Consider the following 42159-nt stretch of genomic DNA (forward strand, 5'->3'; position numbering starts at 1 on the left):
GGTCAGTTCTCCGACGCGCGTTGCCTCGCGGAAATAGCGTTGCATGAAGACTTCGACCGCACGGCGTCCCGCCCGATCCTCATAGCCCATCCGGTCTGCCACCTCGACCTGCAGGTCGAAGGTCAGCTGTTCTGTTGCACGACCGGTCAGCAGATGCAGATGAGAGCGTACAGCCCACAAAAACTCTTCGGCCTCTACAAAGGTGCTGAATTCCTCGGGTTCAAACAGGCCCAGAGGGACCAGTTCAGCCACGTCCTGAACGCCATAGATGTACTTTGCAATCCAGTAGAGTGATTGAAGATCGCGCAGCCCACCCTTGCCCTCTTTTACGTTGGGCTCGACCATGTAACGCTCGCCCTGCTTGTGGTGGCGCTCGTCCCGTTCTTGCAACTTGGCCTCGATGAACTGACGTTCGCTGCCTTTGAACAGTTCGGTTTTCAGGCGGTTATCAAGTTCTTCGGCAAGGGCTGCGTCCCCGGCCAGATAGCGTTGCTCGAGCATGGCGGTGCGGATGGTGAAATCCTCGGTGCCCAGTCGCAGGCAATCCTTGATCGTTCGAGATGAATGGCCAACCTTCAGGCGTAGATCCCAAAGCATGTAGAGCATGGACTCGATGACGCTCTCGGCCCAGGCGGTGATTTTGTAGGGCGTCAAAAAAAGCAGATCGACGTCCGAAGCCGGGGCCATTTCGCCGCGGCCATATCCACCAACAGCAAGAACCGCAATCTTTTCGCCCTGCGTCGGGGTTGCCAGCGGATGTAGATAGGTGCTGGCCACTTGCATCGCTGTGCAGACCAACCCGTCGGTCAAATAGGTATAGGACCGGGTCAAAGGTCTGGCGTCAAAGGGGCGTTTAGCGAAGGCATCCGCAATGGTCTTGCGCCCAGCCTTTTGGGCATCGCGCAGGATGCGCACGGTTTCATTCCGCCGCGCGGCATTGTCCTGAATATTTTCAAAGGCTTCCGACAGTTGCGCCAGGATGGCGGCAATGTCGAAAATTTCATCGGCCGGGCAGATCAGCTCACCCTTGGGGATGAGCGTCAGCATCGGCTGATCAGAAACCGGCGCCAGAGAAGCTTTGAGGGGCGGAGTCAATCACTACTACCTGTTTGTTCTGGATCGTGGCAACGGCCAGACCGCGTTCATTCGTGCCGTCTGATCGCAGGCGGAAGATGCCGCCAACGCCCTGGAAACCGGCATTTTGTGTCAGGGCAGATGCGGTCAGCGCGTCGGATTTGCCCTGGCTGACCAAAGCCGCAATTGCTGCAATGCCGTCATAGGCCAGACCACTGATCGGGTGCGGAGCCTCGCCATAGGTGCTGTTATACCGCTGGCGGTAAGCCTGCGCCTTTGACGGGTCGGGCAAGGCGAACCAGCCCCCTTGAACACCAGGCAGATCCAGCGTCTGAGACGGGATGTCCCAGCGTGTCAGGCCAACGAACTGGGTGGTGGCCGACGACACACCAGCTTCTGGCAACAGCTGCGAATACAGCGGCAGTGCACCTGCCGTCGTTGCCGTCAGAAACACCGAATCTGCGCCAGCAGCATCCACGGTTGCCTTGATCGTTGGAACTGAGTTGATGACGCCTTGCTGAGACCGGTCATAGCCAACCGTACCCGCGTTCGCTACGCGGCTGCTGGCAAGCGCAGTTGCAATCGCCGATTGACCAAGCTGCCCGGCTGCATCGTTGCTGTGGACGATGACCATGCTGGTTTTGCCTTGTGAACCGGCAAAGTTGACCAAACGGTTGGCCGTGTTCTGAAAGGTCGGGCCCAGAACAAAGACGTTGCCGCCTGCAATGCTGGTATTGTTCGAGAAGGACAGCACGTTGACCTTGTTGTTCAGCACGGCGAGACCCGCCGAGTTTGCCGCCTGCGCGTAAACCGGGCCAATGATGATCTTCGCCCCATCCGCGACGGCTTGTTGCGCCACTGTCGCGGCCGTGTTCGAGCTGCCCTGCGTGTCATAAACGCGCAGATCAATCTTAACATTCTGCAGATCGGCCATGGCCAGACGCGCCGCGTTCTCAAGGCTCCGCGCCAGTTGGGCGTCGCCGGAATTTCCTGATCCCGCCGGAACCAAAAGTGCGACCGGAACGGGTTTGGACGTGTTGATTGACGGGCCTCCGCCAAGGCCGCCGGGCTCACATGCAGCGAGGAAAGCGGCGGTTGCCAGGATCGCGGCGGATTTCGCCAGCTTGCGAACGGGCTTGCAAACGGTAAACATCTAAATGAAAACTCCCTGTCCCGGCGGCTTGGGGTACCACCAATCTGTTATGCCGCGATAATAAACGTCACGCTGTGAGGGTCCAGCTTTGAATTTTCAAAAAGTAAGATTGGGCGCGGGCCTGTATTTTGTTGCCACTCCGATCGGTGCGGCGCGCGACATCACGCTCAGAGCGCTGGATGTGCTGGCCTCGGCTGACGTCATTGCCGCCGAAGACACGCGCAGCTTGCGCCGGTTGATGGAGATTCACGGCGTACCGCTGGATGGGCGGCGAATCCTAGCCTATCACGATCACAGCGGCGCAGGCGCGCGCGGCAAACTCCTTGATGCATTGCAGGATGGGAAGTCTGTCGCTTATGCATCTGAGGCCGGAATGCCGCTGATTGCCGATCCGGGATACGATTTGGGGAAGCAGGCTGCCGAGGCCGGTCATACGGTGACCTGCGCACCGGGACCATCCGCAGCGCTGATGGCGCTGACGCTGGCCGGGCTGCCGACAGATGCGTTCTTTTTTGCGGGCTTCTTGCCGAACGCATCCGGCGCGCGCCGGTCGCGGATCGAGGCATTACGGGACGTGCCGGGCACATTGGTGTTTTACGAATCTCCGAAACGCGTGGTGGCGTGTTTGTCGGATCTTGCAACTGTGCTGGGCAATGACCGTCAGGCCGCAATGTGCCGCGAGCTGACGAAGAAATTCGAAGAAGTTCGTCGCGGGACGTTGGAAGAACTGGCAGCCGACCTGCAAGGGCAGACAGTCAAAGGTGAAATTGTTCTGCTCGTGGATCGCGGACATTCGGCAACTGTTAACGAATCTGACGTAGAAGAGGCGTTGAAACGAGCCTTGGAAACCCATTCGGTTCGCGACGCGGCCGATCTGGTATCAGAGATGTACAAGCTGCCGCGCCGCCCGATCTATCAGAAGGCTCTGAAATTGGGAAAGGGATGACATGGCCGCACGATCCGTTCGAAGTCCGGTGTCCTATCATGCTGGGCAGGCGGCGGAGCAGCAGGTTGCATCAAATTATGAACAACGCGGCTATACCATCCTGAATCGCCGCTGGCGCGGTGCCGGTGGCGAGATCGATCTTATTGCGCGCGACGCTCACGGGATCGTCTTTGTCGAGGTGAAGAAAAGCACCAGTTTCGATGCGGCCGCCGCCCGGATCAATCGCCGCCAGATGGATCGCATCTGCGCATCGGCGGCCCAATTCCTGGAAACAGAACCAAATGGGCAATTGACGGATGTGCGGTTTGACGCAGCTTTGGTGGATGCTTCGGGCGCCGTTCAAATTGTCGAAAACGCCTTCGGTTTAGCCTGATCCCCATTGAACCCCCAGCCCGGCTGGGCCATGTATCTGGCGTGAAACTGAGGGACACGCCATGAAAATCGCCTTCCAGATGGACCCGATCGGGGCCGTGGATATCAATGCCGACAGCTCATTCCGTCTGGCCGAAGAGGCGCAGGTGCGCGGACATACGCTGTTTTTCTACAGCCCGGACCAGCTGGCCTATCAAGAGGGGCGGATCACCGCGCGTGGTCAGGACATGAAAGTTCAGCGGGTGGCGGGCAATCCGGCGGAACTTGGGCCCGAACGTGAAGTGGACCTGGCAGAGTTCGACGTGATCTGGCTGCGCCAGGACCCGCCGTTTGACATGCATTACATCACATCAACCCACTTGCTGGACCGTCTAAAGGGGCAAGTCTTGGTTGTGAATGATCCGTTCTGGGTGCGGAACTACCCCGAGAAACTGCTGGTTCTGGATTTCCCGGACCTGACGCCGCCGACAACAATTGCGCGGGATCTGCAGACCATCAAGGCGTTCAAGGAAAAGCACGGCGACGTCATCCTAAAACCGCTTTATGGCAATGGCGGTGCAGGAGTTTTCCGGTTGGATGCGAATGACCGTAACCTGACTTCGCTGCACGAACTGTTCACCGGATTTTCGCGTGAGCCTTTGATTGTTCAGAAATTCCTGCCGGATGTCAGCAATGGCGACAAGCGTGTAATTTTGGTCGACGGTGACGCAGTCGGTGCGATCAACCGCGTACCGGCCGCGGGCGAAACGCGTTCCAATATGCATGTTGGCGGTCGCCCTGAGAAAATTGGCCTGTCCGAGCGCGATCTGGAAATTTGTGCCGCGATTGGTCCATTGCTGAAAGAAAAAGGTCAGGTCTTCGTCGGAATCGATGTGATCGGTGACTACCTGACAGAAATCAACGTGACCTCGCCGACCGGCATTCAGGAACTCGAACGATTTAACGGCGTGAACGTCGCCGAAAAGATTTGGCAGGCGATTGAAGCCAAGCTTTAAGATGCCGCCTTGGCGCTGATACGAAAGCTCAGCGCCTCGGCGATATGGGGACGCCGGACATCCGGTGCCCCGTCCAGATCAGCGATGGTACGCGCTACGCGCAGGATGCGGTGAAAAGCGCGGGCGGACAGGCCAAATCGCTCGGCTGCCTTCAGCAACAGGTCTTTGCCTTCAGCATCCGGGGCCGCGATTTCATCCAGCAATTTACCCTCGACATCGGCGTTCTGACGGGTGGACGGGGTATCGCGAAACCGCTTTGCCTGAATTGAACGGGCTTGTTCGACACGCGCGGCAACGGTGGCGGAACTGTCACCCGAGGGTGGTAAGTCCAGATCGGTGAATCCGACCGGGGGCACTTCAATACGCAAATCAAACCGGTCCATCAGCGGCCCGGAGATTCGGCTCAGATAGTCCTCTCCGCAAACAGGAGCGCGGGAACAAGCGCGCCCGGGATCGGTCAGGTAGCCGCATTTGCAAGGGTTGGCCGCCGCGATCAGCATGAAACGGCATGGGTATTTCACATGGGCATTTGCACGCGCGACCATGACCTCTCCAGTTTCGATCGGCTGGCGCAGTGTCTCCAGAACCGTGCGTGGAAATTCGGGGAACTCGTCCATGAACAGAACACCGTTGTGGGCCAGTGAAATCTCACCCGGTTTCGCGCCCCTGCCGCCACCAACGATCGCAGCCATGGACGCCGTGTGATGAGGTTCGCGAAACGGGCGGCTGCGACTGATCCCACCTTCGTCCAACAGCCCGCACAACGACTGAATCATCGAGGTTTCTAACGCTTCGGTCGGTGTCAGCGGCGGCAAAATCCCGGGCAGGCGTGCGGCCAACATGGATTTGCCGGAACCGGGAGGCCCGGTCATGATCAGGTGGTGCCGACCTGCTGCGGCGATTTCCAGGGCGCGCTTTGCACGTTCTTGCCCTTTGACGTCGCGCAGATCGCGCGCGCTGGGCTCAAGTGTGACTTCACCAGGCTGTGCGGCGGGTAGCGGAGACTGGCCCGAGAAATGCCGCACTACGTCCCCAAGAGACCCAGCCCCAATGACCTGCGTCGCATCGACCCAAGCAGCCTCGGCACTAGAGGCGCGGGGGCAGAGCAAGGCCCGATCCTCAGCCGCCGCAGTCATTGCCGCGGGCAGGGCACCGACCACAGGCACTAATGAGCCGTCCAAAGATAGCTCGCCTAGCGAAACCGAACCTTCGGCGGCGTCCCGCGGAATGATCTCTAACGCAGACAGCAAGGCAACGGCTATGGGCAAGTCGAAATGGCTGCCTTCTTTAGGTAGGTCGGCAGGCGACAGGTTGATGGTGATCCGTTTTGATGGCAACGCGATAGCCATCGAGCTCAGCGCGCTGCGGACGCGGTCCCGCGCCTCGGACACGGCTTTGTCGGGCAGCCCGACGATGGAAAATGCGGGCAGGCCCGGTGAGACGGCGCACTGCACCTCGACCGGGCGGGCATCGACCCCTTGAAAAGCAACTGTGTGGGCGCGGGCAACCATGAATGACCTTTTTGGTTAACAGGTCGTTGCTGCCACGGCTGCGGTTTAAGAATGGTTAACGGCGCGGGTCATCTCGGTGAATTTTGGCCATGCACCGGGATCAGCGACTGTTTTGTCACGGCAGAACCGGTTGCAGAACCCCCAGCGCAGGCCATTCAGTTCGAGCACTGCGGTGACAGCTTTGCCGGAATAAGGGCAGGCGTCGTTGATCGACGTAGTACCATCTACCGCTTTTGCTTGCGAAGTACCGGCAATTTGCCAAGGCTCTGATGGCAGATCCATTGGGTATGGAAAAGGGTCGTAGTTGACCGTCAGCCCCATCGCACGCCACTGGCGGGCGGAAGCATCCGACAGCAAATCAAGGCAGTAGTCGCGATTGGCATCAGCGATCGGCAAGCCATAGCCAATAATCCGTGCCGCGACAGGCGTATAGAACACGTCCGCAAGGGAATAGTGGCCGAACAAAGGGCCGGAGTCCGCGCCTGACATATTACGGGCATGTGCCCACAAGGTCTCGATCCTTGCAAGATCGGTGCGTGTTTCGGTCGAAGGAGAGAACCCCTGCCAGCACTGTTTGAGCTGCATTGGACACTGCCCGCGCAATGCGCCAAACCCAGCTACCATTTCAGCACATAGCCACCGCGCGGTGGCGCGCGCGGCGGGGTCTTTGGGCCAAAGCCCCGTTTCGGGATGTAGCTCGGCAAGAGTTTCCGCCATCGCCAGACTTTCCCCAACCACGGTGCCGTCGGGCAATCGCAGGGCCGGGACAAGGCGGGCCGGTGCGAGGGGTTTTATATCCTCGGCCATGGTGCCGGAATAGAGGCCGATCATGTGGGAACGATAGGGCAGGCCGAACTTTTCCAGCATCAGCCACCCGCGCATGGACCAGCTGGAAAACAGGCGGTCTCCGATAAACAAATCATAAGTCATGCGGCTAGGATGGCGTGGCCGATCCATTCCGTAAATCAGTGATTTGTGCGCGGTTGCATCACGGAAGATGATTGATCCGTCCGACAGACCAGCGATCGCCGTGATGCGTGATTTCGGTAACCGAAAGGTTGTCGATGCGATGGCCAAAAGCCTCTTGCGCGTCAACGTCGAGCGCCCTTTGGACCTGGGTCAGGATCGCGCCAAAATGCACCACGACCACAAGATCGCGCCCGGTGTGCTGTGCGATCAATTGGTCGACGGCTGCGTCGACACGCGCGCGGACCTCGTTCCAACTTTCCCCGTTTGGTGGGCGCACATCGCCGGGGTTGTCCCAATATGCAAAGGCAAGTTCGGGGTCTTCAGCCTCAATCTCTTTGAAGGCGCGCAGCTCCCAAGTGCCGAAATTGATTTCGCGCAGCGCAGACTGATGTTGCAGCCGCCGCCGTGTGCCTTGAATGGCCGATGCAGTATCGGCGGCGCGGCTTAGGTCAGAGGAAACAAAGATAGCGTCCGCAGGCAGGTGGTCATGCAACCGGGCAACGGCAGCGTGATCGCTGAGGTCAGCAGGCAAGTCGGACCAGCCGACCATCGTTTTGGCATGAGTTGGGCCGTGGCGCACAAGATGCAGGCGTGTCAATCTAGTTGCCCCTTCAAAACCAATGGCAGGCCAGCCGTGACTTGCACCACCAGATCGGCCTCGGCGGCCAAAGCGATGTTCAGCCGTCCCTGCGCCTCGCGGAACCGGCGGGATAGTGCATTGTCAGGGACGATCCCGTGCCCAACCTCGTTCGAGACGATGACGACCTGTGCGGAACACAGGCGTAGCGATTGCAAAAGCGCGCTTTGCGCCTGGTCAAGATCGCTTTCAGCCAGCAGGTGATTGGTTAACCACATGGTGGCACAGTCGATCAGGCAGACAGAGGTGGAGGGCAAATTCGCCAGTATCGGGCCGAGGTCAAAAGGGGCCTCGATCGTCTTCCAGCCTTCGCCCCGTTGGGAAATGTGGCGCTGGACCTTATCTTGCATCTCATCATCAAACACTTGTGATGTTGCAAGATAAACCTTCTTTTTTCCCGATGAAACAACGAGTTGCTCGGCAAAAACCGACTTACCTGAAGCTGCGCCGCCTATCACAAAGGTTAAATCCGGACTCACGATAATTACCTTCCATGTGATCCACCCGGTTTAGTTTTGCGTATCGTTCATAGGTCGGCAAAGCAACCCCGGCCCGCGCCTGTGAAAAGGGGAGATTTCAATGGCACTGGACAATGCGAACGACTTCTCGATGTCCCGGAGGGCAATGAAAGCCGAGCTTCTGGACGCGGAAACCGAATTAAAGTTGGCATATGCGTGGCGGGACGACCGCGATGAACAGGCCCTTCACCGATTGATCACGGCCTATATGCGGCTGGCCATTTCGATGGCGGCCAAGTTCAAACGCTATGGGGCGCCGATGAATGATCTGATCCAAGAGGCCGGGTTAGGATTGATGAAAGCTGCCGACAAGTTCGACCCCGACCGGGGCGTGCGGTTTTCGACCTACGCGGTCTGGTGGATCAAAGCGAGCATTCAGGACTATGTGATGCGCAACTGGTCAATGGTGCGCACCGGGTCCACGTCTTCGCAAAAATCCCTGTTCTTCAACATGCGACGTGTGCAGGCCCGGCTAGAGCGTGAAGCCGCGTCCGATGGCATGGATCTTGACCGTCATCAATTGCATCAGATGATTGCCGCAGAGATCGGCGTTCCGTTGCGGGACGTGGAAATGATGGAAGGTCGTTTGTCCGGCTCCGATTTCTCGTTAAATGCCGTTCAATCGGCAGATGAAGACGGCCGGGAATGGATCGACGCGCTGGAAGATGAGCGCGAACAAGCTGCTGAAGCTGTCGAAAACAGTCACGATACCCAGCAATTGCGTGAATGGCTGGTGACGGCAATGCAGGCTTTGAATGATCGCGAGAGGTTCATTGTCCGCGAACGCAAGTTGCGCGAACCCGCCCGAACGCTGGAAAGCCTTGGGCAGGAACTTAGCCTGTCCAAAGAACGCGTGCGTCAGCTTGAGGCTGCGGCTTTTGTGAAAATGCGCAAGAACCTTGAAGCCCAATCGCGTGAGGTGCAACACTTCATCGCATGAAACATCTTGCGATTCTGCTTTGCGCACTGGTGGTTATGGCCAACCCTGGCCATGCCGATGAGCTGATACCCGACGACGTTGTGTCTGCGATGACGTCTGCGGACGTCGTCATATTAGGCGAAATTCACGACAACCCGCAGCACCACATCATTCAGGCCGAGGCGTTGAAGGCCATCAATCCCTCGGCGGTTGTCTGGGAAATGGTGACTGAAGAAGGTGCTCAGAGATTGGCGGACAAGGCCATTTCCGATCCGGAAGAACTTGTCAGAATACTGAAGTGGCTCGAATCCGGCTGGCCGCCGCTTAGCATGTACTACCCGGTCTTTCAGGCCTCAGACGCGCCGGTTTACGGTGCCATGGTTCCGCGCGCGGCGGCGCGCGCGGCAATGGAACGTGGCGCTGCGACGGCTCTGGGTGCTGATGCTGCCCGTTATGGATTGACGGTGCCACTGCCGAAGGATGAGCAGGCCGAGCGTGAGGCTGATCAACTCGCTGCCCATTGCAACGCAATACCAGAGACTGCGCTGCCGCAACTGGTCGCAATCCAGAGGTTGCGGGACGCGGTTCTGACAAGGGCCATATTGCGCGCTGTGGATGATACCGGTGGACCGGTTGCGGTGATCACTGGCAATGGTCATGCCCGTATGGACAGAGGGATTCCAACCTTTCTGTCCCGGCTACGCCCCGGTTTGAAAGTTTTCGTGCTGGGTCAGTCCGAGGATGGCGTCATTGACGGTGAGTTCGACGCTGTGATCGACAGCCCCGGCATCGAACGTGAAGACCCTTGTCTGGCGTTTGAGACACAGAATTAACCGCTGGAACTGTCCGTTGGCCTTGCCTAATGTCGGGCCGACCGGGACGGGAAGGGCAAAATATGCTGGCATCGAAACGCATTCTTCTAATCATCGGCGCTGGAATCGCGGCCTATAAGTCGCTGGATCTGATCCGGCGGCTGAAAGAGCGTGGTGCCTCTGTAACACCGGTTCTGACAGGAGCGGCCGAAGAGTTCGTGACCCCGTTGTCGGTGTCGGCGCTGGCCGGAGAGAAGGTTTATCGCGATCTGTTCGACCTGACGGATGAGGCCGAGATGGGCCATATTCAGCTGTCTAGGTCCGCCGATCTGATCGTGGTCGCACCGGCAACGGCGGACATGATGGGAAAGATGGCGGCTGGGCTAGCCAACGATCTGGCCTCGACCCTGCTGATGGCGACAGATACCCCGGTTTTGTGCGCACCGGCGATGAATGTCCGCATGTGGGACCATCCGTCAACACAGCGCAACCTCAAGCAACTGCAGGCAGATGGTATTCGGTTCGTTGGCCCAAATGAAGGCGACATGGCTTGTGGAGAGTACGGCCCAGGTCGAATGTCGGAGCCGCTTGAGATCGTGGCCGCGGTCGAGGCGCAACTTGGCAACGGTCCGCTGAAGGGCAAGCGCATTCTGGTCACCTCCGGCCCGACACATGAACCGATCGACCCTGTGCGCTACATCGCCAACCGGTCCTCGGGCGCGCAGGGCACCGCGGTGGCACGGGCGTTGTCTGCGCTGGGCGCTGATGTGGTTTTTGTTACCGGCCCTGCCGATGTTTCGCCGCCCGAAGGGGTGCAAGTTATCCGCGTGGAAACCGCGCAGCAGATGTCTGACGCGGTCGACGCTGCACTGCCGATAGATGCGGGTGTGTTTGCTGCTGCGGTTGCGGATTGGCGCATGGCGACGGCTTCAGACAAGAAGCTGAAGAAAAGCCGCGATGGTCTTCCGTTGCTGGAGTTTGCTGAGAACCCCGACATCCTCAAACGCGTGTCCAGGCTGGATGCGGGGCGGCCGACGTTGGTGGTTGGCTTTGCCGCAGAAACTGACAACGTGCTTGAACACGCCACTGCGAAACGCGCGCGCAAGGGCTGTGACTGGATCGTCGCCAATGATGTCAGCCCTGCGACGGGCATCATGGGGGGATCGGAAAACGCGGTCACCCTGATCTCGGACGAAGGGGCCGAAGAATGGCCGCGCATGGACAAGGATGCAGTGGCGCAACGTCTGGCGCAAAAGATCGCCGACGCTCTGACAAGCTGAACAAGAGGTGCAGTGATGGTAGCAATTCGTGTGATCCGCGAAGACGGGGCCGATCCGGCCATCGCTTTGCCGTCTTATGAAACGACTGGCGCGGCGGGAGCGGATGTCAGGGCGAATCTGCCAAATGGAAATTCGATCATGTTGGAACCGGGGCAGCGCGCTTTGATTCCCACGGGGCTTCGGATCGAGATTCCAAATGGGTACGAGGTACAGGTTCGACCCCGATCCGGCCTTGCGCTGAAACACGGGATTACTCTGCCTAATACGCCCGGCACGATCGACAGTGACTATCGCGGCCCGCTGGGGGTGATCCTGCTGAACGCCGGTCAGGAAAGTTTTGAGATTGCGCATGGCGAACGAATCGCGCAACTGGTCGTCGCCCCAGTCGTGCAGGCTGCGTTTGAACCCGTTGAGGTGCTCAGCGACACGGATCGCGGCGCAGGCGGTTTTGGCTCGACTGGACGCGGTTGATGCTTCTGGTTCTGATCCTTGCCGGTGCTCTGTGGGGCATTGGGTACGTAGCGGGGGTGTCCCGAACTGCTCGCTCCGTGTCGGTCAGCGTTTTGCTGATCGGAGTACTTGTTATCCAACTGACGTTGCCGGGTGGGCACCCGCTGCGCGAGGCAACCGGCGGGTCTGCGGCATTGTGGTTGATCCTAGGTGGTGCCGCGGTTTTGGTATTGAGCTATGGCAAGGTGCTCAAAACGCTGCGCAACCGTGCCGCGCCACAGCCAGCCGAGGAAACCGCGATGCAGTCTGACAAGTTCTCTGAGACCGAGTTGGAGCGGTATGCCCGCCACATCGTCCTGCGCGAACTGGGCGGGCCGGGGCAGAAAAAGATGAAACAGGCCCGTGTGCTGGTGATCGGCGCGGGCGGTCTTGGTGCGCCTGCGTTGCAGTATCTTGCGGCGGCCGGTGTGGGCACCATCGGCGTGATCGACGACGATATTGTTGAAAACGCCAATCTGCAGAGGCAGGTGATTCACCGCGATGCCGACATTGGCATGCCCAAGGTTTTCTCGGCCCAGCAAGCCATGCAGGCGCAAAACCCGAACGTGATTGTTCTGCCCTACCATCGTCGTCTGACTGATGAGATTGCGGCAGACCTGTTCGCCGATTTCGACTTGATCCTCGACGGTACCGACAATTTTGACACGCGCTACTTGGCCAACCGTACTGCGGTCGCACTGGGAAAACCGCTTATTTCAGGTGCTCTGTCACAATGGGAAGGTCAGCTAAGCGTCTTTGACCCCGCCAATGACGCGCCTTGTTATCAGTGTATCTTCCCTGAGGCACCGGCCCCCGGTCTGGCCCCGTCCTGTGCCGAAGCAGGGGTTGTTGGCCCGTTGCCCGGCGTTGTGGGGTCCATGATGGCGGTTGAGACGATCAAGGTGATCACTGGGGCCGGGCAGGCTCTGCGCGCCGAAATGCTGATCTATGACGCGCTCTATGGCGAAAGCCGCAAGATCACCCTGACCCGACGCTCTGATTGCCCCATTTGCGGAGAAGTCGACGCGTAAGCCTACTGTCGCGCTAGATTGGCTAGAGATTTCGGCTGTATCGCGGGCACCCCCTCTGGACCATTTCGGCCCGCCTCCCTAGCTTGACCAGCAAAGGAGATCCGCATGACCAACCCGATCCTGTCCGCCTGGACCACTCCATTTGAAATCGCGCCATTTGCCGAGATTTCGGATGATGATTTTGCGCCTGCATTGGACGAGGCGTTGGCTGCCCATAACGCGCAGATCGACGCGATTGCCAACAACTCCGACCCAGCCAGTTTTGCCAATACAATCGAGGCGCTTGAGGCGGCCGGAGAGCAGATGGACAAGGTGCTGTCTGTCTTTTTCACCGTTTCGGGTGCCGACAGCAACCCGGCACGGGAAGAGCTGCAACGCGCGTTTTCGCCCAAACTCTCGGCGCATTTTTCGGGAATTTCGTCAAACAAGGCGCTGTTTCGGCGAGTTGCGGACCTGTGGGTGCGCAAGGACCTGCTTGACCTGACCGATGAACAGGCCCGCGTTCTGATGCTGACCCATCGCGGTTTTGTGCGCGCTGGTTCGGCTTTGGAAGGCAACGATGATACCCGCATGCAAGAGATCAAGTCGCGCCTTGCCACGCTGGGGACGTCCTTCACCCAGAACCTTTTGGCGGACGAGCGCGAATGGTTCATGAACTTGACCGAGAATGATCTGGAAGGATTGCCGGGTTTCGTCGTGGATGCAGCCCGCGCTGCCGGGGAAGAGAAGGGGGCTGATGGTCCTGTCGTCACTCTGTCGCGGTCGTTGATTGTTCCGTTTCTGCAATTCTCGCCGCGCCGCGATCTGCGTGAGAACGCGTATCGGGCTTGGACCGCGCGTGGTGCCAATGGTGGTGAAACGGACAACCGCGAGATTGCGGCTGAGGCCCTGAACTTGCGCGAAGAACGGGCCAAGCTATTGGGATATTCCAGTTTCGCGGACTACAAGCTGGAAACTGAAATGGCCCGAACGCCGGACCGCGTTCGCGATCTGCTGATGCAGGTTTGGGGGCCGGCAAAGGCAAGGGCTGACGCCGACGCCGAATCCTTGACCGCGATGATGCAGGAAGACGGCATCAACGGTCCGCTCGAGGCGTGGGACTGGCGCTACTACGCCGAAAAGCGCCGCAAGGCTGAACATGATTTGGACGAGGCTGCGCTGAAGCCGTACTTGCAGCTGGATCGTATGATCGAGGCCGCCTTTTCCTGCGCCAACCGGCTGTTCGGGCTGGAGTTTGCCCCGCTGGATGTACCGCTTTATCACTCCGATTGCCGGGCTTGGGACGTAACACGCGACGGGCAGCATATCGCTGTCTTCATCGGTGACTACTTCGCGCGTGGTTCCAAACGATCGGGCGCATGGTGCAGCGCAATGCGGAGCCAGGCAAAGTTCCCCAAGGTGCAAGCCCCCGTCGTGATCAACGTTTGCAACTTCGCCAAGGGCGATCCGGCGCTGCTATCTTATGACGATGCGCGCACGCTTTTCCACGAGTTCGGCCACGCATTGCATCAGATGTTGTCCAACGTGACCTATGAAAGCATCTCTGGCACCAGCGTCGCGCGTGACTTCGTAGAGCTTCCCAGCCAGCTTTATGAACACTGGCTGGAAGTGCCGGAAGTCTTGGCCGAATTTGCGACCCATGCCGAATCTGGTGAGCCGATGCCGCAAGATATGCTTGAGAAGGTTCTGAAGGCCGCGAATTTTGATCAGGGGTTCCAGACCGTGGAATACGTAGCCTCAGCCTTGGTCGATCTGGCGTTCCACGAAGGCGAAGCGCCAGCTGATCCGATGGCGAAACAGGCCGAGGTTCTTGATGGTATCGATATGCCGCATGCCATCGGTATGCGCCACGCGACCCCGCATTTTGCCCATGTCTTCGCCGGCGATGGCTATAGCTCGGGCTATTACAGCTACATGTGGTCCGAGGTCATGGATGCCGACGCATTCGCGGCCTTCGAAGAAGCCGGGGGAGCCTTTGACACAGAGCGCGCCAAAGCACTGGAGGACAATATCCTGTCCACCGGCGGCTCGCGCGAAGCTGAGGAGCTGTATCTGGCGTTCCGCGGGCGTTTGCCAGGGGTCGAGGCGCTGTTGAAAGGTCGCGGGCTTATCGCGACCTGACCGGATCAGTAGCCCAGATTGCGGTCGACGAGGTGGAGGAAGGGTTTGCCTTCCTCACCTCGGATAATGTTCTGGCAGATCACCTGGGCCGCAGTTGTCGGACGGGTTTCCGACGCGATATGCGGCGTGACGGTCACATTGGCGTGCGCCCAATACGGGTGTTCCGGCGGCAGGGGTTCCACGCGGAATACGTCTAGCGTGGCGTGGCTAATGTGCCCCGAATCCAGCGCGGCCAGCAGTGCGTCATCGTCGATCAATGGACCGCGACCGGGATTGATGATCCGAGCGCCTTTGGGCAGCAAGGCGAGAGTGTCCGCATTCAGTGCGTTTTCCGTTGCGGGGGTGTCGGGCAGCAACAGGACAACGATCTCGGCACTGGACAACGCGGCGCGCAAGCCGTCGGTGCCATGCAGGCATGTTACCCCGGGGATGTCCTTTGCGGTTCTACTCCAACCGGTCACTTTGAAATTCAGCGCGGCAAGCGCGGTTGCTGCGGCTTCTCCCAATGCACCAAGGCCCAGCACGCACACATTCCGCTCGCTGGCAAGCGGCGGGGCGTCGGGCGTCCACTCGCCGTCTTGCACGGTGATATAGCGGTCCATGCCAAGGTGATAACGCAGTACCTGACCAACGACCCATTCCGTCATGCCGTGCATCAGCCCGTGATCCACCATCCGCGCCAATGGAACGGTCAGTGTTTCGTTGCCCGCGATTTTTTCAACACCTGCCCAAAGACTCAGAACCGCCTTCAAACGTGAATAGGGTGAAAAATCCAGCAACCCGCTTGTCGGTGCATAGACAACATAGTCGACCTGATCAGGCTCAAACTCGGTTGCCAGACGGAAATCCAGACCGGTTTCGGACAACCCTTTTGTTAGCAGAGGTTTATATACGGGCCATTGTTCAGGGCGCGCGGAAAACAGGACGTTAACGGGCATGGAGGGCCTTTCAATTCAGCGGGGGCGGTGAATATGCGCGCTTTGAACAATGCCGAAGGCGGCCATCAGAACCAGCATGGCAGACCCTCCGTAGCTGACCATCGGTAGTGGTACACCCACAACCGGGGCAAGGCCCATGACCATTGACATGTTGACCGCGAAGAACAGGAAAAAGTTCAGAGCGACGCCCAAGGTGACCAGCGATGAGAACCGGTCTTTGGTCGCCAAAGCAGTGACCATGCAAAAAATGATGATCAGGGCATAAAGGGTCAGCAAAGTAATGCCGCCGACAAAGCCGAATTCCTCGGCCAGCGTGGTAAAGATGAAGTCGGTGTGTTTTTCGGGCAGAAAGTTCAGGCGCGACTGCGTCCCTTGCATGAACCCGCGTCCGTTCCAGCCGCCTGATCCCAGCGCGATTTTCGACTGGGTAATGTGATAGCCTGCACCCAGCGGATCGGTGGAGGGATCAAGAAAGGTATCTATTCGGCGGAACTGGTAATCCTTGAGCAACTGCCACTCGGTGCCCCGACTGTTGAACACGGTCGCAATCAAGCCGACCACCGCCGCGATAACGGCGGCGAAATAAGCCCAGTGCACACCAGCCAGGAACATCAGTCCCCCGCCCGCCGCTAACAACAGGATCGAGGTGCCCAGATCGGGTTGTTTCAGGACCATAGCCGTAGGGATCAGGATCAGGACGACCGGGATAAACACCCATAGCGGTCGCGATGTCTTGTGGGAAGGCAACCAGTCGTAATAGGCAGCCAGAACCATGACCAGCGCAATCTTCATGACTTCGGAAGGCTGGAGTCTCATGAACCCAAGATCGATCCAACGCTGCGCACCCATGCCGATGGTGCCAAAGAGTTCCACAAAAATCAGCAGAACGATCGAGCCGAGATAGGCCAAAACGGACATGTTGCGCCAGAACCAGATCGGCACCAACGCGATGATGAACATAACGGTCAGCCCCAGTCCGAACCGCTCAATCTGGGGTTCGGCCCAGGGCATCCAGGACCCGCCCGCGACCGAGTACAGCATCAGGAATCCGGCGCTGGCGACACTGATCAGCAACAAAGTCAGCGGCCAGTTCATGTAGAGGAACTTGCGAAACCCCGTTGGTGTGGATTTGACGGCGTACTCAAGATAGCTCATGCGCGGTCCTTTTCATCGGGTCGCGCTTTGGGGCGGCGGTCGCCCTCAAGCCGTTTTTGTTGTTCCTTGATGCGGTCACGATCTGCAACCGGATAAGCCTCGAGCGGTGGGGTGCCGTTGTACAGAGCCTGCAGCATGATGTCCCGCGCGACCGGGGCCGCTGCCTTGGATCCGCCGCCACCGTGTTCCACCACCACCGCCACGGCGTATTTCGGATTGTCGTAGGGCGCATAGCTGACGAACAGGGCATGGTCGCGCCGTTCCCACGGCAGGTCTTCATTGCGAATTACGCCAGCCGCGCGTTCGGCCTTGGTGATGTTGCGCACCTGGCTGGTTCCTGTCTTACCGGCCATGCGGAATTCATCATTGATGATGCGGCTGCGATAGGCGGTGCCAGCCCTGTCGTTTGAGACCGAGAACATCGCTTTGCGCACCTGATTCAGGTTGTACGGATTGACGTCCAGCGGCTCACCCGCGCCTGATGGTTCCTCGATGCCATTGACGGACCGCACCAAACGCGGCTTCACGGCCCGGCCTGTGGCGATCCTTGCCGTCATGACCGCAAGCTGCAGGGGAGAGGCCAGCATGAACCCTTGCCCGATCGAGGCATTCGCCGTGTCGCCTACCAGCCAGCCTTCGCCATGGACCCGCTCTTTCCATTCCTGATTGGGGGCCAAACCCGCGGCGACAGCTGACATCGGGATGTCGTGTTTGACGCCCAATCCGAACTTGCGCGCCATTTCCGAGATTTTGTCGATGCCGGTACGCACCGCGACATCGTAATAGTAGACGTCGCAGCTGCGCTTTAGTGACAAGTTAAGATCCACTGTCCCATGCCCGCCGCGCTTCCAGCAGTGGAAGCGGCGGCTACCGACCTTCAGGTGCCCAGGGCAATAGACGGTGTTGCCGGGGCTAACCACTCCGGCCTCAAGCGCGGCAAGAGCGGTGATCATCTTGAAGGTCGAACCCGGCGGGTAGGTGCCCTGAACCGTCTTGTTGGCCAGCGGGCGGTAGTTATTTTCAGTCAATGCCCGGTAATCGGCGACCGATATCCCGCGAACAAACAGGTTCGGATCGAAACTGGGGGCAGAACTGATGGCCCGGATATCCCCGGTTTCGCAGTCGATGACGACTGCAGCCGCGCTTTCACCGGCTAGGCGCGCTTGGGCGTATTGCTGCAGGTCCGCATCAACGGACAATTGCAGATCGGCCCCGGCCTCGCCTTCTTGCCGGTCAAGCTCGCGCATGATGCGGCCTGTGGCGTTGACCTCGACACGTTTTGCGCCGGCTTTCCCGCGCAGGGTGATTTCCTGTTTGGACTCCAGTCCGACCTTGCCGATTTGGAACCGGGGGATACGCAACACCGGTTCGGGATCTTCGATCAGGCTGAGGTCATAGTCACTGACCGGCCCGACATAACCAACGACATGGGCGAAATCCTCATAGCGGGGATACTGACGGGCCATGCCCACTTCGGGCGTAACGCCGGGTAGGGCGGGCGCATTGACAGCGACCTTGGAGATATCCTCCCACGTGACCTGATCGGCCAGTGTGACTGGCAGGAACGGGGCAGAGCGGCGCATCTCAGTCTTGGCGCGATTAATCTCTTCCTGAGTCAGCGGGATAAGCTCGGAAAGTTTGGCGATGACTTTGTCGACGTCGCCCGCATCTTCGCGGACCATAACAATACGATAGGACTGCGTGTTTTGTCCGATGATCTGGCCGTTGCGGTCATAGATGCGCCCGCGCGTTGGCGGGATCAGACGAATGTTGATCCGGTTCTCTTCAGCCAGCAGACGGTACTCGTCAGCCTGATCCACTTGCATAAAGCGCATTCGCGCTGCCAGGCCGCCGATAAACGCAGTCTGCAACCCGCCCAGGATCAACGCGCGGCGCGGCAGGCGTTTATAGGCCAATCCTTGCGCTTTGGGATTGCGTTGTTTCATGCCCTGGCCCCTCTTGTGCCGGGGTCCGACACTGACACGCGCCGAACGCCAAGCACATTCTGGCTGAGAAGAACGACGAGAGGATAAACCGCAATTGTCAGAACCACTTGTATCACCACAGGACCCAAAGCTGCTTGCTGTACCGATAGAATAGCAAGAATTACGCGGTTCAATATGAAAATTCCCGCGATCACCACAGCGGCCGTTGTCCATTCAGCCATAAACCCGGCGTCGCGCATTCCGGGCGCGGCCGAGCGCAGATACGTCGATCCTAAAACCACAAGTGCCGCCAGCAGGCCCGGAGGTCGTTGCAGAAGCAAATCGGCCATCAGCATCACCGCAGCAACCAGAAAAATGGGAACGTATTCCGGTCGGCGAAGAACCCAGGCGAAGGTTAACGCGATCAGCATGTCCGGAAACGGCCAGCGATCCGGCTGTGTGTCCAATGGTAGAAGATGCAGGAACATTACCAGCAACGCCAGAAACACGTACAAACTGCGTTTGAGCCAAAGATGCGAGGTTTGCCTATCCATCGCCGACCTCCGGTGGGGTCAGGGCAGCCTCGGGTTGCCGTGGGCCCACGATGCCGCCAGGATCCGAGATCACCGGGGCCAAGTGGAAGCGCAGAACGCGAAGGAATTCCAGTCGTTCGAAATCTGCGGAGAGGCGCACGCGCAAACGCCCGCCTGGGTCTTCGGTGATCTGCCCGATCAGCAGCCCTCCGGGGAACACGCCGCCATCGCCCGAGGTCACAACGCGGTCGCCTGGACGTACCAGTTCGCGGTTTTCCAGAAACTCAACCGACGGAGATTGCGTGTTGTCGCCGGTGATAAGGGCGGTTTGGGCAGACGGTTGAATCGTGGCCGGAATAGCGCTGGAAGCATCTGTCATCAGGATGACACGCGCGGTGTCGGGGCCAACGCCCGAGATACGCCCGACGACGCCAATCCCGTCCATGGTGGCCCAGCCGTCCCTGATCCCGTCTCTCTCACCCACGTTCAGCAGGACCGACTGACGGAAGGGCGAGCCACTATCGGCCATGACCACCCCGGTGATATAGGTCAGGCGCGGATCAAGACGCACATTGTTCAGGTCCAGAAGCCGGGCATTTTCCTGCTCCAGCTGCAATGCGGCCTCTTTCCAGGCGCGCATGATGCGCAACTCGCTGCGTAATTCCTGGTTCTGGTCGCTCAGCCGTTGGTAACTTTGGAAATCGCGCACCAGATTGACGGCGGCGGTGACAGGAACCATGGCCCATTCCATCGACGGCACAACACTGTCCACGACCTGTGCGCGAAACCGTTCCACGCGCGGGCTGTCGATCCGCCAGATCAGAAAGATGCCTAGCAGACACAACACAACAATCCCCAGCAGCAGGCGGCGCAAGGGGGTTGTGTATTCATCGCGCTGTGATCGGTCTTTTGCCACAGGACTCCTTCCCGTGCTGCTCGTGCCGAATTTACCCTATGTGGTAAAGGGTGCGCGCCTTAGCTTTCGTAGTCAATTGCGTGGCGCAGTTGTTTTTCGTATTCCAGCGCCTTGCCGGTGCCCAAAGCCACACAATTCAGGCTTTCGTCGGCAATCGACACGGCCAAGCCGGTTTGCTCGCGAAGGGCAAGGTCCAGATCGCCCAACAGTGCACCGCCGCCGGTCAGCATCACGCCCCGGTCCACGATGTCGGCGGCCAGGTCGGGCGGAGTGGTTTCCAGTGCGGTCATTACCGCCTCGCAAATCTGCTGGACGGGTTCGGACAGCGCCTCGGCCACTTGGGCCTGGCTGATTTCAATTTCCTTGGGCACACCATTCAGCAGGTCGCGTCCGCGAATGTGCATCGACTGGCCGCGGCCGTCGTCGGGCATGCGCGCAGTGCCGATGGTGGTCTTGATCCGCTCGGCCGTGGATTCACCGACCAGCAGATTCTGCTGGCGGCGCAGGTACGAGATGATCGCCTCGTCCATACGGTCACCGCCAACGCGGACCGAGCGGGCATATACGATGTCACCCAGCGACAGAACAGCAACCTCGGTGGTGCCGCCGCCGATATCGACAACCATGTTGCCGGTCGGGTCGGTGATGGGCATGCCTGCACCAATCGCGGCTGCAATAGGTTCGGCAATCAGACCGGCGCGGCGCGCGCCTGCGGACAGAACCGATTGCCGGATCGCGCGCTTTTCAACGGGGGTCGCGCCATGGGGGACGCAGACGATGATCTTGGGCTTCGAGAAAGTTGAACGCTTGTGCACTTTGCGGATGAAGTGCTTGATCATTTCCTCGGCAGTATCAAAGTCGGCAATCACGCCTTCGCGCATCGGGCGGATGGCTTCGATCGAACCGGGGGTCCGGCCCAGCATCAGCTTGGCGTCTTCGCCAACAGCCAGAACCTTTTTCACGCCGTCCTTGACGTGATACGCCACCACAGAGGGTTCAGACAGGATAACACCGCGACCCTTGACGTAAACCAGCGTGTTCGCTGTCCCAAGGTCGATAGCCATGTCCGCTGTGAACAGGCCGCCCAGATTGCCAAAGATCCCCATATTTTTCCCTGATCCTGTATGTCAGTTTTCTACTGCCCGCGACTCGACGGTTCCGGGACGGATGACTTATAGGGTGCCAACTCGCCCGGTAAAAGGGCTGATTCCGCGACAATCAGCACCTTTCCGCCTTAATTGCAGGGACTTTAGAAGGCATCATGCTCTCATATCAACATATTTACCACGCAGGTAACCTTGCGGACGTCCATAAGCACGCAATTTTGGCGGAAACGTTGGCCTATCTGACCCAAAAAGACAAACCGCTGAGCTACATCGAAACCCATTCGGGGCGGGGGCTGTACCAGTTGGACTCGGATCAAGCCGTTCAGACTGGTGAAGCAGCTGCGGGAATTGAACGTGCGTTGACCGAAGGCTGGTTTGACGCCGATCATCCCCTGAGCAGGGCCATTGCCGCTGTTCACGATCGGCATGGCAAAACGGCGTATCCGGGGTCGCCGCTGATCGCGGCGAACCTGCTGCGGCCGCAGGATAAGATGCATCTTGCTGAATTGCATCCGCAGGAATACCGCGCGCTGTCTGACGCCATGATCACGACCGGTGCCCGGACCTATCAGCAGGATGGCTTTGAACTGGCCCAGTCCCTGCTGCCGCCAACGCCGCGCCGTGGCGTTTTGCTGATTGATCCAAGTTATGAGGTCAAATCCGATTATGACAGGCTGCCCGGCATCATCGCTTCGCTGAATCGGAAATGGAACGTGGGTGTGATCGCGCTGTGGTATCCGATATTGGCCAATGGGCGGCATCAGGCCATGCGCGACGCTTTGGCGAAACGGGATTTCCCCAAGGTTCTGCACCACGAGGTCCACTTTCCGGCTGCGCGTGAAGGGCACGGAATGGTTGGATCGGGAATGTTTGTTGTGAACGCGCCCTATGGTCTGAACGAGTGCGCCAAATCGTTGGACGGCCTGTTCGGCAAACTGCGCGGATGAGCAATCAGTGATCAGATGGGGTTTTCCTAAAGTATGCCACGCAGGTGAAAAATCTGCTGTGACAGCAATGGATTTGCAGGAAAAACCGTTTTTTCAAAGCCGGGCCCTTGATTTCTGGCGGTGATCTCGTAAATAAGCTGTCACGGATGACAACAAACGGGAATCGGATTGCTTCGATGGACTTCCTAAGCCGCCATATCAGTGACTTTCACCTGAGTTACTGGGAAACCTTGATCAACGACTGGTTCTTCGTCTTCGCCATGGCCTTTCTGGCCTTCGAATTGATCCGATACGCAGTCGTCAAAAAGCTGAACTGGCAGATGATGGGTGACACCGTCACCAATTTCATCACGCTCGTTTTCTTCATCGGTATCAGCTTTGTTCTGTTGGCTGGTTTCTATATCGGTGCCTATGTCTGGGCTTCGCAATTTGCCGTGTTCGATATTCCGACAACATGGGCTTCGTTCATTATCGTGCTGATCCTTGCAGACCTGGCCTATTACTGGGAGCACCGGATTCTGCACCGGATCAACTTCCTCTGGGCGACGCATTCGGTTCACCATAGCTCTCCCTTCTTCAATATATCAGTGGCTTATCGCCATGGTCCACTGGATGGTTTTTGGCCGCTGTTTTTCCACCTTCCGCTTGTGCTGTTGGGGTTCAACCCGTTCATGGTGCTGGTCGCGGAACTATTGGTGCAACTGTATCAGACGGCCCTGCATACCGAGGTTATCAAAAAACTGTGGCGCCCGATTGAATACATCTTCAACACGCCGTCACATCACCGTGTTCACCATGGATCAAACCCGAAATACCTGGACAAGAACTATGCCGGGATCCTGATCATCTGGGACCGTATGTTCGGAACGTTCGAGGAAGAAAAGGAAGAGGTGGTCTACGGCCTCGTCAAACCGATCGACTCGATCAATCCCTTCGTCGCCTTCCTTCACGGCTTTGCCCGCCTGTTCAAGGATGTCCGGAACATGCCGGGGTTCGGCAACAAGTTGGGTGTATTCTTCGGACCTCCGGGCTGGCAGCCAAAGAACGGTCGTAAACAGAGTAAACCCGCTAAGTAAGGTGTAGGAGCGCAAAAGATGCCAAGCAACACACAACGCATCGTGGCGGCCATCGTAACGGCAGGTCTGTTTGTCGGAGGCGCCTGGGTCGCCTCTGGTTTCACCACAGAAATTGACCAAGCAGCGGCTTCCACCACAGAGACCTCGCAAAACAAGGGTCTAACTGTCAATCTGCATGGTGCGCGCAGCACCAAGGGCAACGTGATTGTCATGGCTTTTGACCAGGCGACGGCGTTCGACAACATGGATTACACCAAGGCCGCCGGATATCTTGAAGCGCCAGCGTCCCAGGACCCGCTCCGCTTCGACTTTCCCGACCTCGACAGCGGGTATTTTGCCGTTATCGCGTTTCACGACGAAAACGGGGATTATGATCTGAACTATGACGCGAACTACATGCCAACCGAAGGGTATGCGGTATCGGGGCTGAACGATCTCAACGATACGCCAGTGTATGATTACTCGTTGATCGGGACAGAAAAGCCAGCAGATCTGACCTTGTTCTATTGGCCGTAATTCGGCTGGAGATAATAGAGAAGGGGCGGTCGAAAATCGACCGCCCCTTTTTTGATCAAGTAAGATCTTTGTACGAGATTTCCCGCGTGTCAGCGCCCGGGCCCGCCTTTTGACGGCGCACGATCAGGCGGTTCAGCGCGTGGATATACGCCTTGGCCGATGCCACAACCGTATCGGTGTTGGCGGATTGGCCGGTTGCGATCATGCCGTCCTCTTCCAGACGCACCGATACCGTGGCCTGCGCGTCCGTACCTTCGGTCACGGCGTGCACCTGATAAAGCTGCAGGTGCGCCGTATTCGGATGCACAACGCGAATGGCGCGGAAGGCAGCGTCGACCGGGCCGTCGCCTTGTTCAGTGGCGATGATTTCCTTGCCGCCTACTTCCATTTCGATGGTGGCTTCGGCCTTGCCGACGGTTCCGCAGGTAACCTTCATCGAGACCAGCTGCAGGTGATCGTCGCCGTCGTCATCATCCAGTGTCATCAACGCGATCAGGTCGTCGTCGAACACTTCTTTCTTACGGTCGGCCAGTTCCTTGAACCGAACGAAAATGTCCTTGAGCTGGTTGTCACCAACCTCATAACCCAGCGTGTTCAGCTTATCACGCAGCGCCGCGCGGCCCGAGTGTTTGCCCAACGGCAAAGACGTCCCGGACAGACCGATATCCTCGGGGCGCATGATCTCAAAGTTTTCGCGGTTCTTCAGCATGCCGTCCTGATGGATACCGCTTTCATGCGCGAAGGCGTTCTTGCCGACGATGGCTTTGTTGAACTGCACGTTGAACCCCGACACCGTCGCGACCCGGCGCGAGATATGCATGATCTTGGTCGTGTCGATGCCGGTGTTCCAGGGCATGATGTCATTGCGTGTGCGCAGTGCCATCACCACCTCTTCCAGCGCGGTGTTACCGGCACGTTCGCCAAGGCCGTTGATGGTACATTCAATCTGACGTGCACCACCTGCAACAGCAGCCAGCGAGTTTGCGGTCGCCAGGCCAAGGTCGTTGTGGCAGTGGGTCGCGAAGACCACCTCATCCGCGCCCGGAACCGTTTCGATCAGACGTTTGATCAGGTCAGCAGACTCCATCGGTGCCGTGTAGCCGACCGTGTCAGGAATGTTGATCGTTGTCGCACCGGCCTTGATCGCAATCTCGATCACGCGGCAGAGGTAATCCCACTCGGTCCGCGTCGCATCCATCGGCGACCACTGCACGTTTTCGCAGAGATTGCGCGCATGGCTGACCGTTTCGTGGATTTTGTCGGCCATTTCGTCCTGTGTCAGGTTCGGGATGGCACGGTGCAGCGGTGAGGTGCCGATGAAGGTGTGGATGCGGCTTTTACCTGCATGTTTCACCGCCTCCCAACAGCGGTCGATATCGGCGAAATTGGCACGGGCCAGGCCGCAGATACGGCTGTTCTTTGACCGTTCGGCAATTTCAGATACGGCCTTGAAGTCACCTTCGGAGGCAATTGGGAACCCCGCTTCGATGATATCGACGCCCATGTCGTCCAACAGCTCGGCAATCTCCAGCTTTTCCGAATGGGTCATAGTTGCGCCGGGGCTTTGCTCGCCGTCGCGCAGGGTTGTGTCAAAGATCAAGACGCGGTCTTGGTCGGTCACGTTGGTCATGGGATTCTCTTTCTTCTTCTGTCCTAAAGCCTATGGCGCGCGGGCGTCCTCCTCTGAGCGGGCGCGCCGGATGGCACGCTCAGAGGCGGATTAGGATCAGTAGGCCACGCAGAGACGCACCGCGAAGGGCGGTGTCGGCAATCAGGATATCTGCGCGGTTGATCATGGGGTTGAGGTTATACATCGCGCGGCGGGAATGAAAAGAACGAATTTATCTCCGGCATATGAAGAGATTTCTTTTTTCCCACATGTGTTGATCACGCATTGCCGACGGCTAGTTCAACCCGTATGGAAACAGCACTTATCATCGGCTCCTCGGGTGGGATCGGAGGTGCAATCGCCGACAGGCTTCGGCAACAGTCGGTCGACGTCACCACATTGTCCCGGTCACAGGACGGATTTGATTTGACCGACCCCGAGATCGTAGATCGGACGTTGGCGGGCGTTTCCGGTCCGTTCGACCTGATCCTGGTCGCGGCTGGCGCTCTTGAGGTTAATGGTGCCACCCCCGAGAAAACCATCAGACTGCTATCCGCGCCGGCGATGATGGATCAGTTCGCGCTGAATGCGGTCGGACCTGCGTTGGTTCTTGCGCATGCCGCGCGCTTGCTGCCGCGCGACCGGCGCGCCGTCTTTGGCGTGTTGTCTGCGCGAGTGGGGTCGATTGGTGACAACCGGCTTGGTGGATGGATCAGTTATCGGGCGTCCAAGGCGGCGCTGAACCAGATTGTTCGCACATCCGCGATCGAGCTTGCCCGGAGCCATAAACAGGCGATCTGCGTCGCCTTGCACCCCGGTACGGCCACGACAGCATTCACCCGGAAATATGTCGGGCGGCACCCTGCGGTTGCACCTGATGAGGCCGCCCGGAACCTGCTATCCGTATCAGCCGCGTTAAATGCGGCTGATACGGGTGGGTTTTTTGACTGGGCGGGAAAGCCAGTGCCCTGGTAGCTTGATTACCCGTCAGAGGCGGATGTATCAGGCTCGGTTTCGGTATCCGTCGCGTCGGGCGCACTTACGTTCTCACTGGGCAGGACCCCGTTTTCCCAAACGCCGGTTTCTTCCAGGCCATTGGCATAACGCATCGTGCCATTGCCGTGGCGTTTGTTATCCAGAAAGGTGCCTTCGTACACGTCGCCGGTGGCATAGGTTGCCACACCCTGACCACTGATTTTGCCTTCGGCCCAGCCGCCGGTATAGCTGAATCCACGTGGGGTTTTGATAGTTCCCTCGCCGTGACGCTGACCGTCTTGGAAATCACCTTCATAGGACGTTCCGTCCGGAAATGTCGCCTTGCCTTTGCCCTGACGCGCGCCATCTACCCAGTCGCCTTCGTAGCGATACCCGTTTGCGAATGTCAGAACGCCCGTGCCATGGCTCAGGCCATTCTTGAACTGTCCCTGGTAAACAACACCGTTGGGATACGTGGCCTTGCCGTTGCCCTCAAAGATGCCAGCCGTCCATTCGCCGTCATAGACGGTGCCATCCGGATAAGTCTGAACGCCTTTGCCATGCGGCAGATCTGCGCTGAAATCACCGGTATAGGTCGCGCCATCAGGATAGGTGACCTCACCCAGTCCTTCGATCTGGCCGTCCACCCATTCGCCGGTGTAATCAAACCCGTCGGTCCCAAGAAAGCGTCCTTTTCCGTGGCGGCGGTCATCGGCATATTCGCCCTCATAAGTCGCACCGTTGGCATAGGTGGCCTTGCCATTGCCCTGACGGCGGCCATCAACCAGATCGCCCTCGTAAAGGTCGCCATTGGCCTGCAACAAGCGGCCCTTTCCGGTCATGCGGTCCTGAGACCAATCACCGGTATATGTCATGCCATCCGGAACGGTCAGAGTACCCTGACCATCGCGCAAGCCGTTGTTGATTTGCCCTTCATAGACGCTGCCTTGCGTCGAGGTGATCTTGCCCTCGCCGTGCTTGACGCCATCCTTCCAGTCGCCATCGTAGACGTAACCGCTGGGGTCGGTCAGAACGCCTTTGCCGTGATAGCGCGCGTCGCTGAAGCTGCCCTCGTATCGGACGCCGTTGGTGTATATTGCAACTCCGGTCCCGTTGATGGACCCTTCGGCCCATTCCCCCTCATAGCTGCCGCCGTCGGGGTAGATGATCTTTCCCTGCCCCTCGGGTTGCCCCTTTACGAACATCCCCTCGTAGACTGAACCGTTGACGTAGCGCGCTATGCCTTTGCCCTGAATTTCGCCTTCGACCCATTCGCCGACATATTCGAACCCGTTCGGCAGGCGGTAAGTGCCTTCGCCGTGGCGCAGGCCGTTCAGGAATGTGCCCTCGTACACGCCGCCAACATCATCATCCGCAACGATAACCTGCCCGTCCTGCGCAAAGGCGGATGTGGCCAGTAAAGCCATCGCCGTGGCGGCCAAAGAAATGCGGATAGCGTTCATGGTTTTTCCTGCCTTGCCCGGTTGTCACGTTTTAAAGCAAAACTAAGATACCCGTGCGGTCAGAGCAACGTGTTTTGCCGCATTTGACTTTCACTCGCGGTGCGATCTGCTAAATGGCATTAGGACTGACGAGGGCAAGAGGGCAGCATGGCCAACCGTTTCCGCATTACTCTGGCACAACTCAATCCCGTTGTTGGGGACATCCAAGGCAATTTGGACAAAGCGCTTGCGGCGTGGGAGCAGGGGCGCGAAGCTGGTGCCGACATTGTGGCTTTCCCCGAAATGTTCATTACCGGTTACAACACCCAGGATCTGGTGATGAAGCCGGTGTTCCATCAAGCGGCCATGGCGGCGGTTCAGTCGCTTGCTGCGCAATGTGCCGATGGACCCGCCATAGCAATCGGTGGTCCGTGGACGGAAAACGGTAAACTTTTCAACGCCTACCTGATCCTCAAAGGGGGTCGCATCGGCAGCAAGGTGCTGAAACATCACCTGCCGAATGAAACCGTGTTCGACGAGGTACGCCTGTACGACGCGGGCCCCTTGGGGGGGCCGTACTCGGTTGGCAACTCGCGGATTGGTAGCCCGATCTGCGAAGACAGTTGGCACCCGGATGTCTCGGAAACACTGGAAGAGACCGGGGCCGAGTTTCTGCTGATCCCCAATGGCTCACCTTACTTCCGCAACAAATATGATGTGCGCCTCAATCACATGGTCGCCCGTGTGGTCGAGACCGGCTTGCCGCTGATCTACCTGAACATGGTGGGCGGTCAGGACGATCAGGTTTTTGATGGCGCGACTTTCGGTCTAAATCCGGGCAGCGAGCTGGCCTTTCGAATGCCGGTCTTTGATGAGGCCGTAGCACATGTCGATCTGGAACGCGGTGATGAGGGCTGGCGCATTGTGCCTGCTGAAGTTGTGCCGCAGCCGGATGAATGGGAGCAGGACTATCGTGCCATGGTCCAGTCTTTGCGCGATTACATGGGCAAGACCGGATTCAAAAAGGCGTTGTTGGGGCTGTCGGGTGGAGTGGACTCGGCGTTGGTCGCGGCAATTGCTGTTGACGCAATCGGTGCGGAAAACGTCCGTTGCGTGATGCTGCCGTCGGAATACACCAGCCAGGCTTCGCTGGATGACGCCGAAGCCGTCGCCAAGGCGCTGGGCGTACATTACGATTATGTTCCGATCTCGGACAGTCGGGCGGCGGTAACAGACACTCTGGCCCCGTTGTTTGCAGGGCGCGAGGCGGATTTGACCGAGGAAAACGTCCAATCCCGCCTGCGCGGTTTGCTGCTGATGGCGATCTCGAACAAGTTTGGTGAAATGCTGCTGACCACGGGCAACAAGTCCGAGGTGGCTGTGGGTTACGCGACCATCTATGGCGACATGAATGGCGGCTATAACCCGATCAAGGATCTGTATAAAACGCGCGTGTTCGAAACATGCCGCTGGCGCAACGCCAATCACCGTGACTGGATGATGGGCCGCGAGGGTGAGGTGATCCGCCCGTCGGTCATCGATAAACCCCCCAGTGCTGAGCTGCGCGAAGACCAGAAAGACAGTGACAGCCTGCCGGACTACCCGGAACTGGACGCGATCCTGGAAATCCTGGTCGACCGCGATGGCTCGATCGCTGATTGCGAAGCAGCAGGATTCGAAGCAGGTGTAGCCCGCCGCGTAGAGCATCTGATCTATATCAGCGAATACAAGCGGTTTCAGTCCGCACCAGGTACGCGATTGACCAATCGAGCCTTCTGGCTGGATCGCAGATACCCGATTGTGAATCGTTGGCGGGATCCGTCTTAAATCGAACCCGCGCACGGTCTCTTAGAGGCCCGATAGTTTCCGAAGCAAATCCTCATTAATGGAAATTTATCCATTGTCCTCATAGCGGGGACAGTGTGCGCTTGGATTCAGCTTCAACCTTTGAACACGCTTGAAGTGGGGACATTTTTCTGACACATTTTAGCTCAATTGCCGCCTCAAGTGGGGCAGATGCGGCGCATTCTTAATTGGCTCGGCATTTCTAATCGGGCTTTGTTTGTTACGCATCGTGAATTGAGTGTCTGTGTTAACGATTTGGTGTGAATATGCGTGAGCAATACGATAGACCACTCCACTCGCCGCCTCCGTGGCGTTCGATGGAATCTGAGGGTCATGAACTAGACGAAAATCAGGTCGATTCTGCCATTGCCGACCTCTTGGGGGCTGAGATGCCGCCAGAGCAAAATACGGTACCAGGGCAATCAGTGGCTTTTTCGATTCTGCCTGAACTGCTTTCACAAGAAAGCATGGCCGAAGGCTCTTCCGACAACGATGCCGGACTGACAGCCACATTGCGTCAGAAGTGGGCTGAACTCTGCGGCGCGGCTTGACGGCCTGGATCTGTTGAATCCAATAGTGCCAGAGATCATTCTGGCACTATAACCACAGCTTGTGAAAATTGTGATCGGCGCGTCAGGCGACATGTTGCCTATTGTCTGATACCGCGCATTCATTGCGGTCCGAGCAATGAAGTAAGAGCGGCGGATGCCCGGTCCAAAACCAACTCCTGTAGAACCTGATCTGCATCTGCCCAAGTCTGTTGACGTTGTGGTCATAGGCGGCGGAATCATTGGCGCATCAACGGCTTTAGAGCTGTCAGAGCGGGGCGCGTCGGTTTTGCTGTGTGAAAAAGGCCAGATCGCGGGCGAGCAAAGTTCGCGAAACTGGGGATGGGTGCGTTTGGGGCTGCGGGACCCCCGGGAAATCCCGCTCATGCTAGAAGCGCAGCAGGTCTGGCAGGGCCTGGATCAACGCACCGGGCGCCAAACCGGTTTTACGCGTTCCGGCATCCTCTTTGGCGCCTCAGGGAAGCGGGATCATGCAAATCTTGAGCGCTGGATGCGCCATGTTGAAGGCCTGCAAACTAGCGCTCAAATGGTTTCGGGTGCAGAACTGGATGGTTTGCTGCCCGACAATCAATCCGGGCTGAAAGTTGCCCTGCACATGCCAAGGGATGGACGGGCCGAGCCGCAATGGGCCGCCCCTGCGATCGCTGAAGCCGCGCGTGACAAAGGGGCGTGCCTGATGACCAACTGCGCTGTGCGCAGCGTTGATGTCGAGAACGGTTATGTCTCGGGAGTGTTTACTGAACGTGGTCGGGTGGCCTGTGCGCGGGTGGTACTGGCAGGGGGCGCATGGTCGCGCCTTTTTGCGGGAAATGCGGGGATTGACCTGCCGCAGCTTAAGGTTCTCAACACGGTCTTACGTACGTCACCGGTGGATGGCCCTGAGACGGCATTATGGTCAGATGATTTCGCGGTACGAAAAAGGGCCGATGGCGGCTATACAATTGCGTCCGGGCACGAGAATACGGTGGATATTGTCCCGGACAGTTTTCGGCTTGCAATGCAGTTTGTTCCGGCGTTCCGGCAGGAGTGGCGATCCCTGCGGTTCAGGCTTTCCAAGCGCTGGGCGGCAGAGGCGGGCGAGGACCGATCATGGTTGCACACCGACGTCACGCCATTCGAACATTGCCGGGTGCTGGACCCTGAGCCCTCTGCCAAGGTCCTGAGGCAGACATGGGCACGCGCGCGCAAAGGGCTCCCGGTATTGGAGCAGGCAGAGATCATTCAAAGCTGGGCAGGTTTGATCGACGTCACCCCGGACGCCATTCCGGTGATATCCTCAGTCGATACCATGCCAGGGATGTTCATCGCCACGGGGTTTTCGGGCCACGGATTTGGCATCGGCCCCGGAGCGGGGCGTTTAATGGCTGATCTGGTTTGTGAAACCACGCCATGCGTTGATCCGGCCGCCTTTCGCCTGTCCCGATTTACGGATGGTTCAAAGGTGCGGCCGGACCCGGGATACTAGGGTACTATCCCATCATCTGGTAGCTGACCGGCACAAAGCGGAACCCATCGCCACGGGGTTCAACGAAGCCAGCCGCCGGGAATGGCATGTGATAGCCGATCATCGGAACCTTGTCGGCGGCCAGCATGCCCAGCACGTCGCGGCGCGACGCCGTGGCGGCTGCTTTGTCCATGTCAAAGCGAACCTCCCATTCCGGATGGGCGAAGGACCAGACATAGTGGTTTGCCAGATCGGCGGTCAGAACCAGACGCTGCCCGTTGCTTTCCAGGTGATACACCGTGTGGCCTGGCGTATGGCCATAAGCGGCAACAGCGGTGATACCCGACGAGACTTCGCCGCCATTTTCAACAAAGGTCATCTTCTCGGCCAAAGGTGTGACCTTGGCCGCGACCAGATCTCCGACACGATTGCCAGCATCCTGCGCCGCCCAGAAGTCATATTCCGGAGAGGAGGTGACATAGCGCGCGTTCGGGAAGGTCGGCGCGTCATTGGTCGTCATGCCGCCGATATGGTCGGGATGCATATGGGTGATGACGACGACATTGATTTGATCCGGTGTCACACCCGCATCGGCCAATGCCGCCTGAATTCCACCTTGCCCCAACCCCGTGTCGAACAGGACCAGCTCAGACCCGGTGTTAACCAGAGTCGGGGTAAAGAAGAACTGCGCGACATCTGGCGAGATGAAATTGTCTGCTGAGACTTTTGCGAAGTCTTCATCCGACGCTCCGCCGCCAAAGATTTCCTGGGCGCCATCGCGCGGCAGGCTGCCATCCAGCAAAGTCGTGACGGTGAAATCGCCCAACGCAAAGGATTTGGCGACGGTTGAATTTGCCTTTGTCTCAGCTCCGGCTGCCAGAACCGGCGCTGCAGCTGCGGCAAAGGGCAAAGCTGCCGCGGTACCCAGTGCCGCGCGGCGTGTCAAATTGATGGTCATATTGGTTCTCCCTGTCAGAACAGCATTCAGTGAGTTTAGGTCGGCGCGAGTCTCTTGCCAGTGTATACTCTTTTCAAATGGGCTGCGTGGATGAACATTACGTGTTAATTTTTGTTTATGGCGCGATCAAAAAACAAAACCGTTCCCACAGGGCAAAGTGTCGAGGGCTTTTTGGCGGCTGTTCAACCGGTGAAGAAGGCAGATGATGCGCGGGAGTTGGATGCCCTCTTTCGGCACGCGACCGGGTTTGAACCTGTTATGTGGGGGGCGTCGATTGTGGGCTATGGTCGTTACCATTATCGCTACAAGTCCGGGCGCGAAGGAGAGTTTCTGGCAACCGGGTTTTCCCCGCGCAAAACGGCTTTGTCGATTTACATCATGCCCGGCTACGCAGATTTCGGGGATATTCTGTCCAGACTGGGTAAACACAAGCTGGGCAAGTCCTGTCTCTATTTGAACAAGCTGGCGGATATTGACACGAATGTTCTGTCTGAACTGATCCGCGCCGGGCTAGAGGACTTGAATCGGCACTGGCCGGTCCAGCCGATCTGAACGCCTTTGCTGGACAATTGGCCAATCCTGTGACAAGAGCCGCGCCAACAGGAGACACCTATGACAACCACCCGTTTTGCCCCGTCGCCCACCGGTTACATCCACGTGGGCAACCTGCGCACCGCCTTGATGAACTATTTGATCGCCCGCAAGGCGGGCGGCACGTTCATCTTGCGGATCGACGACACCGACCCTGAGCGGTCGAAAGAAGAATATGTCGACGCCATCAAACAGGACATGGAGTGGCTGGGTCTGCATTGGGACCGGGTTGAGCGTCAATCGGATCGTCTGGACCGTTATGCCGAAGCCGCAGACAAACTGCGCGAGATGGGCAGGTTCTATGAGGCGTTTGAGACGCCCACCGAGCTGGACCTCAAGCGCAAGAAGCAACTGAATATGCGCAAGCCGCCGGTTTATGACCGCGCTGCATTAAACCTCTCGGATGCTGAGAAAGAGGCGCTGCGGGCCGAGCGTGGCAGCGGCGTCTGGCGCTTCAAGCTGGACCACGAGCGGATTGAGTGGAATGACGGCATTCTGGGCGACATCTCGATCGATGCCGCATCCGTGTCCGATCCGGTTCTGATCCGTGGCGACGGTCAGGTTCTCTATACGATTGCGTCTGTGGTGGATGACACCGAAATGGGCGTCACCGATGTGGTACGCGGCTCGGACCATGTGACCAATACCGCGACCCAGATTCAGATCATCCGGGCGCTGGGCGGCACGTGCCCGCGCTTTGCGCATCACTCGTTGTTGACCGGTCCTCAAGGAGAGGCCCTGTCAAAACGTTTGGGCACACTGGCCCTGCGTGATCTGCGTGAACAGGGCGTGCAGCCGATGGCCTTGCTGAGTCTGATGGCGCGTCTTGGATCGTCTGATCCGGTTGAGCTGCGCTCGGACATGGCGGAACTGATTGAAGGTTTCGATGTGAACCGTTTTGGGGCCGCGCCGACCAAGTTCGATGTGCAGGACCTGTTCCCGCTGACGGCAAAGCATCTGCAGTCCCTGCCTTTGGCCGACGTGGCCGAGGCCGTGGCTGATGCTGGTGTTCCTGCCGATCTGGCTGAGCCGTTCTGGGCGATGGCACGCGAGAACATCACCACTTTGGCTGATCTCAAGGGTTGGTGGGAGCTGTGTCGCGATGGGGCTGAGCCGCTGATCGCGGATGAGGACCGTGAGTTTATCGCCGAGGCTATGGCGCTGCTGCCTGAAGGTTCGTTCGATGGCGAAACCTGGGGCAAATGGACCAGCACGGTTAAAGAAGCGACCGGCCGTAAGGGCAAAGGGCTGTTCATGCCGCTGCGCAAGGCGCTGACCGGCATGGAGCGGGGGCCTGAGATGGCCACTCTGTTGCCACTGCTGCAGGTGATCCGCGCAAAAGCCTGAGTGTACGGCAATAGAATGAGGAAAGGCGGGGTCATTCGATCCCGCCTTTTTTCTATGCGTTCTGCACAATCCGGGCTGAGAGACGGCTGAGACGATCATCCACGAATTCAGTCTCGACTGGTTTCAATTGTTGATGGCGTGGATACCGGGGCTCGGCCCGGTCGTTCAGGATTGGCGCATCCCATCCATCTGTAGTGGCAAAGAAACGATCCGCGCCGTCTTCACCAAATGCGCGCAGGTATCCCTGCACGACCACATCAATGTAACTCAGCAGCAATGGGTAGATATTGCTTGGAGCGTTGTGCCGGTCAAGAGGCACAGCGTAGACGGCAATCTCAACCTCGTGCTTCAGGGTGTGCGTGACGGCGTGTGTGGCGGGGATGCGGTCATAGGCCCATTCCCGTTCGTCCAGTGCGATCCAATCGTTTTTCGGCACATGCGCAATCATGCCTTCGATCTCGGACGCGGGGTCCGAAATTGCCGTCAGAAAGGCGACCGGTCGCAGGTCAGTGTGCCGCCAAGCGCGCCGCCAGCCTTTTAGCCGGGCGGGATGCGGATCGGGAAAGTCATGCGTCGAAAGGTTCACAAGGCTGCCGTAGCCAAAGAAATAGGGAACTGCCATGGGCCGGTGCGTCCTTTCCTGACGATTGATGTATGTCAAACCGCTTTTATGCCGGACATGCAATAAGTCTGCATCTTGAAACTTGGGAGGTCACGGTGCGGATAACCAAACGGACGAACATTGCGGTGCGGCTGCTGATGTATTGTGCAGCGCATCAGGAAAGGCTGGTCACCAAGTCTGAGATTGCCGAAGTGTGCAATATTTCCGAGAACCATCTGGCACAGGTCATCAATCAACTAAGCCAGTTGGGTTATCTTAGCACCCAACGCGGTCGTAACGGCGGTATGGTACTGGCCCGACCGGCCGAACAGATCCGTATCGGATCAGTCTTTCGCCATGTCGAAGGCAACTTGCCGCTGGCCGAGTGTTTTGCGGATGCCGACAACACCTGCCCGTTGACGGATGCATGTCGATTGCGGGTGGCACTACAGGACGCGGCTGAGGTTTTCTATGCCTCGCTGGACGAGATCACACTGGACGCCCTGATCTGCGACAACGATCCTTTACTGCAGATCCTGCAACCTGTTGCCTGCGCGCGCGCTGGTTAATCACTGGCACGCAAGATGCGGGCAGGGCGGACGGCCAGGGGTCGCAGGGCAAAGATCAGCCCTGCGCCGAGCGTCACGATGATGCCCGCCAGAACAATTCCGATTGCGGACGGCCAGATCACCGAGAATTTCGTGTCGAAAATATAGGTGGCAACGGCCCACCCCCCCAAAATGCCGGTCAGAAGGGCAACGCCACCAGCGGCCGCACCCAACAGCGCGGCGCGCAGGGCAAAGCTGAACAGGATGCGCCGCCGGTCCGCGCCGAGTGTCTTGAGGATCGCAGCTTCGTAACGGCGGGCGGGTTCCCCGGCCGCGGCAGCACCGATGAGGACCAAGAAACCGGTCAACAGAGAAATACCCGCGCCGTATGACGTGGCCGCTGCGATGCCCGCCAGCAGGCCCGAGACGCGGTCAATAGCGTCGCGCACCCGGATCGCCGTTATGTTGGGGAACTTCCCGGCCAAATCGCGCAGAATTTCCGTCTCGGCCTGTTTTTCGGCGTAGACCGTCGCGATAAAGCTGTGCGGGGCACCTGCAAGGGCCGATGGATTCATGGACATGATAAAGCCCATACCGGCGTTTGAGAAATCAACCTCGCGCGTTGATGTGAGTTCTGCGGTAATGTCCCGGCCCAAAATGTTCACTGTCAGTTGGTCGCCGAGCTTCAGGCCCATTTCTTCGGCTTCTTCAGCTGCGAAACTAACCTGCGGCGAACCGGTATAGTCTTCTGCCCACCATTCGCCCGAGGTTATGCGCGCGTTTTCGGGTTGCCGGGCAGAATAGGTGACGCCCCGGTCCCCATCCAGAACCCAATGATCGCCTGCCACTTCGCGGGCGGGTTTGCCGTTGATCTGTGTGATGATCCCGCGCAGCATCGGTGCGCTTTCGATCCGGCTGACGGCGGGGTCGGTGGTCAACCTGTCGTTAAATCCCGGCATCTGGTCCTTCTGAATGTCGACGAAGAAGTAAGACGGGGCAACGTCCGGCAAGTCGCCGGAAATTGCATTGCGCAAGGTGCCGTCGATCTGTCCAACGGCCGCCAGAACCGAAAGCCCAAGACCCAGAGACAGTACAACGGATGCAGCGCCCTCGCGTGGGTCGGAAATGGCCGACAAGGCCCATCGAAGGGCCGGGCGCCCACGCGCTGACGGAGCGCTGAGCCGGGCCAGCCGGCGCACCGCGTAGGCCGCAGCGGACAGCAGCAGCAACGCGCCCACCAACCCTCCGGCGGTCCAGAACGTCAGACGCGCCGAGCCGCTGAACCAAGCGGCTGATGCGATCAGCAGCGCGAGGCCGGAACCAGTTGCGATGAGGTATACCCCTCGTGGAACCGCACGCGCCGAGGTCAAAGCATCCCGAAACAGGGTCGCTGCGCGGACGTCTTCGGTGCGGGCAAGGGGCCAGAGCGTGAACAGAAAGGCCGTCAGTAAGCCGTACAACGCTGCTTCGGCAAGCGGCGCCGGATAAAATGAGAAAACCGCGGGTACAGGCAGCCGGGCTTCAATCAAGGGGGCCAGCAGCAGCGGCAGCAACCCGCCCAAGGCAAGGCCCAGCAAGATGCCGATCCCGGACAGGACACCGATCTGGATCATATAAGTTTGGAATATTGTCGCCTTGTCAGCGCCCAATGTGCGCAGTGTCGCGATGGTCTCGGTCTTTTGGGACAGATAGGCGCGCACGGCTGCGGAAACTCCGATGCCGCCGACTGCAAGGCCTGATAACCCGACCAGAACCAGAAATGCGCTGAGCCGCCCGACAAATTCCGCAATGCCGGGCGCACCGTTGCGAGCGTCAGTCCATCGCATACCGGTGCCCTCAAAATTCTGACGCGCTTCTACCGCTAGATCTTGCAGATCGGTTCCTGATGGCAGGGCCAGGCGGTATTTGGTGGAAAACAGAGTTCCCGGGGCCAACAGGCCGGATGCTTGCAAGTCTTCGGTCCGCACCAGCGTGCGAGGGCCCAGACCAAAGCCATCTGCCGCCCCGTCCGGTTCATGGATCAATGCGGCAGTCAGGATGAACTCTTGCGTCCCCAGTGCAAAGCGATCTCCGACGGAAAGACCCAACCGGTCAATCAGCGACGGATCCATTACTGCGCCGGGAAGTCCTCGATGTGTCCCTAAAGCTGCCGGCAGAGGCAGAGCAGGCTTCAAAATCGGAGATCCCAACAACGGGTAAGTGTCGTCGACCGATTTGACCTGTGTCAGCGCGCGCTGCGTTTCAGCGCCCTGATCAGCAACAGCCATCGAGCGAAAATCGACCACTTCAGAGACAGCTGTCCCGGTCTGGTCCATCCAGGCGCGTTCGTCATCTGTGGCAAACCGGTAGGTGAATTCCAGTTGCGCATCCCCGCCCAACAGGGCCGCGCCTTCCTCGGCCAAACCTGCCTGGATCGCGTGGCGCACCGATCCAACTGCTGCGATTGCGGCGACACCCAGCGCAAGACACGCGAGGAAAACGCGAAACCCATGCAGCCCGCCCCGAAGTTCACGGCGTGCCAGCCGCCCGGCCAGCCCAAGGCTCATTCCGCCGCCTTTTGCTGGCTGTCTTCCGAAATTCGCCCGTCGCGCAAGCGCACAACCCGATCGCACCTGCGGGCCAGACTATGACTGTGGGTTACAAGAACCAGTGTGGCCCCGTGTTTGTCGCGCAGGCCGAACAATAGATCGACGATAGCCGCGCCGTTCGTTTCGTCCAGATTTCCTGTCGGCTCGTCCGCCAGCAAAATCTGCGGACGCGGTGCGGCAGCGCGGGCCAGCGCAACGCGTTGTTGTTCGCCGCCCGACAATTGCGCCGGATAATGATCGCGGCGATGCGACAGCCCAACCGCGTCCAGTTCTGCCGCGGCGCGTTGAAACGCATCCTTGTGTCCGGCCAATTCCAGCGGCGTGGCCACATTTTCCAGGGCAGTCATGGTTGGGATCAGATGAAAGTTCTGAAAGACGACCCCCATCGCATTGCGCCGGAAACGGGCCAGAGAATCCTCATCCATGCCAGTCAGATCCTGGCCAAGGGCTGTGATCTTGCCCGCGTTTGCCTGTTCCAGCCCGCCCATCAGCATCAGCAGCGAGGATTTACCGGACCCCGACGGCCCGACAAGCCCAAGCGTTTCGCCTTTTGCGACGGTCAGGTTAATCTCATGCAGGATATTGACCCGGCCGGCATTGCCATCCAGCGACAAAGCGGCATTTTGAAGCGAAAGAACAGGTGTCGTCATTGGTACTTCCAAAAGGAGGCGGTCATTTTGGGATATGGAGTGGTTCAAAAAATGCGCAAGGCTCTGATGGTTTTACTGTTTGCGTGTTGCGGCTTTGCCGCCACAGCGGAACCGTTGGTCATCGCGGCCCTCGGGGACTCGCTGACACAAGGATACGGGCTGCCGGAACAGGACGGGTTCGTACCACAGTTGGATCAATGGCTGAAAAATCAGGGCGCAGACGTGCAATTGATCAATGCCGGAGTTTCCGGGGATACGACCGCCGGCGGCGCGGCGCGTGTCGATTGGACGCTGACGCCCGACGTGGACGCGCTAATTGTGGCGCTGGGCGGCAATGACCTGCTGCGCGGTATCGACCCGGCTGTGTCGCGCGCGAACCTTGAGACAATCGTAACCTCCGCCCGGGCGGCGGAGGTTGAGGTTTTGCTGATCGGAATGCAGGCACCGGGGAATTACGGGGTCGAATACAAGCAGGCCTTTGACGCGATGTACCCTGATCTGGCCGAGGCATATCAGCTTGTGTTTGCGGAAAGCTTTTTTGAAGGGTTGCAGCCAAACGACGACCCGAACGCAGTCCGGCAGTTCATGCAACCGGATGGAATTCACCCCAACAAAGAAGGCGTTTCGCGGATCGTAGCTGCGCTTGGGCCTTACGTGCTGGAGCTGGTCGAAACCTCGGCCAAGCAGGATTGAGAAGATGCCCGGGCGATTTTTTCTGACACGGCCAATGTCTGAGATCGCCCAGGCACTGAACGTCCGATGTGATGTGGACCTGCAGCCGCTGCGAAAAAACATTCAACCGGGTCAGGAATTGATCGTCCTGACTGCCCACGGCCTGACACCCATGCGATGGGGCATGATCCCGGTTGGGCGCGTCAATGCGCGCGGTCGGCCTGTGATGGAAACTATAATCAATGCCCGGTCCGAAACCGTCTTTGACAAAACCGCCTTCGACGGCGTTGGCAGGGCCGTGGTTCCGGTGGACGGGTGGTACGAGTGGACGGGTGAAAAACGTCGAAAAACCGCATGGCGCATCGCCTCGGCGAATGGCTCACCTCTGTTCTTCGCTGCGATCACCGACAGTTGGCAGGCTCCGGGCGGTCTGTGGGTTGACCAATTTGCGGCTGTGACCTGCCCACCAAATGCCGATCTGGAGCCGATACACCATCGAATGGGTGTCCTGCTGGATCCTGCCGACATTCAGACATGGCTTACAGGAACTGAAGACGACGCCAAGGCGCTGGCGCAACCTTGGCCTGACGGGTTGTTGCAGATCGAAGAGGCGACGGACGTCGACTGGTCCGGGCCGTGACCGCCTCAGACCACCGTGACCACAGTTCCGACCGGTACACGCTCATACAAGTCGATGACATGGGCGTTCAGCATCCGAATGCATCCGTTTGAGGCCGCGCGCCCGATGGTTTGCGGCTGCGTCGTGCCGTGGATACGGAAATAGGTGTCGACCCCATTCTGAAACAGGTAGAGCGCGCGTGCCCCCAGAGGGTTACCATCACCGCCCGGTTGAACATAATCATTGTCCTTGAATTTAGCGTAAGTCAGCGGTTCACGTTCGATCATCTCGTTCGTGGGGCGCCAAGTCGGCCACTCTTTCTTGACGTCGATCGTGGCTGTGCCGGTGAATTCCAGACCTGCCTTGCCAACGCCGCACCCATAGCGGATGGCCTTACGCGGTTCTGTGATGAGATACAGGTAGAAGGACCGTGGCGCGACCAGAAGCTGCCCCGGCAGAAATTGTTTCTTGACCCGCACGAACTGGGGCGTGGGGTCGTATTCAACGGCTTTCTTCTTGGCCGAAGCAATACCGGGTGTCAGGCCAGCGGCAGCAGATGCTGCAAGGAAAGTGCGACGTGTGAACATATCGGTTCTCTTAAGGACTGCAGGAAAATCGTAAACCAGTGTCGGAATGATAACCGATCTGGTCAATCATCTGCCAAGAGTAACCGTATTGTGATGTAATCGCAGGGACACACTTGTGTTGCAGTTTTGTCCCGCGTGATGTGAAAAGGGCAGAGGTGACCTCTGCCCTTTCATGGCCTTAGGCCAGTGCGATATCGTCGGCGCTTTCGCGGCCGTCACGACCAGCGCGCAGCTCGTACGTGACTTTCTGGTTGTCGGCCAGACCGGTCAGGCCCGAACGCTCGACAGCCGAGATGTGAACGAAGATGTCTTTGCCGCCATCCTCAGGTGCGATAAAGCCAAAACCTTTGGTGGTGTTGAACCATTTTACGGTGCCTGTGGGCATATCCGTTGTCTCCTGTTTAGTGCTGCCCACGGAGTTGCGGCAGCCCGGCGTCGTTGTCTGTATCGATAGACTGAGCGCCGGAAACGGTGACAGTGGGTCGAAATAGAAAAACGTAAGCCCCATTGATATGGCATCGGGGTGGGCGTGTGACAAGGGATTTTGTGCGTTTCGTACAAGGGTTTGAGGGCCAGTTTCCCGATTTGCACAAGAATCCGCCGACGGGTTTGGTTATTGGTTCAGCGGCCTTTCATAAAGAAAAGCTATGCGGTCAGGGCGCTGGATGGGCATTTAGAAACCTTTGACAAAGCCTGTGATCAGGTTGCAGCACCAGCAATTACCGCTGCATCCGCATTCCCGGGGCCAAGTACCTTTTCACCGTGTCTCTGGCCGATCGATCATCGGATTTGTTGGTGCGCGAGGTGGAGCAATTGACCGCGGCCTTTGTGGTGACGCGTTTGTTGTGTTGCCGGATCATTGGCACGCGGTTTGGACCTTGCCGCCGAGAGATGCGGATTATTTAACACGGTGGCGGTTGACCAAAATTCGGTTTGTGCGTGGCGTCGGTATGTTCGGTCCGCGGGCTGGGTCGAAAGTTGTCCAACGGGAACGTGGGAATTGGCAACGCAGGTTTTGGGAGCATTGTGTCCGCGATGAACGAGATTATCGCAATCACATGGCATATTACTGGGGTAATCCCGTCAAACACGGATTCTTAGGGTCAGGACTCATAGCCAATAGATAACGAGTGCTGCGAGGGCGATTGCTGACAGGAAGACCTTCGGGCACCTGT

Annotated in this window: 42 protein-coding genes (1 of these 42 running past the window's edge); 22 read left to right on the forward strand and 20 right to left on the reverse strand. The window is 58.5% G+C overall.

Annotated features, from left to right (window positions below; translation table 11 throughout):
- Together AC2FLA_RS14270 and AC2FLA_RS14275 are read right to left on the reverse strand one after the other, a co-directional pair.
- Nucleotides 1–1047: the beginning of a [protein-PII] uridylyltransferase gene (locus AC2FLA_RS14270; protein WP_496722991.1), read on the reverse strand. Its footprint begins 1725 nt before the window's first position; only the first 1047 of its 2772 coding nucleotides appear in the window; its start codon is at nt 1045–1047; its stop codon lies off the left edge, out of view.
- A 7-nt stretch (nt 1048–1054) separates the two neighbouring features.
- A complete protein-coding gene (locus AC2FLA_RS14275; RefSeq protein WP_496722993.1) occupies nt 1055–2227 on the reverse strand; it encodes a penicillin-binding protein activator in 1173 nt (390 codons plus the stop codon).
- A gap of 88 nt (nt 2228–2315) precedes the next feature.
- On the opposite strand from AC2FLA_RS14275, the gene rsmI reads away from it, so the two are divergent.
- The 3 genes from rsmI to gshB all read left to right on the forward strand — a co-directional run bounded on the left by rsmI (nt 2316) and on the right by gshB (nt 4540).
- Nucleotides 2316–3173, forward strand: a complete 858-nt coding sequence (gene rsmI / locus AC2FLA_RS14280; RefSeq protein WP_496722995.1) for a 16S rRNA (cytidine(1402)-2'-O)-methyltransferase — start codon at nt 2316–2318, stop codon at nt 3171–3173.
- A gap of 1 nt (nt 3174) precedes the next feature.
- The gene (locus AC2FLA_RS14285; RefSeq protein WP_496722997.1) at nt 3175–3546 is read left to right on the forward strand and encodes a YraN family protein; all 372 of its coding nucleotides are present in this window, start codon (nt 3175–3177) and stop codon (nt 3544–3546) included.
- 61 nt (nt 3547–3607) lie between these two features.
- Entirely contained in the window at nt 3608–4540 is a 933-nt protein-coding gene (gene gshB, locus AC2FLA_RS14290; protein ID WP_496722998.1) for a glutathione synthase, read from the forward strand.
- On the opposite strand, the gene AC2FLA_RS14295 is transcribed toward gshB, so the two are convergent.
- Genes AC2FLA_RS14295 through cobU form a run of 4 tightly spaced genes read right to left on the reverse strand, consistent with a single transcriptional unit; the run spans nt 4537 to nt 8136 of the window.
- Nucleotides 4537–6051, reverse strand: a complete 1515-nt coding sequence (locus AC2FLA_RS14295) for a YifB family Mg chelatase-like AAA ATPase (protein ID WP_496723000.1) — start codon at nt 6049–6051, stop codon at nt 4537–4539. The two genes, gshB and AC2FLA_RS14295, sit on opposite strands and share 4 nt — an antisense overlap.
- 45 nt (nt 6052–6096) lie before the next feature.
- Nucleotides 6097–6981, reverse strand: a complete 885-nt coding sequence (locus AC2FLA_RS14300; protein ID WP_496723002.1) for a glutathione S-transferase — start codon at nt 6979–6981, stop codon at nt 6097–6099.
- Between the two features lie 58 nt (nt 6982–7039).
- Nucleotides 7040–7618: a histidine phosphatase family protein gene (locus AC2FLA_RS14305; protein ID WP_496723003.1), complete on the reverse strand. Its 579-nt coding sequence runs from the start codon at nt 7616–7618 to the stop codon at nt 7040–7042.
- Nucleotides 7615–8136 (reverse strand): bifunctional adenosylcobinamide kinase/adenosylcobinamide-phosphate guanylyltransferase, encoded by a 522-nt coding sequence (gene cobU, locus AC2FLA_RS14310; RefSeq protein WP_496723004.1) that lies wholly within the window; start codon nt 8134–8136, stop codon nt 7615–7617. Before cobU ends, AC2FLA_RS14305 begins: the two co-directional genes overlap by 4 nt.
- Before the next feature lie 100 nt (nt 8137–8236).
- Here cobU and AC2FLA_RS14315 point away from each other — a divergent pair, with 100 nt between their 5' ends.
- The 6 genes from AC2FLA_RS14315 (at nt 8237) to AC2FLA_RS14340 (ending at nt 14827) form a co-directional block, all read left to right on the forward strand.
- On the forward strand, nt 8237–9115 hold the full coding sequence (locus tag AC2FLA_RS14315; protein ID WP_058273490.1) for an RNA polymerase factor sigma-32: 879 nt from the start codon (nt 8237–8239) through the stop codon (nt 9113–9115).
- Nucleotides 9112–9927, forward strand: a complete 816-nt coding sequence (locus AC2FLA_RS14320; RefSeq protein ID WP_496723005.1) for a ChaN family lipoprotein — start codon at nt 9112–9114, stop codon at nt 9925–9927. The genes AC2FLA_RS14315 and AC2FLA_RS14320 overlap by 4 nt, the downstream gene beginning before the upstream one ends.
- A gap of 62 nt (nt 9928–9989) precedes the next feature.
- Complete coding sequence (gene coaBC, locus AC2FLA_RS14325; RefSeq protein WP_058273488.1) at nt 9990–11186, forward strand: bifunctional phosphopantothenoylcysteine decarboxylase/phosphopantothenate--cysteine ligase CoaBC; 1197 nt, start codon at nt 9990–9992, stop codon at nt 11184–11186.
- A gap of 15 nt (nt 11187–11201) precedes the next feature.
- Entirely contained in the window at nt 11202–11657 is a 456-nt protein-coding gene (dut, locus tag AC2FLA_RS14330) for a dUTP diphosphatase (RefSeq protein WP_282169778.1), read from the forward strand.
- The gene (locus AC2FLA_RS14335) at nt 11657–12706 is read left to right on the forward strand and encodes a HesA/MoeB/ThiF family protein (protein ID WP_496698820.1); all 1050 of its coding nucleotides are present in this window, start codon (nt 11657–11659) and stop codon (nt 12704–12706) included. Before dut ends, AC2FLA_RS14335 begins: the two co-directional genes overlap by 1 nt.
- A 105-nt stretch (nt 12707–12811) precedes the next feature.
- A complete protein-coding gene (locus AC2FLA_RS14340; RefSeq protein WP_496723007.1) occupies nt 12812–14827 on the forward strand; it encodes a M3 family metallopeptidase in 2016 nt (671 codons plus the stop codon).
- A gap of 5 nt (nt 14828–14832) precedes the next feature.
- On the opposite strand, the gene AC2FLA_RS14345 is transcribed toward AC2FLA_RS14340, so the two are convergent.
- From AC2FLA_RS14345 to AC2FLA_RS14370, 6 genes are read right to left on the reverse strand one after another with little or no spacing between them, the layout of a single operon-like run.
- On the reverse strand, nt 14833–15765 hold the full coding sequence (locus tag AC2FLA_RS14345; RefSeq protein ID WP_496723009.1) for a 2-hydroxyacid dehydrogenase: 933 nt from the start codon (nt 15763–15765) through the stop codon (nt 14833–14835).
- Nucleotides 15766–15780: 15 nt separating this feature from the next.
- A complete protein-coding gene (rodA, locus tag AC2FLA_RS14350; protein WP_496723011.1) occupies nt 15781–16920 on the reverse strand; it encodes a rod shape-determining protein RodA in 1140 nt (379 codons plus the stop codon).
- Nucleotides 16917–18866 carry a penicillin-binding protein 2 gene (mrdA, locus tag AC2FLA_RS14355; protein ID WP_496723013.1) on the reverse strand — a complete coding sequence of 650 codons (1950 nt, stop codon included), beginning with the start codon at nt 18864–18866 and terminating at the stop codon, nt 16917–16919. The genes rodA and mrdA overlap by 4 nt, the downstream gene beginning before the upstream one ends.
- Nucleotides 18863–19399, reverse strand: coding sequence for a rod shape-determining protein MreD (locus tag AC2FLA_RS14360; RefSeq protein ID WP_496723015.1), 537 nt, complete (start codon nt 19397–19399; stop codon nt 18863–18865). The genes mrdA and AC2FLA_RS14360 overlap by 4 nt, the downstream gene beginning before the upstream one ends.
- The gene (gene mreC / locus AC2FLA_RS14365; protein ID WP_496723016.1) at nt 19392–20294 is read right to left on the reverse strand and encodes a rod shape-determining protein MreC; all 903 of its coding nucleotides are present in this window, start codon (nt 20292–20294) and stop codon (nt 19392–19394) included. Before mreC ends, AC2FLA_RS14360 begins: the two co-directional genes overlap by 8 nt.
- Nucleotides 20295–20353: 59 nt before the next feature.
- A complete protein-coding gene (locus tag AC2FLA_RS14370; RefSeq protein ID WP_039523195.1) occupies nt 20354–21400 on the reverse strand; it encodes a rod shape-determining protein in 1047 nt (348 codons plus the stop codon).
- 155 nt (nt 21401–21555) lie between these two features.
- Here AC2FLA_RS14370 and AC2FLA_RS14375 point away from each other — a divergent pair, with 155 nt between their 5' ends.
- The 3 genes from AC2FLA_RS14375 (at nt 21556) to AC2FLA_RS14385 (ending at nt 23939) form a co-directional block, all read left to right on the forward strand.
- The gene (locus AC2FLA_RS14375; RefSeq protein WP_496723018.1) at nt 21556–22347 is read left to right on the forward strand and encodes a 23S rRNA (adenine(2030)-N(6))-methyltransferase RlmJ; all 792 of its coding nucleotides are present in this window, start codon (nt 21556–21558) and stop codon (nt 22345–22347) included.
- A gap of 176 nt (nt 22348–22523) precedes the next feature.
- Entirely contained in the window at nt 22524–23423 is a 900-nt protein-coding gene (locus AC2FLA_RS14380; protein WP_496723020.1) for a sterol desaturase family protein, read from the forward strand.
- A gap of 18 nt (nt 23424–23441) precedes the next feature.
- Nucleotides 23442–23939, forward strand: a complete 498-nt coding sequence (locus AC2FLA_RS14385) for a DUF2141 domain-containing protein (protein ID WP_496723021.1) — start codon at nt 23442–23444, stop codon at nt 23937–23939.
- Between the two features lie 55 nt (nt 23940–23994).
- On the opposite strand, the gene AC2FLA_RS14390 is transcribed toward AC2FLA_RS14385, so the two are convergent.
- Nucleotides 23995–25569 (reverse strand): 2-isopropylmalate synthase, encoded by a 1575-nt coding sequence (locus AC2FLA_RS14390; protein WP_113792119.1) that lies wholly within the window; start codon nt 25567–25569, stop codon nt 23995–23997.
- 288 nt (nt 25570–25857) lie between these two features.
- Between AC2FLA_RS14390 and AC2FLA_RS14395 the strand changes: the two genes are divergently transcribed.
- Nucleotides 25858–26523, forward strand: a complete 666-nt coding sequence (locus AC2FLA_RS14395; protein ID WP_496723023.1) for an SDR family NAD(P)-dependent oxidoreductase — start codon at nt 25858–25860, stop codon at nt 26521–26523.
- A gap of 5 nt (nt 26524–26528) precedes the next feature.
- Here the strand turns inward: AC2FLA_RS14395 and AC2FLA_RS14400 are convergent, their stop codons facing one another.
- On the reverse strand, nt 26529–27986 hold the full coding sequence (locus AC2FLA_RS14400; RefSeq protein ID WP_496723025.1) for an MORN repeat-containing protein: 1458 nt from the start codon (nt 27984–27986) through the stop codon (nt 26529–26531).
- A 147-nt stretch (nt 27987–28133) separates the two neighbouring features.
- On the opposite strand from AC2FLA_RS14400, the gene AC2FLA_RS14405 reads away from it, so the two are divergent.
- The 3 genes from AC2FLA_RS14405 to AC2FLA_RS14415 all read left to right on the forward strand — a co-directional run bounded on the left by AC2FLA_RS14405 (nt 28134) and on the right by AC2FLA_RS14415 (nt 31844).
- Nucleotides 28134–29792, forward strand: a complete 1659-nt coding sequence (locus AC2FLA_RS14405) for an NAD+ synthase (RefSeq protein ID WP_496723026.1) — start codon at nt 28134–28136, stop codon at nt 29790–29792.
- 335 nt (nt 29793–30127) lie between these two features.
- Nucleotides 30128–30361 carry a hypothetical protein gene (locus AC2FLA_RS14410; protein ID WP_496723028.1) on the forward strand — a complete coding sequence of 78 codons (234 nt, stop codon included), beginning with the start codon at nt 30128–30130 and terminating at the stop codon, nt 30359–30361.
- Nucleotides 30362–30515: 154 nt separating this feature from the next.
- Nucleotides 30516–31844 carry an NAD(P)/FAD-dependent oxidoreductase gene (locus AC2FLA_RS14415; protein WP_496723030.1) on the forward strand — a complete coding sequence of 443 codons (1329 nt, stop codon included), beginning with the start codon at nt 30516–30518 and terminating at the stop codon, nt 31842–31844.
- A 4-nt stretch (nt 31845–31848) separates the two neighbouring features.
- Here AC2FLA_RS14415 and AC2FLA_RS14420 read toward each other — a convergent pair whose 3' ends face one another.
- Nucleotides 31849–32781: an MBL fold metallo-hydrolase gene (locus AC2FLA_RS14420; protein ID WP_496723032.1), complete on the reverse strand. Its 933-nt coding sequence runs from the start codon at nt 32779–32781 to the stop codon at nt 31849–31851.
- Between the two features lie 117 nt (nt 32782–32898).
- Between AC2FLA_RS14420 and AC2FLA_RS14425 the strand changes: the two genes are divergently transcribed.
- Nucleotides 32899–33333 (forward strand): DUF1801 domain-containing protein, encoded by a 435-nt coding sequence (locus AC2FLA_RS14425; RefSeq protein WP_496723034.1) that lies wholly within the window; start codon nt 32899–32901, stop codon nt 33331–33333.
- A gap of 60 nt (nt 33334–33393) precedes the next feature.
- On the forward strand, nt 33394–34719 hold the full coding sequence (gene gltX, locus AC2FLA_RS14430) for a glutamate--tRNA ligase (protein ID WP_496723036.1): 1326 nt from the start codon (nt 33394–33396) through the stop codon (nt 34717–34719).
- 52 nt (nt 34720–34771) lie between these two features.
- Here the strand turns inward: gltX and AC2FLA_RS14435 are convergent, their stop codons facing one another.
- Nucleotides 34772–35341, reverse strand: a complete 570-nt coding sequence (locus AC2FLA_RS14435; RefSeq protein WP_496723038.1) for a gamma-glutamylcyclotransferase family protein — start codon at nt 35339–35341, stop codon at nt 34772–34774.
- 95 nt (nt 35342–35436) lie between these two features.
- On the opposite strand from AC2FLA_RS14435, the gene AC2FLA_RS14440 reads away from it, so the two are divergent.
- Nucleotides 35437–35889, forward strand: a complete 453-nt coding sequence (locus AC2FLA_RS14440) for an RrF2 family transcriptional regulator (RefSeq protein ID WP_496723040.1) — start codon at nt 35437–35439, stop codon at nt 35887–35889.
- On the opposite strand, the gene AC2FLA_RS14445 is transcribed toward AC2FLA_RS14440, so the two are convergent.
- Together AC2FLA_RS14445 and AC2FLA_RS14450 are read right to left on the reverse strand one after the other, a co-directional pair.
- On the reverse strand, nt 35886–38414 hold the full coding sequence (locus tag AC2FLA_RS14445; protein WP_496723041.1) for an ABC transporter permease: 2529 nt from the start codon (nt 38412–38414) through the stop codon (nt 35886–35888). The two genes, AC2FLA_RS14440 and AC2FLA_RS14445, sit on opposite strands and share 4 nt — an antisense overlap.
- On the reverse strand, nt 38411–39106 hold the full coding sequence (locus AC2FLA_RS14450; protein WP_496723043.1) for an ABC transporter ATP-binding protein: 696 nt from the start codon (nt 39104–39106) through the stop codon (nt 38411–38413). The genes AC2FLA_RS14445 and AC2FLA_RS14450 overlap by 4 nt, the downstream gene beginning before the upstream one ends.
- Before the next feature lie 51 nt (nt 39107–39157).
- Between AC2FLA_RS14450 and AC2FLA_RS14455 the strand changes: the two genes are divergently transcribed.
- Both AC2FLA_RS14455 and AC2FLA_RS14460 read left to right on the forward strand, forming a co-directional pair.
- Nucleotides 39158–39799 carry an arylesterase gene (locus AC2FLA_RS14455; RefSeq protein WP_496723045.1) on the forward strand — a complete coding sequence of 214 codons (642 nt, stop codon included), beginning with the start codon at nt 39158–39160 and terminating at the stop codon, nt 39797–39799.
- A 4-nt stretch (nt 39800–39803) separates the two neighbouring features.
- A complete protein-coding gene (locus AC2FLA_RS14460) occupies nt 39804–40418 on the forward strand; it encodes an SOS response-associated peptidase (protein WP_496723047.1) in 615 nt (204 codons plus the stop codon).
- Between the two features lie 5 nt (nt 40419–40423).
- Here the strand turns inward: AC2FLA_RS14460 and AC2FLA_RS14465 are convergent, their stop codons facing one another.
- Together AC2FLA_RS14465 and AC2FLA_RS14470 are read right to left on the reverse strand one after the other, a co-directional pair.
- The gene (locus AC2FLA_RS14465) at nt 40424–40984 is read right to left on the reverse strand and encodes a L,D-transpeptidase (RefSeq protein WP_058278724.1); all 561 of its coding nucleotides are present in this window, start codon (nt 40982–40984) and stop codon (nt 40424–40426) included.
- 178 nt (nt 40985–41162) lie between these two features.
- A complete protein-coding gene (locus AC2FLA_RS14470; protein ID WP_058273677.1) occupies nt 41163–41369 on the reverse strand; it encodes a cold-shock protein in 207 nt (68 codons plus the stop codon).
- 460 nt (nt 41370–41829) lie between these two features.
- Here AC2FLA_RS14470 and AC2FLA_RS14475 point away from each other — a divergent pair, with 460 nt between their 5' ends.
- Nucleotides 41830–42111: an REP-associated tyrosine transposase gene (locus AC2FLA_RS14475; RefSeq protein WP_496723051.1), complete on the forward strand. Its 282-nt coding sequence runs from the start codon at nt 41830–41832 to the stop codon at nt 42109–42111.
- Nucleotides 42112–42159: the final 48 nt, after the last annotated feature.

It is taken from the genome of Ruegeria sp. CDSA033, from assembly GCF_059612305.1.

Bases quoted from the DNA above. Each gene is read 5' to 3' on its own strand.
- mrdA (WP_496723013.1), bottom strand. From the start codon at position 18,866: ATGAAACAACGCAATCCCAAAGCGCAAGGATTGGCCTATAAACGCCTG.
- AC2FLA_RS14425 (WP_496723034.1), top strand. From the start codon at position 32,899: ATGGCGCGATCAAAAAACAAAACCGTTCCCACAGGGCAAAGTGTCGAG.
- AC2FLA_RS14335 (WP_496698820.1), top strand. From the start codon at position 11,657: ATGCTTCTGGTTCTGATCCTTGCCGGTGCTCTGTGGGGCATTGGGTAC.
- AC2FLA_RS14400 (WP_496723025.1), bottom strand. From the start codon at position 27,986: ATGAACGCTATCCGCATTTCTTTGGCCGCCACGGCGATGGCTTTACTG.
- AC2FLA_RS14320 (WP_496723005.1), top strand. From the start codon at position 9,112: ATGAAACATCTTGCGATTCTGCTTTGCGCACTGGTGGTTATGGCCAAC.
- AC2FLA_RS14345 (WP_496723009.1), bottom strand. From the start codon at position 15,765: ATGCCCGTTAACGTCCTGTTTTCCGCGCGCCCTGAACAATGGCCCGTA.
- rodA (WP_496723011.1), bottom strand. From the start codon at position 16,920: ATGAGCTATCTTGAGTACGCCGTCAAATCCACACCAACGGGGTTTCGC.
- AC2FLA_RS14315 (WP_058273490.1), top strand. From the start codon at position 8,237: ATGGCACTGGACAATGCGAACGACTTCTCGATGTCCCGGAGGGCAATG.
- coaBC (WP_058273488.1), top strand. From the start codon at position 9,990: ATGCTGGCATCGAAACGCATTCTTCTAATCATCGGCGCTGGAATCGCG.
- AC2FLA_RS14405 (WP_496723026.1), top strand. From the start codon at position 28,134: ATGGCCAACCGTTTCCGCATTACTCTGGCACAACTCAATCCCGTTGTT.
- AC2FLA_RS14300 (WP_496723002.1), bottom strand. From the start codon at position 6,981: ATGACTTATGATTTGTTTATCGGAGACCGCCTGTTTTCCAGCTGGTCC.
- AC2FLA_RS14370 (WP_039523195.1), bottom strand. From the start codon at position 21,400: ATGGGGATCTTTGGCAATCTGGGCGGCCTGTTCACAGCGGACATGGCT.
- AC2FLA_RS14395 (WP_496723023.1), top strand. From the start codon at position 25,858: ATGGAAACAGCACTTATCATCGGCTCCTCGGGTGGGATCGGAGGTGCA.
- AC2FLA_RS14380 (WP_496723020.1), top strand. From the start codon at position 22,524: ATGGACTTCCTAAGCCGCCATATCAGTGACTTTCACCTGAGTTACTGG.
- AC2FLA_RS14375 (WP_496723018.1), top strand. From the start codon at position 21,556: ATGCTCTCATATCAACATATTTACCACGCAGGTAACCTTGCGGACGTC.
- AC2FLA_RS14435 (WP_496723038.1), bottom strand. From the start codon at position 35,341: ATGGCAGTTCCCTATTTCTTTGGCTACGGCAGCCTTGTGAACCTTTCG.
- AC2FLA_RS14465 (WP_058278724.1), bottom strand. From the start codon at position 40,984: ATGTTCACACGTCGCACTTTCCTTGCAGCATCTGCTGCCGCTGGCCTG.
- AC2FLA_RS14445 (WP_496723041.1), bottom strand. From the start codon at position 38,414: ATGAGCCTTGGGCTGGCCGGGCGGCTGGCACGCCGTGAACTTCGGGGC.
- gltX (WP_496723036.1), top strand. From the start codon at position 33,394: ATGACAACCACCCGTTTTGCCCCGTCGCCCACCGGTTACATCCACGTG.
- AC2FLA_RS14460 (WP_496723047.1), top strand. From the start codon at position 39,804: ATGCCCGGGCGATTTTTTCTGACACGGCCAATGTCTGAGATCGCCCAG.
- AC2FLA_RS14410 (WP_496723028.1), top strand. From the start codon at position 30,128: ATGGAATCTGAGGGTCATGAACTAGACGAAAATCAGGTCGATTCTGCC.
- AC2FLA_RS14420 (WP_496723032.1), bottom strand. From the start codon at position 32,781: ATGACCATCAATTTGACACGCCGCGCGGCACTGGGTACCGCGGCAGCT.
- AC2FLA_RS14450 (WP_496723043.1), bottom strand. From the start codon at position 39,106: ATGACGACACCTGTTCTTTCGCTTCAAAATGCCGCTTTGTCGCTGGAT.
- AC2FLA_RS14415 (WP_496723030.1), top strand. From the start codon at position 30,516: ATGCCCGGTCCAAAACCAACTCCTGTAGAACCTGATCTGCATCTGCCC.
- AC2FLA_RS14340 (WP_496723007.1), top strand. From the start codon at position 12,812: ATGACCAACCCGATCCTGTCCGCCTGGACCACTCCATTTGAAATCGCG.
- dut (WP_282169778.1), top strand. From the start codon at position 11,202: ATGGTAGCAATTCGTGTGATCCGCGAAGACGGGGCCGATCCGGCCATC.
- AC2FLA_RS14275 (WP_496722993.1), bottom strand. From the start codon at position 2,227: ATGTTTACCGTTTGCAAGCCCGTTCGCAAGCTGGCGAAATCCGCCGCG.
- AC2FLA_RS14390 (WP_113792119.1), bottom strand. From the start codon at position 25,569: ATGACCAACGTGACCGACCAAGACCGCGTCTTGATCTTTGACACAACC.
- AC2FLA_RS14455 (WP_496723045.1), top strand. From the start codon at position 39,158: ATGCGCAAGGCTCTGATGGTTTTACTGTTTGCGTGTTGCGGCTTTGCC.
- AC2FLA_RS14285 (WP_496722997.1), top strand. From the start codon at position 3,175: ATGGCCGCACGATCCGTTCGAAGTCCGGTGTCCTATCATGCTGGGCAG.
- gshB (WP_496722998.1), top strand. From the start codon at position 3,608: ATGAAAATCGCCTTCCAGATGGACCCGATCGGGGCCGTGGATATCAAT.
- AC2FLA_RS14470 (WP_058273677.1), bottom strand. From the start codon at position 41,369: ATGCCCACAGGCACCGTAAAATGGTTCAACACCACCAAAGGTTTTGGC.
- AC2FLA_RS14385 (WP_496723021.1), top strand. From the start codon at position 23,442: ATGCCAAGCAACACACAACGCATCGTGGCGGCCATCGTAACGGCAGGT.
- AC2FLA_RS14295 (WP_496723000.1), bottom strand. From the start codon at position 6,051: ATGGTTGCCCGCGCCCACACAGTTGCTTTTCAAGGGGTCGATGCCCGC.
- AC2FLA_RS14360 (WP_496723015.1), bottom strand. From the start codon at position 19,399: ATGGATAGGCAAACCTCGCATCTTTGGCTCAAACGCAGTTTGTACGTG.